Below are 57671 nucleotides of genomic sequence, written 5' to 3'. Positions count from 1 at the left end.
AAAAACAAAAGGGAAATACAAAACGCTGCTTTTTTAATCATGGTTCCGCTGAATTTCTTTCGTTTGAAGGTTTGATTTTTGAAGGTTTAATGTAGTAATAAATTAATTAATTTATGATAAATAGCCATTTTTATTTACGAAATTATAATTTTTTATCGATAAAGTGTAAAAAAGAATCGTCTATCAGATTTGAACTTTAATGTGATATTTTTTCCTTTTAACAAATTAAATTGCCTTCAATTGATAAATTTTCACTAAAATTGGGAGTTTTTTTAGCACCATATTATATGAAAAATACTCTTAAATGTTTGTTTTTGTTGGTTTTAACCTCATTTTCGACGGTTGCACAGCAAAAAATTACCCTTGAAGAAATCTGGGGAGCCGCATTCAGAACGCAGGGAATGACTGCTTTGGAAGCCATGAAAAATACCAATCAGTACACTGTACTCAATTATGATCGTTCTTCAAGGTCTTCTCAAATTGATTTGTATGATTTCGCAACCTTAAATAAGGTATCGACTTTAATCGACTCCAAAAATTTCAAGGAATTGGAAGGAATCGACGCATACACGTTCAGTAAGGACGAAAAGAAGGTTTTAATTGCGAACCATACGGATCAGATTTTCCGTCATTCTTTTGTAGCCAATTATTTTATCTACGACATAGCGTCAAAGGAACTGACAAAATTAGCCGATTACAAAGTGCAGGAGCCTACTTTTTCTCCTGACGGAACAAAAATCGGTTATGTGTATCAAAACAATCTGTATGTATATGACATCGCAGCTAAGAAACATACGCAAATTACAACCGACGGAAAGAAAAATTCTGTAATTAATGGTGTTACCGACTGGGTTTACGAAGAGGAATTCGCCTTTGTACGTGCTTTCGACTGGAATGCGGCAAGCGATAAGGTAGCATTCATCCGTTTTGATGAAACCAACGTTCCTGAATTTTCCATGGATATGTATAATAAGGGATTGTATCCTACGCAAAATGTTTTCAAATATCCGAAAGCGGGAGAGAAAAACGCTGTTGTTTCTTTACACGTTTATGATGTGAAATCAGGAGCGACAAAAAAAATCAATCTGGATAAATACAACGACTTCTATATTGCAAGAATCGAGTGGGCGAATGAAGCGAACACTTTGAGCGCACAGGTTTTGAACCGTCATCAGAATAATTTGGATTTGTTGTTTGTGGACGGGAATTCCGGTGCAACAAAGGTAGTTCTGAATGAAAAGGACAAAGCCTATGTGGATGTAACCGATAATCTGACTTTCCTGAAAGACAACAGTTTCATATGGACATCGGAAAAAGACGGTTTCAACCACATTTATCACTACGATAAAAACGGGAAGCTGAAAAAACAGATTACCAAAGGAAGTTGGGAAGTGACTTCGTATTACGGTTTTGATGAAAAAAGCGGAATGATTTTCTTCCAGTCTACAGAAAACGGTTCCATCAACCGTGATGTGTACAGTATTAAATTAAACGGAAGTTCCAAAACACGTTTAACAAAAGAAACGGGAACTAACGGCGCTACATTCAGCCCGAATTTCCAATATTTCATCAATTCATATTCCAGCGCAAAAAATGCTCCGAAGCATACATTATGCGAAACAAAAACCGGGAAAGTAATCAAAACCATTGTTTCAAATGAAGCTTTGGAAACAAAATTGGCGAAATACGATTTGCCTTCAAAAGAATTCTTCGAATTAACCACCGAAAAAGGGCATAAGTTAAATGCCTGGATGATCAAGCCTAAAGATTTTGATGCTACTAAAAAATATCCGGTATTCATGTACCAATATTCTGGCCCGGGTTCGCAACAGGTGAATAACGACTGGAATAATTCGGATGATTATTGGTTCAAGATGTTGGCACAACAAGGTTATATCGTGGCTTGTGTGGACGGTCGCGGAACTGGATTTAAAGGTGCCGATTTCAAAAAGTGTACCCAAAAAGAATTAGGGAAATTCGAGGTGGAGGATCAGATTGATGCGGCTAAGGTTTTTGGTTCGTATGCTTATGTTGACAAATCCAGAATCGGTATTTTCGGCTGGTCTTATGGTGGTTTCATGGCTTCAAACTGTATTTTCCAAGGGGCTGATGTGTTCAAGACGGCTATTGCAGTAGCTCCGGTAACCAACTGGAGAAACTACGATACTGTTTACACGGAAAGATTTATGCAGACACCACAAGAGAATGCGAGTGGTTATGATAATAATTCACCAATCAATCATGTAAGTAAATTAAAAGGAAATTTACTTTTGGTTCACGGAACAGGGGATGATAATGTTCATGTTCAGAATACAATGAAAATGGTTGAAGCTTTGGTGCAGGCGAACAAACAGTTTGACATGATGCTTTATCCTGACAAAAATCACGGAATTTACGGAGGAAATACTCGTTTGCAGTTGTACACTAAAATGACCAATTTCATTAAAGAGAAATTATAATAACTAACCATAACAAATACCAAAAAAAATACAATGAGCGAAACAGCAGTTAAACAAGGACATCCAAAAGGACTTTGGGTATTATTCGGAACCGAGATGTGGGAGCGTTTCAACTTCTACGGAATGCGCGCACTATTAACCTTATTCCTGGTAAATTCATTATTAATGAAAGAGGCAGATGCTTCCCTTATTTATGGTGGATTTTTAGGTCTTTGTTACTTGACACCACTTTTAGGAGGTTTTATTGCCGATCGTTTCTTCGGAAACAGAAACTGTATCATGCTGGGAGGTATGATGATGGCAGTAGGGCAATTGTTGCTTTTTGCCAGTGCCAGCGTGTTCTCAACAAATTTATCCTTAGCGACAACATTAATGTGGAGCGCATTGGGGATTATCATCTTCGGTAATGGATTCTTCAAGCCGAATATTTCCAGTATGGTGGGAAGTTTGTATCCGAAACAGGAAAAAACAAAATTAGATACTGCTTTCACGATTTTCTATATGGGAATCAATATCGGGGCTTTCTTGGGTCAGTTTATCTGTCCGTTTGTAGGGGATGTTAAGGATTCTGGCGGAATCAGAGACGTTCACGCGTTCAAATGGGGGTTTTTGGCTGCAGCTTTAGCGATGTTAATAGGAACTGCAGTATTCTATTTCCTTAAAAACAAATATGTGGTTACTCCGGAAGGGAAGCCAATCGGTGGTATGCCTTCAGGTCATGAAACAGCTGATTATGAAGAGGGAGAATCTCAGAAAGCGCACTTTACGACTATGTCTTTGGTAATGGCAGTTGTTGCATTCCTTGGTCTATTTGCTGCGTTCCATTTCTTAACGGAAGGGGACAACGTGGTTAAAACAATTATCTATCCGATTATTTATGCGAGTGGTTTAACATTGGCAGGTTTGATTTTATCCGATAAGACTTTAACAAAAGTTGAGACGCAAAGAATTTGGGTAATTTATATCGTATCGTTTTTCGTAATCTTCTTCTGGGCTGCGTTTGAACAGGCGGGATCATCTTTAACCTTCATTGCGGATAATCAGACAGACAGAAACTTCTTCGGTTGGAACATGCCGCCTTCCATGGTGCAAATCTTCAACGGTTTATTTGTGGTTATGTTTGCAGTGCCTTTCAGTGTTCTTTGGGATAAATTAAGAAATGCAGGTAAGGAACCAACATCTCCGTTCAAACAAGCAATGGGATTAATGTTGATTGCAATCAGTTATTTCATCATCGCTCATAATGTTAAGGATTTAGGAAACAGTGGTTTGTTGGCTATTTATTGGTTAATCTTATTATACTTAATTCAAACATTTGGTGAATTGTGTTTATCTCCGATCGGATTATCATTGGTTGGTAAATTGGCTCCAAAACGTTTTGCTTCGTTGGCTTACGGGGTATTCTTTATTTCGAATGCTGCCGGATATGCTTTATCGGGAACCTTAGGGTCTATTTTACCTGCAACAGGGGATAAGTTCAATAAGGCAAAAGAATTAGGAATCAATCTTCAGGATGTGTTGGACAAAAAAGTGGTGCCTACAGAAGCGCAACTTAAATTATTGTCTGATAACCAGATCAGTGCTGAGAATCCTGTATTTGCCGGATTCGAGATTCACAATTTATACGAATTCTTCATGGTATTCGTGGTATTGTGTGGTATCGCATCAATTATCTTATTCTTAATCACTCCGATTCTTAAGAAAATGATGCACGGTGTAAAATAATTATTTTAAAAAATATTTTTATATCTTTCAAGCCCGTAGGAACCACTACGGGCTTTTTTAATATTAGCACTATGAGGAATAAACATCCAAGAGGATTATTGTTTTTGTTTTTTACCGAAATGTGGGAACGTTTCGGATATTATTTAATCATCGGAATTTTTGTTTTATACATGATTGACCCTGCCGCTACAGGTGGTTTGGCTTTTTCCGATAAATATGCCGATGATATCTTCGGAACCTACATCGCCTTAACTTACTTGACTCCATTTTTGGGAGGGTATTTGGCCGACCGTGTGTTGGGGTACTTCAAAGCCATTTATCTCGGAGGATTCCTGATGGGATTGGGCTACATCGGATTAGGTTTTCATAATATTACTGCCTTTTATGTGTCGATGGCCCTGATTATAGTAGGTAACGGATTCTTTAAACCAAGTATTTCAACTTTAGTAGGGAATTTATATTCTACCGAAGAGTACAAAGCCAATAAAGACGCAGGGTACAATATTTTCTATATGGGAATCAATATCGGAGCCTTCATCTGTAACATCATTGCCGCTTTCATGCGCAACCAGTACGGTTGGAGTGCTGCTTTCATCACCGCCGGAGTCGGAATGTTTATCGGTCTGATTATTTTTACCTTGGGAAGAAAACATCTGGAAAGTGCCAATGTGATGAAACCGGTTCAGGAAGGCGATATCAGTTTGGGGAGAATTCTTGGCGCGGTGTTTTTACCGGCGATTATCTGCGGAGCCATAGGATGGATGATTCCGGATAATATTTTCAAGAGTGATTCTACAGATGCTTTTATTTTCGCCTGTATTCCGATTATCGTTTTTTATGTTCGCCTGTATCTTAAAGCAAACCATGAAGACAAACGTCCCTTGGGTGCTTTGTTGGCCATTTTCGCGGTCGGGATGTTGTTCTGGGCGGTCTTTAAACAAAACGGTACGGCCTTAACCCGTTGGGCTAATTATTATACCGACAGACAGGTAACCGGAACTACAGAAAAAGCACTGACCGGAATTTATCTCGTAGATCAGAAGGATTTCCAAACGAAAGAAGTTCAGAAATACGACAGTCAGTTCCAGGCTGAAAAAAACGAAGCGGGAGAACCTGTCAAAGTCCAAGGAAAAGATGTGTATTTCACCAATATCTCTGAGGAGCAACGCGCCGAATTAGAAAAAAATCCGGAACAAAAGGTTTCCTTAATCAATACCGAATTGTTTCAGTCTGTAAATCCGGGCTGGATTATTCTGCTCACACCTCTAGTGGTAGGATTCTTTATGTTTTTGCGCAAAAGAGGCAAGGAACCATCCACACCTTCAAAAATTGTATTGGGATTATTCATATCAGCTTTATCATGTCTGTTCATGGTGGCAGCGGTTTATATCGGAAGTAACGGCGCTGTTAAAGTATCTCCGCTTTGGTTAGTGGGAACGTACGGTGTGATTACGATTGGTGAACTGTGTCTGTCTCCGATGGGATTATCAATTGTTTCTAAATTGAGTCCGCCACGTTTAACTGCCTTAATGATGGGAGGATTCTTCCTGTCGATTTCCATCGGAAATAAATTATCGGGCGTATTGGCCAGTATGTGGTATGACTATGAAAACAAAGCCAATTTCTTTTTGGTGAATTGCTTACTGCTATTGTTTGCCACCTTGTTAGGATTGTCTATCCTGAAACGTTTGAATGCCGTAATGAAAGAAAAAGGAATTAGCTAACATGAGTACAACATCAGAAATTCAGAATTTTAAAGGGAAATACCCAAAACAACTTTGGTATTTATTTTTCAGCGAGATGTGGGAACGTTTCAGTTTCTACGGAATGCGCGGGATGTTGGTCATCTTTATGGTTAGCCAATTGATGATGGATGAAAAAACAGCGAATCTGCAATATGGAGCGACTCAAGCGTTCGTATATGCATTCACGTTTATAGGCGGATTGTTTGCCGACAAGATTTTAGGTTATAGAAAATCCTTGTTTTGGGGTGGATTACTGATGATAGCCGGAAGTATTATTCTGGCATTGGATCCGAAACAATTCTTTTTCTTCGGTATCAGTTTTACCATTATCGGAACCGGATTTTTCAAGCCGAATATTTCCACCATGGTAGGTAAATTATACAAAGACGATGACCACAGGAGAGATGCCGGGTTTTCACTGTTTTATGCAGGGGTGAACTTAGGTGCTTTAATCGGAGGGTATATCTGTATCGCTGTTGCGAACGGGAATATGTTCGCCTCCTACATACCGGAACATTTGCGTTGGAATGTAGCGTTCGGATTTGCTGCCATTGTGATGATAATAAGTTTGCTGACGTTTACACAAACCCAGAAAAGTTTGGGCGAAATTGGTCTTTCGCCGCTAAATCATTTGGAACCTTCAAAGAAAAGAATGCTCGAAATTGCTACCTATATCGGTTCTTTGGTAATCATTCCGATTATCATGACGATGGTAGCCAAAACGGAATATACCGACTATTTCATGTTCGTTATCGGACCGGCATCATTGCTGTATCTGTTTTATGAAATGCGCAATTTTACTTTGGCGGAAAATAAAAAACTTTTCGCAGCTTTAGTATTCATTATATTTTCCATTTTCTTTTGGGCGTTTTTCGAACAAAGTGGCGGATCATTGAGTTTATTTGCGGCAAACAATCTTGAAAACACGTTGGTTGGATTCAAAGTGGATCCCAATGGGGTCAACAATTCCGCGAATTCCTTATTCGTTATTGCGTTTGCAGCATTAATCGGAATGGTGTGGCTTTGGATGAACAAAAGAAAAATCGAACCCAATACGGTAGTGAAATTCGGATTGGCATTTATCTTTTTAGCCGGTGGTTTCTATGTGTTTTATTACACGAAGTTCTTTGCCGATGCCTCGGGGAGAACTTCCTTGGATTTGTTCACCTTTGGTTGGTTTGTGATTACCTTTGGTGAGTTGTGCCTGTCGCCAATCGGAATGAGCGCGATGACTAAATTATCTCCTCAGAAAACACAGGCGGTAATTATGGGAATGTGGTTCCTGGCGAGTGCCTACGGACAGTATTTCGCAGGATTATTAGGTGCCAATATAGCGGAAGCATCTGAAAATGCGTCCAATCTTGAAAAACTAACCGTCTATGCCGACGGCTACCAACAATTAGCCATTTATGCCTTGATAGCCGGAATAGTGTTAATCGCCATTTCGCCTTTCGTGAAAAAATTAATGCAGGGGGTTAAATAATAATCGGCATTATTTTTGTTATTTAGTAGCCGTTAAATAAGAAATACGATGAAAAAAATACTTTTGGGCTTACTTATTTGTTTGAACTCTTTTGTGCTGACGGCCCAAGAGAGTGAATTGACATGGCATACCAACATCGATAAAGCAATGGAAATTTCAAAAAAGGAAAACAAACCTTTAATGTTATTCTTTACCGGAAGCGATTGGTGTGGCTGGTGCATTCGTTTGCAAAAAGAAGTTTTCTATAAGAAGGAATTTGTAAAGTGGGCCAAAGACAATGTGGTACTTGTGGAAGTGGATTTTCCCAGAAAGAAACAGTTAGAGCCAACTTTGCAGCAACAGAACAATTCTTTGCAAGGCGCCTTTCAGGTGCAGGGATATCCAACGGTTTGGTTCGTGAATGCCGATACTAAAGAAGGGAAAACCAATTTTACACAATTAGGAAGAACCGGTTATGTGGCCGGTGGTCCGGAAGCATGGATTTCCGGCGCCAATCAAATTTTAGCTAACAATAAAAAAGGATAATCAGATGAGAAAAATGTTGTTTGCCGTACTTTTCGTTTTGGGAAGTTTGGCGGTACAGGCTCAGGAAGCCGAAGTGAAGTGGATGTCGCTGGATGAAGCACTTGCGTTACAGAAAAAAAGCCCTAAAAAGGCAAAACCAATTTTCATGGATGTGTACACTGATTGGTGCGGACCGTGTAAAATGTTGGATAAGAATACGTTTCATGATCCGAAATTTGTGGAATTCATCAATGCGAATTATTACCCCGTGAAATTTAACGGAGAAGGAAACTTCGAAGTGACTTACAAAGGAAAAAAATACGCCAACCCGGGTTATGATGCCAACCGCAAAGGAAGAAATTCGGCTCACGAATTCACTAGTTTCCTGCAGGTTCAGGGTTATCCTTCGATGTACGTTTTTGATAAATCAGGCGAAGTGAAAGCGCCGATCGTTGGTTACAGAACCGCCGATCAGGTTATCGAAGAACTAAAGAAAATTTAATTAGTTTTCAATTTTATAGAATCCCTTTTCGGCAGTGGCATGAAAGGGGATTTTTTTTGTTCCGCAAGTGGCTTTCCATCTGCTTATATAACTTTTATAATTTGTGGCATCGGCAATGATTACTTTCGGCTGAATGACTTCAATTAATCTGTTGAGATTGATTTTTGGCGATTGCGTTAACAGAAGAATGTCGGGTTTCTGTTTAAGGGTATAGATTCCGAGACTGTCAATCACCAATATTTTTTGTTCTTCAAATAAAACCACATTTTGAAGCGGGCGGATTTCAATGTCCAGGTTGAAGTTCCCGCGGTTGTAGGATTTGAGATTCTGATTTTTCTGTGGCAGCGTGTCGTTGGTATAAACCCGTATTAGGTTGTTCCGTTTCTCCGTCAATAACGTACTTTTTTTGTTGTTGAAAACGATGAATTCACTACCTTGTTTTGTTTGCCAGAGTGTGCTTAAAATCAAAATTTGTAAGGTAAAGGAGCTGCTTAAGAATAAAATCAGTTTCCGAAATTCTTTTTCGTAAAGCCAAAGTACCAAAGTGATGAGCATGAGATAAAAAAGCACCAATAGTGAAAATGAAAACGGAATGTCTTTAATTACAAACGTTTTAAAGGAAGCAATCCATGCAATGTACTCATTCATCAGTTCGATAGTAAATCCGAGCAACTTTCCAAAGACTATCGCAATATTCGGTACAATGAAATTTAACGCTAGCACGACAATCCCCAAAATCAAAACAAAACTCGAAAGCGGAATCACCACTAGATTGGCAAGGAAAAACAACAAAGGAACCTGATGAAAGTAATACAGACTCAACGGTAAAACCCCAATTTGTGCCACGAAAGAAATTGTGAGTACATCGACAAAATAATTGACCACTTTGTATCTTGAAAGTTTTAATGACTTGTAAAAAGGCTGTAGCCAAACTATCGAAAACACCGCGATGTAACTCAGTTGAAACCCCACATCAAAAAGTAAATTCGGGTTGAACAGCAGGATAACCAGCATGGAAACGGCCAGTATGTTGTAAATGTTTCCCGATTTATTCAGATACAAACCAAAACTGATAATACTGAACATTACTACTGACCGCACCACGGAGGCGGATAAGCCGGATAACAGCGCAAATACCCATAAAAAGCCTACTACAATCAGAAATTGTAACAATTTCCCATTTTTTATTCGGTTTAAAGGTTTTATGAAAAATAACAGCATTGCATATAAAATGGCAATATGCAAACCTGAAATGGCCAGAATATGGATAACGCCTGCCTCAGTGTAATTTGTGGTTGTTTGTAGATCCATATCCTGCCGTTGTCCGAGTAACAGAGCATAAATGATGTTGTTTATATCCTTCGAAAATTGATGGATTTTGAAACTGTGGAGTAATGTATTCCGATACACCTCCACATAATAATCAAGATTGTGTTCCGATCCGGTTTTACGGTAATTCTCCGGTTTCAGATACAACTGATGGTACACGTTTTGCTTTTCTAGATAAGAAGCATAATCAAACTGATAGGGATTAGATGATTTTACAACAGGTGTCAATTCGCCTTTAATCAGCAGTCTGTCTCCGGAATGAAATTGTTTTGACTGTTCTTTTTTGGAAACCGTCAACAGGATTTTTCCAAACGCGTTCTTTCCGTTCAGGGCATCGATTTTGAAATAGTATTTTTCGGCGTAAGCATTGGGTTTCAGCCTTTCGGAGATTGTCCCCGTAAGCATATCGGATTCGGACGTATAATGACTGTAATGGTTTTTATATCCGGGATGATGGTGAAGAGATTGTGTCAGCATCCCGATGGAAAACGAAAGCACTAAGGTTGAAAGGGCAAAGTGTTTTTTCTGGAAAAAATGCTTATTTGAAAGACGGTATAGTACTCCGAAAACAACTGCCACGGTCAGGTTTCCGAATGCTAGCCAAAGGATGTCAACCCGCCAATGAAAATTGACAAGTATGCCCAGAGCAAAAAACAGGGTTATTGTAATTGTAGGAAATCTTATTACTTTCATGATATCGAAGATAACAGAAAGAAATAAAATAAAAAAGAAAATTCTTACTTTTTTAAAAAAAGAATTTATTTGCCCTACATTATTTTACAGCCGTATAAATTAAACGTGCTGTTTTTTCGCTGGCACCTTCGCCTCCCAATTTCTCTTCGAGCAAATCGTAATTGTTTAAAACTGCAGAGCGGTATTCGGGATCCAAAAGTTTTTCCAATTCGGTTTTTATTCTTTTCGGATTGCAATCGTCCTGTATTAATTCGGTCACCACTTCCTTGTCCATGATCAGATTAACCAACGATATGTATTTCAACGTAATAACGCGTTTGGCAATTTGATATGAAATCCAATTTCCTTTGTATAAAACAACTTCCGGAACTTTAAAGAGTGCCGTTTCCAATGTAGCCGTACCCGAAGTAACTAAAGCGGCGTGTGCCACACTTAGCAAATCATAGGTTTTATTGGAAATGAAATGCACCTGGTCGTTAGTTAAAAACTGCTGGTAAAATGAAAATTCCTGACTGGGAGCTCCCGCAATTACAAATTGGTAGTTAGGGAAATAGGTCATTACGGCCAACATCTCCGAGAGCATTTTAGAAATTTCCTGTTTCCGGCTGCCTGGTAAGAGGGCAATTATAGGTCTTTCGTCCAATCCGTTTTCTTTTTTGAATTGAGCTGCATCGGTTTTTGGTCGGTTGTGAATGGCATCAATAAGCGGATGGCCCACAAATTCCACCGGAAAATGGTGTTTCTTTTCGTAAAAGTCTTTTTCAAACGGAAGAATCACGTACATCTTATCGACATCACGTTTGATGGCTTTGATGCGATTTTCTTTCCAAGCCCAGATTTGTGGTGAAATATAATAATGGTTTCTGATCCCAAGTTTCTTTGCCCACTCGGCGATGCGCATATTGAAACCCGGATAATCGATATAGATAATCACGTCAGGCTGAAACGAAAGGATATCGGCTTTGCAGATTTTGATATTGTTGAGGATGGTTTTCAGATTCATCAGCACTTCGGCAAAGCCCATGAAGGCCAAATCGCGATAGTGTTTTACCAAGGTTCCGCCGGTTTGCTGCATCAGATCACCACCCCAAAAACGGATTTCCGCCTCGGGATCCTGTTTAAAAATGTTCTTCATCAGATTGGATCCGTGCAAATCGCCGGAAGCTTCACCTGCTATGATATAATATTTCATCTTAAATGATTACTGTTAAAATTGCTAAGAGTATGGTTGCCAAAATTACGCCTCTTGCCATCAGTTCTTTTTCCAGTTTCAGTAAAATAAAGAAAGCGATTAGGTTAAATATGGCGCCAAGGGCAATTAACTTTCCCATGAGTCCTTGTGCGCGAACCGTTTTTAAATCTTCGACAGAACGGGCTTCGGTGAAAAAATATAAAAACAACATGCAGCCTAAAGTTGCCGCTATTAATCCGATTAGTACTCCGATAAACAAATCCTTCTTATTCATTTTTGTAATTTCTTATTCGTATTTATTTCAAATCCCAACTGTTTAGTTGCTGAATGGCGTGATGTGCTGTTAAATCAAACTGAACGGGCACTACAGAAATATAATTATGTTTCAGAGCCCACTCGTCGGTGTCTTCGCCCTTGTCTAAATTTACGAATTCCCCTGTGAGCCAGTAGTACTCTTTTCCCTGAGGATTGACACGTTTGTCAAAGCGTTCTTCCCATACTGCTTTGGCCTGTCGGCAGACTTTGATTCCTTTGATGGGTTTCTTGGGAAGATTGACGTTCAGCACCACGCCTTCGGGCAGGCCTTTTTCCAAAACTTCCTGGACTATTTTCTTAACATAAGGTTTCACCGGTTCGAAATCGGCGCTCCAACTGAAATCCAAAAGGGAAAATCCGATAGCGGGAATTCCTTCGATGCCTGCTTCCACGGCGGCAGACATGGTTCCGGAATAAATGACATTGATGGACGAATTGGATCCGTGGTTGATTCCGGATACACACAAATCGGGTTTGCGTTTCAGGATTTCATGTACCGCGATTTTAACGCAGTCTACCGGTGTTCCGGAACAACTGTATTCGTTTTTCAGCTCCTTATCGATGATGACTTTTTCAAGATGAAGGGTATTGTTGATGGTAATGGCGTGTCCCATGGCTGATTGCGGACTGTCGGGCGCCACCACGATGACTTCACCGATTTCTTTCATTACTTCAATCAGTGCGCGGATTCCCGGTGCCGTAATACCGTCATCATTGGTTACTAATATTAAGGGTTTTTGTGTCATTCCGGCATTATTTTTTTACTTTCGCTAAAGTAAGCAATTTCTAAACGTGTGTTGGTACAATTTTTGATTTTGAAGTTTAACGGTAAAAAGAAACCTTTAACAAAAAATTATTGGAACATTAAGAAAGAGGCTTTCTTTTTTATGTAATTTAGTGAAAAATAGTAATGAATACTTTTTGGCAGTTTATGAAGAGAAATTATAAGATTGTATTGTTGATAATGGCTTTATCTGCAATACTGTGGAGTTTTGTGCCTAATAAAAAAGAAGACCCCGAAAAAGACAAACTTTTGCTGGAGTTGCTTGCTTTTGTTTTGGAAAAGGGACATTACGACCCGATAGCGATGGACGATACGTTTTCAAAAAGTGTTTATAAAGAGTATATCAATGCTATAGACCCATCCAGACGTTTCTTCGTACAGTCGGATATGGACGAGTTCGTTAAATATGAAGCTCAGATTGACGATATGATCAAAAACAAAGATTTGAGATTTTTTGAATTGACATACACCCGTCTTATTGAAAGAATGGAGGAGTCGGAAAAAATCTATAAAGAAGTTTTAGAAAAACCGTTCGATTTCAACAAAGAGGATAATATCAATACGGATTATGAAAAAATGCCGTTTGCCAAAAACAAATCGGAATTAAAACTGCGTTGGGAAAAACAACTGAAGCTTTCGGTTTTGTCTTCAATCACCGATAAACTGAAGCTGGAGGAGGATAAAAAGAAAAAAGATCCGAATTACACCGAGAAGACATTCGCGGAATTGGAGAAGGATTCCCGTGAAACCACGTTGAAATCCCTTAATGAGTATTTTGAGTTTGTTGGCGAACTGGAAAGAAACGACTGGTTTTCAGTTTATCTGAATGCTATCGTGGAGCGTTTCGATCCGCACACTTTCTATTTCGCTCCTGAAGAAAAAGACAAGTTTGACATCAGTATGAGCGGAACGCTGGAAGGTATCGGAGCCCGTTTGGTTAAGAAAAACGACATTACCGAAGTGTCTGAACTGATTCCGGGCGGACCGGCTTGGAGAGGAAAAGAACTGGAGCAAGGGGATTTAATTCTGAAAGTGGCTCAGGGTAACGGTGAACCGGTTGATGTTGTGGGAATGCGTATTGACGACGTGGTAAAGAAAATTAAAGGTAAAAAAGGTACCGAAGTGCGCTTAACCGTGAAAAAAGTTGACGGTACGATAAAGGTTATTTCCATAATCCGTGAAGTGGTGGAACTGGAAGAAACCTATGCCAAATCAAGTGTGGTCAAAGACGGTAATAAAACCTATGGTGTGATCTACCTGCCAAAATTCTATATCGACTTTGAAAACAAAGACAAGAGAGATGCTTTCAAAGATGTGGCTCAGGAAATTGAAAGACTGAAAGCGCAAGGAGTTGAAGGTATCGTAATGGATTTAAGAGACAACGGAGGAGGTTCGCTTCAAACCGTTGTGGATATGGTCGGATTGTTTATCGAAGACGGACCGGTGGTTCAGGTGAAATCCTCAGGTAAAAAGAAAGATGTTTTGTACGATAAGGATTCCCGTGTGCAATGGGACGGCCCTTTGGTGGTTATGGTGAATAATTTTTCGGCTTCGGCTTCGGAAATCTTTGCAGCTGCAATACAGGATTACAAGCGAGGAATCGTTATCGGAAGTAAACACACTTACGGAAAGGGAACTGTTCAGAATGTAATCGACCTGAATCAGTTTGTGAGAAGCAGTTCTTTCGGTGATTTGGGCGCTTTGAAAACAACGACACAGAAGTTCTACAGAATAAACGGTGGTTCAACCCAAAGAGAAGGGGTTTTGAGCGATATCGTTATGCCGGACCGATATTCGTATATCGAAATGGGCGAACGTGATATTGAAAATGCAATGCCTTGGGATAAAATTGATGAAGCTTCTTATAAAGTTAGTAAATCGGCTAGTTTCAGCGATGTAATTGAAAAAAGTAAATCCAGAATGGCAAGCAGTGAGCAATTCAGACTTATTGACGAAAATGCTAAATGGATTAACGAACGTAAAGACATTAATACCTACAGTCTGAATTTTAAAAAATTCAGAGATGAGGAAAATGCTGTTGAAGCTACCGCTAAAAAATTCAAAGGAATTGTTGATTATAAGAGCAATTTGAAATTTACATCCTTACCATACGAGGAAGAGATTTTCAAAAAAGACAGTGTTTTGGCCAACAAAAGAGAAAGATGGCACGAAAGTCTGGCAAACGATGTTTATGTTGAGGAAGCTGTCCGTATTCTTTCGGACATGAAGTCAACCACCGTGGCTAAAGGAACCATTAATTTAAAAGATAAGAAACTTAAATTGGTAGAGGCAAAATAAGTATCTCTGACGTATAAAAAAAAGCCATTCACAAGCGTGAATGGCTTTTTTTTATCTCATTAATTTGTCTAATGCCTTTTGTTCTTTTTCCAGTTGGTGTTGATATTTTTGCTGTTTCTCGGCCAGTTTCAAAAGTTTTTTTCTGGCTTTCAGCTCTTCATCCTTGTCTAATTTGCCTTTTTCCATTTTTCGGTCAAATTTCTTCTGCTCGTCTTCCAGTTCTTCTTTGCAGTCTTTCAGTCTGTCCTTGGCTTTTTCAACATCTTTTTTTGCGTCATCGAGCTTTTCTTTTTCTTTTTCCGTTTTTCTAAGCTCTTTCTCCATTTGAGCCTTTTCTTTTTCGGCCAGTTCTTTTTCTTTTTCTACATCAATTGCTGGTTTTTCGCCAACAGGGATTTTATTTTCGACTGGTTTTACGGGCTCCTGTGAGAATCCCAGTTGGAATCCTAATATAGCCATTATTACAATTAAATTTGGTTTCATTTTCATAGTGACTTATTTTGAATTAATACCTTTACAAATTTATTAATTATTGTACCAAAAATTTACAATTTGCGATAAATCTTATATAAGTGATGTTATGAAATTTTTCAGTTTGTTTTTACTGTTGTCCTTATTTTCGTTCAGGCAAAATGAAACGGGATCGATAATGTGTAAATTTGGTTCATCGGATGAAGAAGCTATCCGTCCTGGGGAGATTGGGGCTTTTTTGTCAACTTCTTTGTTTGATTTTTATCCGACTTCTTCATTGGGTACTGTAATTCATCGTGAAGGCTATTCCTTTTCATATTCGGAACAATTTGAACAGGCCGAATGGGTGGCATACCAATTGTCGGCTTCCGATTTTTCAAATCGTAATTTCAAACGTCCTTTCTTTACACAGGATCCCAAAGTAAAAACGCAATCCGCCGATTGGAGAAATTATAAAAAATCGGGTTACGACAAGGGGCATTTATGTCCGGCAGGGGACAGGAAAAGTTCCTATAAAGCCTTTGAGGAAACATTTTTCACATCGAATATTTCTCCGCAACTTCACGATTTTAACGATGGTGTCTGGAATCGTCTGGAGCAAAAGACGCGTTATTGGTCCAAAAAATACAATGGACTTTATGTGGTAACCGGCGGTGTGTTAAAAGGGAAGTTGAAAACGATCGGTCAGGAAAAGGTTGCCGTTCCGGATTATTTCTATAAAATACTGATGAGCAAAGATGCTAAGAAGATGATTGGTTTTTTGGTTCCGCATAAAGTCTCAAACCAGCCTTTATATGAATTTGTGGTATCGGTTGATGACATCGAAAAAAGAACCGGAATCGATTTCTTTCTGAAACTGCCGGATGCTTCGGAAAACAGGATGGAGAAGTCGAAAGATTATAAAAAATGGAGTTTTTAAATGATTACCATTCGTTTACTTTATTCGCATCCATTTTGATGAAAATATAAAGCATAATGGTAAACGCCCATAAACTGGAACCTCCGTACGAAAAGAAAGGAAGCGGAACGCCAATGGTTGGAAACAGTTTGATAAGCATGGAAATATTCACAAAAAAGTGGGTGAACAAATAAGTCGCCACACAATACCCATAAATCCTACTGAATTTCGTTTTTTGCCGCTCTGCAAGATAAATAATGCGTAAAAAGAGGCAGACAAATAAAAAGATTACCACGGCAGCGCCTACAAAGCCCCATTCTTCACCAACGGTGGTGAAAATATAATCGGTGTGCTGTTCGGGAACGAAGCCACCTTTTGTTTGTGTACCCTCTAGATACCCTTTTCCGAACCAACTTCCGGAACCGATGGCAATCATCGATTGATTTAGGTTGTACCCTTCTTTCTGCATGTTTACATCTTCCCCGATTAAAACATTAATACGGTCTTTCTGGTGCGGTTCCAGGACGGTTTCATAAACATAATCCACAGAAAGAACCGTTGCCGTGATTACGACAAATAAGAGGGCATAAACGATGGGATTTCGGGTTATTCGCGCATTGAGAACGAAATGGATAATCATCACAACAAAAACGAACCCGATCAGGATTACAGGTTTTATGACCAAAGCAAGTATGAACAGCGCTATGCCTATAAAACCGGTCCACAGGTACCAACTCGGTAAGCCTTCACGGTACAGTACGAAGACTAATGACAGAAAAATCATGGCACTACCGGCATCGGGTTGTAATAGAATCAGAAATACCGGAAAACCAAAAACGGCCAAGGCAAATACCTGGTGCTTAAATATTTTTAAATTGATTTGGGTATCACTGACCAACTTTGCCAATACCAGTGCTGTAGCTGTTTTTACGAATTCGGAAGGCTGAAAACCAAAACCACCAAACTGATACCAGTTGGTTTGACCTTTAATGGTTTTACCGAAAGCAAAGAGTCCTAACAATGAAAAGATACCCAGAATGTAAAAAACGGTGGAATATTTTTCAAATATCTTGGCGTCCATCGAAAGAACAATTAAAATCAGCGGAATGGTAAGGAAAATGAAAAGCATTTGTCTTCCGTATATCTGGCTCAAATCAAAAATCGAAGTTTCTTCAATAGGTAACGATGCGGAATAGATATTCATCCAGCCCAGAATAACCAGGATGGTGTAAATTAAAACGGTGATCCAGTCGATGTTGTTTACAACGCTTTGATTTTTCATCTTGTTTCAGCCTTCTTTTTTTTGTCTGTAGTTGTTGTGGTCTTTATGTTGGCATTGTTTTTTTGCGATTTTTCTTTTTCATCCTCCTTTGGAGTATCCGAAGTTTCATTGCCTTTATTATTTTCCTTAACCTCTATTTTTTTATCTTTTGGTTCGAAATAAAAACCATTAATGACTTTATCATATTCGTCCTTAAGGCTTCCTTCGAGCATACGTCTTTCAAGATCCGGTCTGGTAATGGTGTCTTTTTTAATGTACTTTTCAATCATTAAACTCGAAATCGGACCTGCCCAGCGGGACCCCCAATACCCGTTTTCCACCAAAACTGCAATGGCAATTTTAGGGTTTATCCTCGGCGCAAAGGCAACGAAAACAGAGTGGTCTTTTAACTGAACGCGTTTTCCGTTAATCTTTGTGAAGTTTTCCGCGGTTCCGGTTTTACCGCAAATTTCAATTCCTTCCACGCGCAAGCCATCCGCTGTACCAAAGTTGTAAACATCAAATAAACCATTGATAACGGGTTTAAAATACTGTTTGTCAATGGTGGTGACGTGTTTGGTCCGGAATTTTTTGTCGATTTGCTGACCTTTGATTTTCTTAATGATGTGAGGGGTGTAATAATAGCCCTCGTTGGCAACCGTTGCCATCATGTTGGCTAATTGCATCGGTGTCATTAACACTTCTCCCTGTCCGATGGAGTTGGAAATGGTGGTGGTGCTTCTCCAGCCGCCATTAGGATACCAGCGATCATAATATTTGGAAGTAGGAATGTGTCCTTTTCTGCCCGGAGGTAAGTCATAGCCCATGAAATGCCCCAATCCGAAACTTTTCATGTGCCCGCTCCATGCATTCATACCATAGCGCGGTTTTTGGTATTTATCAATAGTCAGTTTGTAAACATTTCCGAAATAAGCATTGCATGATTTGTAAATACCGACATTCAAATCGCGCATACCTCCTCCACAGTGGCATTTCATGAATGAACCCCTGCCATAAGAAAAACCGTGACTACAGCCAAATTGTGTTTTCTCGTCGATAACTCCTTCCTGAAGTCCGACCAAAGCGGTTAAGATTTTAAAAGGGGAGCCGGGAGGGTATTCTGCCAACAAGCCCCTGTCAAATAAAGGCATGGCAATGGAATCGTTGTATAAGGCGGTGTAGTTTTTAGAACGTTCTCTTCCTACTAAAAGAGCAGGATCGTACGAAGGAGCCGTAACCAATGCTAAGATTTCTCCTGTACTTGGTTCGATGGCCACAATTCCGCCACGTTTGTTTTTCATCAAGGCTTCTCCATATTTTTGAAGTTCAATGTCAAGACTTAATGTGATGTCTTTTCCCTGTACGGCAATGGTGTCATAAATGCCTTCTTTGTATGGGCCGATATCTTTATTGAAACGGTCGCGTTGACGGTATTTTACCCCTTTTACGCCGCGTAAAACTTCCTCGTAAGTTTGTTCTACACCCTGCATACCGATTAAGTCGCCGCTCTTGTAGTAAGGGTGTTTTGCAATGATGGCGTCATTTACCTGGGTGATGTACCCGAAAACATTGGCGCCGACTTCCACCTGATAATCACGTAACGATCGTTTCTGAATATAAAAACCTTCGTATTTTCTTATTTTTTCCTGAAAAGCGGCATATTCGTTTTTGTTTAGTTGCGGAAGAAATACAGAAGGTAATCTCGGACTGTAAACGATTGCTTTCTGGATTTTTTTGATGAATTCTTCCTTGGTGATGTTCAATATCGTGCAAAACTCCAAAGTATCAAGGTCTTTCATCTCTTTGGGGATGACCATGATGTCGTAAGAAGGCTGATTGGCTACTAAAAGTTCTCCGTTACGGTCATAGATATAGCCACGTTCAGGATAATCGTAAACAATTTTAATAGCGTTATTATCTGACTTGATTTTGAACGAATCGTCGAGTATCTGTAAATAGAAAAGCCTTGCTATTAGCAGCACCGCTGTAACAACAATCAAACCGGGTAAAAATAACTTTCTCATCGTTTGCTTGGCTTAATTAAGTATATAATTATCACGCAAAGTAGTAGTGTGAATACTGTTGATAACAAAGTTCGCCATAAAATTTCCCAAAAGAAATTAAATCGGAAGATTTCTAACAGATATAAAACCAAATGGTGTAGCAATACCGCAATCAGAATAAACGAAAAGCGTTCGGGAGAAAGTTTGTCGGCTATTTTAACGGTCTGGTATTCATAACTGATACCAAAAGCAAATTTGAATATAGAGGGTCTGAAATAAGCCAAAACAAGACAGGCAGTAGCGTGCACACCTCCCGAATTGCAAAACATATCCATGGTCAGGCCGAGTAAAAAACTGGCAAGCAATAGACCGGCCCTGTTTCCGTTCACCGGATATAACATGATAAATAAAATGTAAGGAAACGGATTTACATACCCCAGGAAGTTGATGTTGTTAAACAGCACTATCTGCAGGGCAAGCAATACCACAAACCGGAAAATATTTAGGAGAAAGGTACTATTCATCGGGTTTTGTTTCTTCTTCTAATTTAATGATTTCCTTGCGTTTTACATTTTCTATCACATAAACGTGGCCTAAATTCGTCATGTCGTTGAACAATCGGATATTAATGGTATAGTAATTTGTAGTTTTATCGATGAATATTTTGTCAATTTTACCAATCGGAATGTTCTCAGGGAAGATTACCGAACGGCCCCCTGTTACAATAGTGTCGCCTTTTCGAACGGTTGCCAGTCGTGGGACATCAATTAACTGGGCATAACCTACATTTTTAGCATTCCATACTAAAGAACCAAAGTGATTCGATTTCTTTATCTTCGCATTGATCTGCGATTTCAGGTTTAGAATACTTTGTACAGTTGAAAAATTCTCACTTGTTTTTTCAACAATGCCGACAATGCCCAAACTGTTTACTACACCCATGTCGGGTTTAATACCTTTTTTATATCCACTGTTAATGGTGATGTAATTCTCCGGTACATTGAATGAGTTATTGATCACCTTCGACTGGATTACCTTAATATCCTCATAGCCTCTCGGAATCAATTCGGTAGAAGCGATAACCGTGTCGGGTTTGTTATACAGTAATTGTTTCAGATAAGCATTTTCCTTGGCAAGGTCGTTATTTTGCGTGCGCAAATGGAAATATTCCTTCACGTTATTAATACGCTGATAAACTCCTCCGGTCACATCGTTAGCGGAACTTACAAATTGGCTTCTGTGATAAGAATGCGACTGGATGGTAAGTGTTAACGAGGTTATCAAAAGCAGCAAAAACAGCAATCGGATGCTGTTTTTAAATATAAAATTAATTATTTGCTGCATGTATTATTTCGTTATTTGATAAGAATACTTCTGAATTTTTGTAGGTTTTTAAGTGCCATTCCGGTGCCTCGTACAACTGCTCTTAAAGGGTCTTCAGCAATGTAAACCGGTAGGTCTGTTTTTTGTGAAATTCGCTTGTCCAGTCCTCTTAGCATCGAACCTCCACCCGCAAGATAAATACCGGTGTTGTAGATGTCGGCTGCTAATTCCGGTGGCGTTTGGGACAGGGTTTCCATAACCGCATCTTCAATACGCTGAATGGATTTGTCAAGCGCTTTGGCAATCTCACGGTAGGAAACGTTTACCTGTTTTGGTTTACCCGTTAAAAGGTCACGTCCCTGTACTTCCATGTCATCCGGCGGCGTGTCCAAATCTTCGGTCGCGGCTCCGATAGCAATTTTGATTTTTTCAGCAGTAGTTTCTCCAACAAAAAGGTTGTGCTGGGTTCTCATATAGTAGATAATGTCGTTGGTGAAAACGTCACCGGCAATTTTAACCGATTTGTCACACACGATACCTCCTAAAGCGATAACTGCAATTTCTGTGGTTCCTCCACCTATATCGACAATCATGTTTCCTTTCGGCTGCATGATGTCAACCCCGATACCGATAGCCGCAGCCATCGGTTCGTGGATTAAGTATACTTCTTTTCCGTTTACACGTTCACATGATTCTTTTACCGCTCGCATCTCCACTTCGGTAATTCCGGATGGGATACAAACCACCATACGAAGTGCCGGTGTAAACATTCTTTTCTTTAAGGCCGGAATGCTTTTAATGAACATGCTGATCATTTTCTCCGACGCATCGAAGTCGGCAATAACCCCGTCTTTTAACGGACGTATGGTTTTGATATTCTCGTGGGTTTTACCCTGCATCATGTTCGCTTCTTTACCAACAGCAATAATCTTACCCGTGATGCGATCGCGGGCAACAATAGACGGACTGTCAATAACAACCTTGTCGTTGTGGATGATTAAGGTATTTGCTGTTCCAAGGTCAATTGCGATGTCCTCGGTCATGAAATCAAAAAATCCCATACTCAAAAGAGGGTTTAATTTATTTATAAATAATTAGCCTACAAAAATAATAAAATTAATGTTTAAAATGGCGAGTTCCCGTAAATACCATTGAAACTTTATTTTCGTTGCAATAGTTGATACTCAATTCGTCTTTTATTGAACCACCCGGTTGGATAACCGCTGTGATTCCTGCATTTTTTGCCAACTCCACACAATCAGGGAAAGGGAAGAATGCATCACTTGCCATTACGGCACCATTCAGGTCAAATCCGAATGAGTTTGCTTTTTCAACAGCGTGACGCAACGCATCTACTCTTGATGTTTGTCCGGTTCCCGAAGCCAGTAACTGACCGTTTTTAGCAAAAACGATAGTATTGGATTTGGTATGTTTACAGATTTTAGAAGCAAACAGCAAATCGTTAACTTCCTGCTCAGAAGGTGCTGTTACTGTAACGGTTTTTAAGAGCTCTTTATTGTCTGTAATATTGTCTTTATCCTGAATTAACAAACCGTTAAGACAAGTTCTTACTTGCTTTGTAGGTAATTCCACATCGTTCTGAATCAGGATGATTCTGTTTTTCTTTTCTTCTAAAACCGCAATCGCATCCGCATCATAACTTGGGGCAATCACCACTTCGCAGAACAATTGATTAATTTCATTGGCTGTAGCCAAATCGATGTTTCCGTTCGCAATCAAAACACCTCCGAAAGCCGAAGTCGGGTCACCCGCTAGAGCGTCCATATATGCTTCTTTCATTGTGTTTCTCGTAGCCAAACCACAAGCGTTGTTATGTTTTAAAATAGCAAACGTCGGTTTGTCATTTTTGAATTCGCTCATTAAATTTACTGAAGCGTCAACATCCAGTAAGTTGTTGTAAGATAGTTCTTTTCCGTGAACTTTGTTGAACATTTTGTCAAATTCTCCAAAGAAAAATCCTTTTTGGTGCGGGTTCTCTCCGTAACGTAAAACCTGTCCGTCAGCAATACTTGCTTTATAAACCGTTTCGTCGGTGTTGAAGTAGTTAAAAATCGCTCCGTCATAGTGAGAAGAAACATGGAAAGCCTTGGTAGCCAATAGTTTTCTTTCTGCTAAAGTCGTTGCGCCGTTTCCGTTGGTAATCATGTCAAGGAATAAAGCATATTCGTTCACCGATGCCACGATAACGGTATCTTTAAAGTTTTTAGCAGCCGCGCGGATTAATGAGATTCCGCCGATATCAATTTTTTCGATGATATCCGCTTCGCTTGCGCCGGACGCTACCGTTTTTTCAAACGGGTATAAATCTACAATCACTAAATCAATCTGTGGAATCTGAAATTCTTCCATCTGAGCGATATCGCCTTCGTGATCCTGACGGTTCAAAATTCCCCCAAAAATTTTTGGGTGCAATGTTTTTACGCGTCCGCCAAGGATTGATGGGTAGGAAGTTACGTCTTCCACCGCCACTACAGGAATACCGAAACTTTTAATGAATTCTTCCGTTCCGCCGGTAGAATAAATCGTTACGTTGTTTTCGTGTAATTTTTTCACGATTGGCTCTAAACCTTCTTTGTCAAAGACTGAAATTAACGCTGATTGGATAGTTTTTGCAGTGTTCATTGTGTTGTTGTTTTTAAAGGTGCAAAAGTAGGTATTGTAACGTTAACATTAAAACATTATAACATAGTTTTTTGTATTTTTTTGAAGCGAATGGCATGGTGCTTTTTTGGAAACCATATTCCTGCTGTCCGTTCTATTTTTATGGCTAACAGGTTTTTAGCACCTGTTAGCCATAAAAGATGCCACTCTCATCAGGGCTAGGGAGGATTTGTCTTGTATTTCTGTAACATTTTTATTGTTTTTCATACAAATCAGCATCGCTTTTAAACAGTTACAAAATCCGGAATTCATGAGCCTTCATAACAATACCATTCTTTATGTCAGACTTTTAAAGGAGAGTTTGAGCTTTGCACTTAATGCGCTGCGAAACAATAAACTGCGTACCCTGCTTTCTTTGTTGGGCGTGACCATCGGGATTTTTTCCATTATTGCGGTGTTGACTGCAGTGGATTCCATGGACCGGAAAATAAAAAGCGACCTGAGCGGACTGGATAAAAACACGATTTACCTTTTCAAATACTCATTTGGCCCCACTGATATTCCCGATTGGAAAGTGGGACAGTTTCCCAATGTTACCTACGACGAATATTTGTATTTAAGACGTTCGCTAACCAATCTGGACAAGAGTTGTTTTGCTTATTTCACCAAAAGGGAAAATATAAAATTCGAAAAACAGACTGCCAGCGATATCGAAATTGTACCTTCAACCAATGAAATTGAAATTATAGACGACGTAAAGGTAGGGGAAGGGCGTTTTTTCTCGGAGGCCGAATCGAATGGGGGTATGGGTGTAATCGTTTTGGGAAGCGAAGTGGCCACAACACTTTTTGGTGACATGAACCCAATCGGTAAATCCGTTCGTTTGTACGGTCAACGGTATGATGTGGTCGGGATTCTAAAAAAACAAGGAGAATCCATTTTCGGAAGTAATGATACCAGAGCGTATATTCCGAGCAACAACTTCAGAAGAATTTTTGGCGATAATAACGACGCCTTAACCCCGGTGATCGAACTGAAACCCGAAAAAGGAACCGATATCGATGAATTTAAAGGGGAGCTAACGTATAAGCTGCGCAATTTCAGAGGTTTGAAAACCAGTGAGCCGGATAATTTCTTTATTAATGTTCTTTCCGGATTTACTGAAATGATCGATAATATCGTAGGCCAGATGAACATGGTCGGCTGGATTATCAGCGGATTTTCATTGTTGGTAGGTGGCTTCGGAATCGCGAATATCATGTTTGTTTCGGTCAAAGAACGTACTAATCTTATCGGGATTCAAAAAGCATTAGGAGCAAAAAACCGATTCATACTGTTTCAGTTTTTGTTTGAGGCCATTATTCTTTCGGTAATCGGTGGTGTTGTCGGAATGTTACTGGTTTGGGGAATTGCTCTGGGCTTGTCTAAAGCCTTGGATTTCGAATTCGTACTCGGTTTCTGGAACATTCTTATCGGAACTTCCCTGGCGGCTTTTATCGGACTGATTTCCGGAATCGTGCCTGCTATTTCAGCTTCCAAATTAGATCCGGTGGAAGCGATCCGTAGTGGGATGTAAGATACAAAAACTTCAGGTTTTCAAAAGGCTGGAGGTTTTCGGAATGTCAGGAAACTTGTTCTGTTGCGAATTACTCTATTTGTTCTCTACAAACATGCTCCTCAGGGCTTCAATTTTTTGTTCGGCTCTGTTGTTGTTTATAAAGCCTCTTCTTGGTTTGTCCAGATCCAGGATAACAAATACCGTGAGGGAAATCATAGTGGCAAAACCGGTGATAAGCACTTTGTTTATTTTTTTCTCGTTGTCATAGCCGATTATAAAGCTTGAGGACAGAACCAATATTAATAGCAGCCAAAGTATGGATTCCGGAACGGTGGCATTTTTTGTCGTGTCTCGGGTTGTGACAACGTCAATCATATTGTTCATGGCGGGAATCATCTGTGCTGAACGTACCAAATTTTTAGGATCTTGAGCAGCTTCCGCAACGCGTTTCCATATTCTTGCGGAAATCTGTTCGGACTGCTGTAGTGCATCGTTTAATTTTTCATCGTCTATTCCGGCGTTATAATAGGTAATTCGGGATTCGACATATTTCTTGAAATCGGATCGCAGAGGTATTCGTATGCTGTCGGGATAAAGGTCGGCTCTTAAAACAGCAGTGCCGATATGATTGGCTTCTTCAACGATAACCTGTCTTCTTTGATCGTATCTCGTGGACGCCATGTTGAAGGTGAAAGCGAGTAACAAGGCTAATAATCCCAAAAGCGATCCTTCTACAGGGCCAAGGTTTTCATTTTTGGTCTGCCTGTTTTCCACAATTCTTTTCTGTTTGATTTTGTAGCCGATCCAATGAAACAATAAGCTTAGGAAAAAAAGCAGAATAATGATTATGTGAGTGGGGGTTTTGTAAAGAAGCGTGAATTCCATGGCTGAATACTTTTATGTAAATGTAAGAAATATTCAGATTTTTATAAAGAAAAAGCGCTGTAATTCAGTGGTTTGCGAATTTAAAAAACGTCCAGCCTTCAAAAGCTGGACGTTTTCGGATATTAAAATAAAAAATCCCGAGCAGTACTCGGGATTTTTGTTTTATCGGATCGGTTGATTCTGTATCAAATCGATGTATAAATTCAACTTGTCTTTCAGTTCTTTTCGTGGCGTAATGAAATCAAGGAAACCATGTTCCAATACGAACTCAGAAGTTTGGAAACCTTCTGGTAAATCCTTTCCGGTCGTGTCTTTTACCACGCGTGGTCCTGCAAATCCAATTAAAGCTCCCGGTTCTGCGATATTGATATCACCTAACATGGCATAAGATGCTGTAGTTCCTCCTGTTGTAGGATCTGTACACAATGAAATGTAAGGGATTTTTGCATCGGCTAACTGCGCTAATTTGGCAGATGTTTTGGCTAATTGCATTAAAGAGTAAGCGGCTTCCATCATACGTGCTCCTCCTGATTTAGAAATCATAAGGAACGGGATTTTATTTTTGATGGAATAATCGATACCACGGGCGATTTTCTCTCCCACAACAGCTCCCATGGAACCACCAATAAAGGCGAAATCCATGCAGCAAACCACAAGGTCTTTTCCTTTGGATTTACCAACGGCTGTGCGAACCGCATCTTTTAATTTGGTTTTGTCCATAGCGTCCTTTAAACGGTCGCTGTATTTTTTGGTGTCTATGAAACCTAAAGTATCTTTTGATGTAATATTGGCGTCTAATTCCGTAAACTCGTTGTCGTCAAATAAGATTTCGAAATATTCTTTACTTCCGATACGAACGTGAAATCCGTCTTCCGGGCTTACCCAAAGATTTTTTGCCAACTCATCTGCATCAACAATTTTTCCTGTTGGTGATTTGTACCAAAGTCCTTTTGGAACATCTTTTTTGTCTTCGGTTGCGGTTTGTATCCCTTTTTCTGTTCTTTTAAACCAAGCCATAATTTTAAATTTAGAATTATGAATTTAGAATTGTGAATTTAGAATTGTGAATTAAGGAGCAAGAATTTAGAGAACTTCTAATTTCAAACTTCAAACTTCTGATTTCTAAATTCTGATTTCTAACTTCTAATTAAAGTGTATTAACGTTATTTAAATCGGCGAAAGCCTGCTCTAATCGTTTGTTGAATGTTAATTCTCCTTCACGCATCCATTTTCTCGGATCGTAATGTTTTTTATTCGGAACATCGTCTCCTTCCGGATTTCCGATTTGTGTTTTCAAGTAGTCGATTTTGTCTGTGATATAATCACGAACACCTTCTGTGAATGCAAACTGTAAATCGGTATCAATATTCATTTTGATTACTCCGTATGAAATCGCTTCTCTGATTTCCTCTAATGTGGAACCCGAACCTCCGTGGAAAACGAAATCAACCGGATTGTTTCCTGTGTTGAATTTTTGTTGTACGTACTCCTGAGAATTTTTTAAGATTTTCGGAGTCAGTTTTACGTTACCCGGTTTGTAAACACCGTGTACATTTCCAAAGGCTGCAGCAATAGTGAAACGATGACTGATTTTCATCAGTTCTTCATAAGCATAAGCTACTTCTTCCGGTTGTGTGTATAGTTTTGAACTGTCTACATCAGAATTGTCCACTCCGTCTTCTTCACCGCCGGTAATTCCCAATTCGATTTCTAAGGTCATACCTATTTTGCTCATGCGTTTCAGGTATTCTTTGCAAAGTTCGATATTTTCTGTAATCGGTTCTTCAGACAAATCAATCATGTGAGAACTGTACAATGGTTTTCCTGTTTCGGCAAAGTGCTTTTCGCTGGCTTCCAATAAACCGTCAATCCAAGGTAATAATTTTTTAGCGCAATGGTCTGTGTGAAGAATTACGGTTGCACCATACGCTTCGGCTAAAGTGTGAATGTGTTTTGCTCCGGCAATACCGCCTAAAATAGCTGCTCTTTCATTTTCGTTTGATAGGCCTTTTCCAGCATTGTAAAGACATCCACCATTTGAAAACTGTATAATTACAGGTGCATTTAATTTTGCAGCAGTTTCCATAACACCGTTTACAGTACTTGATCCTGTAACGTTTATAGCGGGTAAGGCAAAGCCTTTTTCTTTTGCGTAGTTAAAGATTTCCTGAACCTGATCTCCGGTAGCAACTCCGGGTTTGATATTGTGAGCCATTGTGTTGTAATTTTATTTTAGGTGACAAAAATAATAATTTCTATACTTAGAACGGATAATTAATTCCAATATTTATAACTGACTTGTCAAAGCGCACGTCTTTAAGCCAACGTTCGCTCTGAGGTTTGGCCGGGTTATAGGTCTTAAACCCTAAATCCAATCGACCAACAAAAAAACCGAAATCATAGCGAATCCCCAGTCCGGTGCCTAAGGCTATGTCCTTTAGGGATTTCCATCCGTTGAAAGTGTAGCGTTCGTCTTCAACATTATCCCAAATGTTCCAGATGTTTCCTGCATCGGCAAATAAGGCGGCATTCCATTTTCCGAAGAGATTAAAACGGTATTCGGCACTGAAGGCAATTTTCATGTTCGCCTCATTAAAATCGTTGACACCACCGCTGGTACCCGGACCCAAACCGTACGATTCCCAAGCTCTGTTGTCGTTGGAACCCCCTCCGTAATAACTTCGCGAAAACGGGATATTGTCGGCATTTCCGTAAGGGATGGCAATTCCGAAGAAACCTCTCATAGCGTACACTTTTCTTCTTCCCAAATCCCAATATTTGATAAAATCGAATTCGGTTTTCACATATTGGGAATATTCCACATTTAAGAAAGTCTTTTTGCCGTTTTCGCTAAGGGATGGATTGCCAAGGTTGGACATCAGATCCAAAAATGCTCCGGCAGATTCTATTTTTGTTTTGAAAATGCTGAAGGAATTGTCCAGAATATCGGTTTTGCTTGACTTCGTATAGGTGAAATTGGTGGCGAATATCAGGTTGTTTTCCGTAAGACGGTTTTGTCTTTCATCAATGCTTCGGATGTCTTTGTATACTTCGTCCTCCGGAGTAAGCGTAGTTTGTCCTGTCAGTACGTCATTGATGAAATTGTCAGCACCTCCATCTTCAATGGTAAGGTTACCGTTCTCGTCTACGTTGCCCGGATTGGTGTTGTAAACCTGTGCATAATCGTTCAAAGTGTCATAGGACGATTCATAAACATTAAAGTAGTTTTGCGGATTCAGGTTTCTTACGTACTGGATGTTGAACAAGTCGAATCGGGCGGAATTGTTTTTTTTCGGAATCCAGTTGTAATTGAATATTCCGGAAAAATTTTCTTTATCCAAACCGATATTCCGTTGTCGTGAAAAACCTACGCTTGCAATGGTGGAGGGGAACATTGTTTTCGGAATTATTCCTTCGGTTTTTATCGGAAATAAAATTCTTGGTATCGTCAGTTTCATATCAGCTCCATATTCGGAAATATTAAAAAATACCCCTTTTGGATTGGCCATGTCTTTTGAAGAACCAATGTTTCCTCTTGTTGAAATATCCAAAATTTCTGCTCCTCTGAAAACGTTTCGCCAGGTAAATGTCATGTTTCCTGCGATTCCGAAATCCTGAATGTTCGAGTGCATGAAATCCACAGCCGGAATCCAACTGTATCTTTTTCGAGGGCTCAGGACGATGTTGGTTATCAGGGAAGTTCCGGTTGAATCCCTTTCGTCTTCCACATATTCAATGGAAGGGTAGTTGAAAATGCGCAGGTTGTTTAATGCGCGGGATGTTAACGTTCGTTTGGTATCGCTGAAGGTGCTTCCTTTTGTGATGAAAATTGCATCTGTGATGGCTTTAGGACGATACGCCAGTTTGTCCGAACTGTAAAGGTTCATGTTTTTATGGGTAATGCTGTCGGCGATTTTTAATTTGTTTTTGCCCGCATTGCTGTCTGTGAATATGTTGACTTCACTTATTTTGTATAATTTGAAAGGTGTTTTTATCAGAGAGTCGCCCGTTTTGATGGTCTGGTTTTCAATCAGTACTTCGACATTGGCTTTGTGGTCTGTTTTGATGGTGTCGACATTATAAGAAATATTCGTTTCCTGAAATTTGTAAGCTCCATTATCCCTGAAATACGTTGAAATACGTTTTCGTTCGTCTATGAAGTCTTTGGAATCGTATTGTTTCCCGGTTTTTATTAATGACCTTTTACTGATTTTATGGTACAATGAATCGAGTTGCGGTGTTTCCACATCGGCCGTGATGGTGTCAACAATATATGGTTTCCCGGTTTCGATGGAATATTGGATATGTCCGCGTTTGTTTTTTAAGGTATCGATTTTATAACCGACTTTGGTTTTGAAATACCCTTTATTGAAGTAATAAGCTAAAAAGCGGTTTTTGGTTTTTTCTGCCTTTTTTTCGTCGACGATAACGGGAGGCTCACCGTTTTTCTTCAGAAAATTGCTTATTCCTGTAACCACAAACGATTTTCCGAGGCGTTCAACCTGTCTCTCGGAAAGAAAGGCGGCTAAATTTTTATGACGGTTGGGTTTTCTTTCCAGCCATACATGATAGGAAGAATCCGGATTTTTTTTGGCCAGATTGTACATATGAAGCCGGAGTGGAAATCCTAACAATAAAGCACTGTTGGGTTTTTGATACTGTTGGTTGACAACGATTTCTTCTTTTGTTTTCTTGTCATTAACCAAAATGTTGCTTTTAGTTAACAGGAGCTTGCCTTCCGGAACTCTTTTTACAAGGGAACAGGAGTATATAATTGCACTCAATAAAAATAATAGTGCTATTTTTGGTGAATTCTTTTTCAAATCGATAACAAAAGGTCGGTCAAAAATACGTTTTTTTATGCTTAGTAAAAACCAAATAAAACTAATTACAAGTTTACAGCAAAAAAAGTACCGAAAACAACATCAGTTGTTTTTTGCCGAAGGGGTAAAGGTAATACAGGAATTGCTGAATTCCAATTTTGAGCTGGAGCATATTTTTACGACGGCGGATGATTTTCAGAATGTTCTCAAAAATAAAATTTCTTTTATATCGGAAGCCGAACTGAAAAAAGTATCGGCCTTAACCACTCCGAATACCTGTCTGGCATTGTTTAAAATTCCTGCCGAACGTTCAGTTGTGGAAAAAGGGCTTATCGTGGCGCTTGACGATATTCGGGATCCCGGGAATTTGGGAACCATAGTGCGTTTGTGTGATTGGTTTGGTGTGACACAGCTCGTGTGTTCGATGGAAACCGTGGATGTCTATAATCCGAAAGTGGTTCAGGCCACTATGGGGTCGATAACGCGTGTGGCAGTTGCCTATGATGATATTGCAAAATTTTTGGGAGAAACGAAACTTCCTGTTTTCGGGACCTATATGGATGGGGCTTCTATTTACAAAACACAGTTGCCGAAAGAAGGGATTCTTGTTATGGGTAATGAAGCGAACGGAATTTCTGCGGAGATTGAAAAGTTAACGCCAAACAGGCTTTCTATACCCCGTTTTGGAGATCTGCAGCAAACGGAAAGTTTAAACGTAGCCACAGCTACAGCTATTATTCTGAGTGAATTCAAACGGCTCGGGTAAACCGGAAATATGAAATTGTGTTCTTAGTGGAATGCAAAATTGATAAAAACACCTCTGGTTTTCATTGAATCTACATTTCCTGTCCAAGGGCTGTCTGGCGTATTGTCACGGATAAGTTCATCGTTAAGGCCGAAGATTCCTCTTATGGAAGGCGAAAATTTGAAATATTCAAAATAGAGGTCAATACCGAATCCCACTTCATAGTTGGTGGTCATTTTTTGCATACGGAAGCGTTCGTTGTAATTGTCGTCTTTGGCTTTGTAATTACTTCCTAAATTCATTGATTCTGAAATACCTCCCACGATATAAGGTCGGATGTTGCCGATTCTTTTCGAGGAGAACTTCAAAAGTAAAGGGAAATTGATATAAGTTGATTTGACTTCGCGTAGTCTGTCAAACGGATCTTCAATGTTCGGATAGACTAAATTACGCTGTGCGTAATACAATCCGGGTTCGAAACGCAAATCCAGATATTCCATGATACGGAGGTTTCCGATAAGTCCCACATTAAATCCGGTTGTGGATTGTACTTCAATGTCTTTATCGGGTTCGATGTAATCAAATTTGAAATCGTATGAATTGAATCCTAAATAATACCCCCAGTGAACCCGTTGTTTGTCGAAATTCTCAAGATTGATAATCGGATTTTTACCAAACATGCCAATTCCTGGCTGGGAAAAACCGTTTATACAGGTGATTAAACTTAGTAAAACAAAAAACTTTTTCATATTATTTTTTTGAAGCCGAATAAATGGTTGCCACTCCAAAGGTTTGCGGCATGTCTTTAACATCTATAAACCCAACTTTTCGCAAAATATTGTTTAAGGCTTCTCCGTAAGGAAAATGTGAGGCTGATTCCGACAGATATGAATAAGCTACTTTGTCTTTTGAGAACAGTTTGCCGATAAGCGGAAGGATGTTTTTGGTGTAGAAATGATAGCCCTGTTTGAACGGGAATTTGGTGGGTACGGAGGTTTCAAGAATTACAAAACGTCCATTTGGTTTCAGGACACGAAGGATTTCAGAGAGACCCAATTCCAGATTCTCAAAATTACGAACACCGAACGCTACCGTTATGGCATCAAAATGATTGTCTTCAAAAGGAATTTTTTCGGAGTCCCCCAAAACCATTTCGATTTTATCGCTTAATTGTTTCTGGGCTACCTTTTGTTTTCCGACCTCCAGCATTCCTTCGGAAATATCCAATCCGATGATTTTTTCGGCATTGGTGTTGGTCATCAGGATGGCCAGATCGCCTGTTCCTGTGGCGATATCAAGAATGGTTGCAGGATTTTTTTCAGCGATGAGTTTTAAAACATTTTTTCTCCACTTTACATCAATCCCAAAAGAAATTACCCTGTTAAGGTTGTCATAATTACCGGATATGGTATCAAACATTTTGGTAACCTGTTCTTTTTTACCCAGATTGGAAGCTTTGTAAGGAGTGATGTTGTCGTTCATCGATTAAATTAATTTGTACAAAGATAATACAATCTTTATCATATACATCTAATGAAATAATTGTAATTTTAAATCGTTAAGACAAACGTTCTCATTCATTATGAAGCAAACAAGCTAAGAGCATCACCAATTTCGGTGATGGCAAAATACACTATTTCAGTGATTGTTTTGTATTGCAATTCGTTGCAACTTTACAGTCATCATACAAACAATCTGATATGTTGTCTAAGCTTTTGTCATCGGAAATTAAATGGGTATTACTGGCACTTGTAATCTCATTTGTTCTTGTGGAAAGCATCAACAGCAGTATTTTTTTAGGTACAGCTGGTACAGGGGTGCCGCAAACGTTCTTTGGGTTAAATTTGTTTTTGGAAATTTTAGTTTTTTTTGTCTTTAGTACTTTTGTGGTATTTGGTATTAAAGGCTTCTTTGAGAAGTATTCTCAGAAATTCGCCAATGTTATATTATTCATAACAGGTTTATTATTGACGGCGGTGATTTTTATTTTATGTTATCAGGTGTTTTCGCTTGGATAATCCGAAACGTTAGGTTAGATACATTTTAGTTTGTTAGTTTGAACATCCCGATAATTTTTTATCGGGATGTCTTTTTTATAGGCGGACGTAAGTCAGGAATGAAAAATCAAAAGCGTGTTTTTCGTCCTTGGTATGAAATTCTTCAAATGTTAATTTCCATTCTTCTAAATTGATTTCCGGAAAAAAAGTGTCGGCTTCCGGAGCAGTAAAAACCCGGGTGAGTTCGATTTTATCGGCAATTTTCATGGATTGCGTGTAGATTTCACCGCCACCAATGATGAAAATTTCTTCTTCTTCCTTCGGGCAAACAGCAATTGCTTTTTCCAATGAATTTACGACAAGACAGCCTTCAGGGACATCGTAGTTTTCCTGTCGGGTAATAATCACGTGGGTTCTGTTGGGCAATGGTTTAGGGAAACTTTCGAAAGTTTTTCTTCCCATGATAATGTGATGTCCCGTGGTGATTTGCTTAAACCTTTTGAAGTCATCCGGAAGATGCCAGAGTAAGTTGTTGTCTTTTCCTAGAGCATTGTTTTCTGCAGCTGCGGCTATTAAGGTAATCATTATTGTGAAATGTTGTTTTTTTGGTTGAATTCTTTTTCGATTTGTTCTAATTTTCGTTCCTGTTTCATGACTAATTTGTCGATTTGGGCGCGTTCCCATTTTTTGTTCATGAAACTGTCGGTGATGAAAACACGGATAAAATGAAGTATGAAAAGAAAGCCCCAAATGGTAATGCCCCATTGATACCAGTCGGTTTCAGGTTTAATGTTGAGTAATTTATTGGCAACAATCATAAAAATACTGCCAACAAAGAACAAAACGAAATGAAAATACAAACGTTTTTTTTGTTTCAAACGCTGCCTCGCATATTCATACAATTCGTGCTGATTGATTTCCATAAGTTGATTTTTACGGAATTAAAGATAGAAAAAAATGTAAGAAAACAAGAATAAAGCAATTTGTTTTTGATTCTGAATCATTTGGTAAAGCCTATGCTGGAGTCGGACGGACCGATGATTTTTTTTAATTCGGAATATTTTTTATCATATTCTTTTTTTGATATTGCCTTGATGGACTTCAGCCATTTAAAATTGTTTAGTTGACTCTCATAATCCAGATTTTCATCTATTGTGGCATAATTTTCCCTTAAATAGGTGCTGCGTGTTTTGATAATTTCCTCAATGAAAGCAGTAACGGTCTCTTCATTCGGGATTATTTTATGGATCAGGATGCTGTTGCCATCACTCAGTTTGATTTGTCAGAAGTCGGCACGTGAAAACCAATAAAGAATGAAGAACAGCAGTGCCAGGCTAAAACAAATCACTGTGGCTACTGTCTGTATTTTAGTTTCCTTAAACGTTGAGACTAAAGTAACCACTGCTGATAAGCAAAGAACGAAAGCGATTAAAAGGAAGTAGGTGTTGGTTGTTTTGTAGGAATTTTTTTCTCCATCTACGTTTTCAAAGGGGATGTCAATTTCGTTAGTATTTCCGAATTTGGTTACGCTGCAGAAAAGTTTTGTATCGGTGATTTTTATTTCCCGTAGCACAAAGTTTTTTTTCTGGCTGAGTATCTTCATAGACGGTTTTGTTTTAACAGGGTGGCTTTCCTGATGGTAGTCTAAAGATACGTTTTTATTTTTGAAAAGGAAATCGCTTATGGTGATTAGATACCGGTATTAATGGTTATTGGAAGTGTAAATTTAGATCTGACAGGTCTTCCTCTTTGAAGAGCCGGATTCCAATTCGGATATTTTAGCAAAGCACTTTCCAATGATTTGTTAATTTTGGAATCTCCCCTTAAAATTTTTACTTCAGAAATTTTACCGTCTTTGTTTATTATAAATGAAGCCAGCAGTTTCATTTGATCTTGATGGGGTTTTTTTGATGGCACGTCTATTTTACCGGAAACAAATCTGTAAAAGTGCTCCATCCCTTTTTTTGGACCAGCCTGAGTGTTAAGTTCTGTGTAATTGTACGGATTGGAGTTTTCGTCGAAAGATGTTCCTGAAATCAGTTTCCCTTTTTTATATGTTTCGGAATATGTTTTCCTGTTATTTGTTTCAGGGGATGTGGATTTGGCTTCCCATAAACCTTGTTTGACACCGTTATTTACCTCTCCGGATGCTGATTCCGATTTGTCAGTTACGGTGTAAATTCCGTTTCCGTTGAAAACCCTTTGTATGTTGTTTTCGTCCCAATAGTTCTTAATTTTTAATTCGGATGTTTTCATTCCCTGGGGATTTTCAAAGATCAGATACTCACCTTCTGTTTTTTTGTTCCCGTTTTCATGCCAGGAAGTGAAATCTCCGTAAGGAAGTCCCTTGTCATACATCGTTCGGGACTCCGTGTTTCCGCTTTCATAATAGGTAGAAAAAATACCTTCTTTGGTTAGTGCCCATTTGTTGGAGCATACGCCTTCGGATTTTAATTTACCCGATTTGTAATACTCATAAACATTGTATTGATTTCTTTCCGACTTAAAGTCTTTAATTATGATGGATGTAATGTGATTTGTGTATTGCGTTTCGTCCCCTATGGAATCCAAATAAATGATTTTATCGTTCTGGGCATAAAAAACCGTTGAAAAAAGACATAGGGAAACCGACAATAAAAATTGTTTCATTGTAATGAAGTATTTGTGTGTGTTTGTTGATTAAACGGCGACCTGTCCTTTGATGTGTGGATGCGGGTCATAATCCGTTAAGGTAAAATCGTCAAACTGGAAATCGAAGATGTTTTTTACGTTCGGATTCAGTATCATTTTCGGAAGCGGTTTCGGTTCACGCGTAAGCTGTAATTCCAATTGTTCCATATGATTATTGTAGATGTGTGCGTCTCCAAAAGTGTGGATGAATTCACCCGGCTGCAAATCGCAAACCTGAGCCACCATCATGGTAAACAAGGCGTAGGAAGCAATGTTGAAAGGAACTCCTAAGAAAATATCCGCACTTCTTTGGTACAGCTGGCACGATAATTTTCCGTCGGCCACATAAAATTGGAAAAAAGCATGACAAGGCGGTAGGGCTGCTTTTCCGTCGGCAACATTTTCGGAAAACGTTTTTTTGTCGTCCGGTAAAACCGAAGGGTTCCAGGCTGAAACCAGCATACGTCGGCTGTTCGGATTTCTTTTCAGGGTTTCGATAAGTTCCTGTATCTGATCGATTTCTTCGCTGTTCCAGTTGCGCCACTGATGACCGTAAACCGGACCCAAATCGCCGTTTTCATCCGCCCACTCGTCCCAGATTTTTACGCCGTTTTCTTTCAGATAAGCAATATTAGTGTCGCCCTTCAAAAACCAAAGCAATTCGTAAATGATAGATTTTAAATGCAGCTTTTTGGTGGTAACCATTGGGAAACCTTCGTTCAGATCAAAACGCATCTGATATCCGAAAACACTTTTTGTTCCCGTTCCCGTTCTGTCTCCTTTTTGATTTCCGTTTTCTAAAACGTGCTTTACTAAATCTAAATACTGCTTCATTATTGTTTGATCGTTGATGCGATTATTTGGTTGTTTGGATTGTTATAACGGCTTACTGCTGTCTGAACATTGCCAACTGGCTACGACTCTCTTTTTGAAATTTCGTCGCGGATCTTGGCGGCTTTTTCATAATCTTCATTCTGAACGGCTCCTTCCAGAAGTTCATAGAGCTCGGCCAGAGAATATTGGGTGTACGATTCACCGGTCACGTTTTCCTCGCCAACTAATCCGAAACTTTCCGGATTGGTCAAAGGATCGTCACTTTCCTCCGGAGTCTTGCCTTCTTCGGGCGGGTTTATTTTCAGATAAATTCCGGCTTTGTCCAGGATGTTTTTATAGGTAAAAATCGGCGCATTAAAGCGGAGTGCCAATGCAATGGCATCTGAAGTTCTGGCATCGATTATTTCTTCAATCCGGTCTCTTTCACAGATAATACTGGAGAAGAAAACGCCGTCAACCAACTTGTGAATGATTACCTGTTTTACCACGATGTCAAATCGGTCGGCAAAATTTTTGAATAAGTCGTGTGTTAAGGGTCTCGGCGGACGGATTTCTTTTTCAAGGGCAATAGCAATGGACTGCGCCTCGAAAGCACCGATGACGATAGGCAGTTTTCGTTCGCCGTCGACTTCGTTTAATATCAGTGCGTAGGCGCCATTTTGAGTCTGGCTGTATGAAATTCCCTTTATAGTTAGTTTTACTAAGCTCATATTTTTAGCCACTAAGGCACGAAGGCGCAAAGTTTTTTGTTAGTTGATTGCTATGAATAGTACTAATTTACGTCAATTATATTGAAAAATTATAAAATTAGAATACAATTGCGTTGATCTCCTGATTGAATCGGTATATCTACGTTGGAAGTAAGAAATAAGCGTCAAAGCAAGAAAGGCTATTGCAAAGAAACGAAAAACTTTCGCTCCAAAAAATAAAAAAACCACCTTAAAAAAATAAGATGGTTTTTTTTAGAAGGTAAGCTGAATTTTAATGCTGTGCTGCCTTAAAAGCTTTTAATTTTTCGATTAATTGAGGAACTACCTGGAAAGCATCTCCTACCACTCCGTAATCAGCCACTTTAAAGAAAGGAGCTTCCGGATCAGTGTTGATGGCAACTTTTACTTTAGAAGAGTTGATTCCTGCAATGTGTTGGATTGCCCCTGAAATTCCGATAGCAATGTATAAGTTTGCTGCCACTGGTTTTCCGGTCTGACCAACGTGCTCGCTGTGGGATCTCCAACCTAAATCGGATACCGGTTTTGAACAAGCGGTTGCTGCTCCAAGAACTGCTGCCAATTCTTCAATCATTCCCCAGTTCTCAGGGCCTTTCATTCCACGACCAGCAGAAACTACGATTTCAGCATCGGCAATGGTAACTTTTCCGGTTACTTTTTCCACGGATTCGATTTTTACAGAGAAATCAGCGTCGTTTAATGATGGTGCGAAATCTTCTTCAGTCAATGAGGAAGTGTTTTCTTTGATTCCGTATGAGTTTTTAGAAATTCCCAATACTTTTACATCGGTAGTGATTTCCGTAATGTTAAAAGCCTTGTTGGAGAATGCGTTTCTTTTTACTGTAAAAGGCGACGTACTTTCCGGTAAAGCCACTACGTTAGAAGCATACCCTGCATTCAGTCCAACGGCTACAAGTGGCGCTAAGTATAAAGAGTCTGTTGTGGAAGATAAAACTACTACTTTCGTTCCTTCTTTCTGAGCGGCTTGTTTGATAACGTCGGCGTAAGCCTTAGCGTTGAAAGCTGCTAATTTGTCGTTAGTTACTTTTAATACTTTATCCACTCCGTATTTTGATAATTCGGAAACGTCACCCGCGTTTACAGTTACCGCAGTAACGGTTGTTCCCATCATTTCTGCAACTTTCTTAGCATAAGAAGCCAACTCGAAAGCTACTTTTTTAAATTTTCCTTCTGCTGATTCAGCGTATATTAAAATTGACATGATCTTTAATTTTATTCGGTTATTTGATAATTCGGTTATTTTAAGCGGGGCGAAACTGCCAGCTGCTACTGCTAACTGAATACTAAATTACTTTCGCTTCGTTATGTAATAAGTTGATTAATTCGTCCAAGTTGTCCGGGCTCACTAATTTCACTGCCGATTTAGCTGCCGGTTTTTCGAATTTTACTGCTTTCGTAGTGTTTTCAGCACCTACCGGCTCAAGAATAGTCAAGGCTTTTGTTCTCGCTGTCATGATGCCTCTCATGTTCGGGATGCGTAAGTCTTTTTCTTCCACTAAACCTTTCTGACCACCGATAACCAATGGTAAGTTCGCAGAAATCGTTTCTTTACCTCCGTCAATTTCCCTTACCGCTTTCGCAGAAGTTCCGTTGATTTCTAAACCGATACAAGAGTTTACGAAATCATTCCCGGTTAATGCGGCAAGCATTCCCGGAACCATTCCACCGTTATAATCCAATGATTCTTTACCCGCTATAACTAAATCATAACCACCGTTTTTTACCACTTCTGCCAATTGTTTAGCTACGAAGAAGCCGTCTGTTGGATTAGCGTTTACACGGATAGCTTCATCCGCGCCGATAGCCAAGGCTTTTCTTAAAGTAGCTTCTGCATCAGCACCTCCAACGTTCACTACGGTTACGTTAGCGCCTTGTTGTTCTTTGAACCAGATTGCTCTGGTTAAACCAAACTCGTCATTAGGGTTGATTACGTATTGAACTCCGTTTGTGTCGAATTCTGTATCACCGTTAATGAAGTTAATCTTTGAAGTAGTATCAGGTACATGGCTGATGCAAACTAATATTTTCATTTTTATAAAGGTATAAAGTTGATTATTTCGAGCGACGAATTTAAGCAAATATTTCAAATAAAATAGTATGCAAGCATAATAAATGCGAAATTGTCAGTAAAACGAAAAAATATTCTGATAAAATGTAAAAACCGAGATTCGAAGAGCTTTTTGATTGCGTATTTTTTATTTGGATTTGATGTGTGATCTATTGGTGTCCGTTTGTGTTATACTTGATACTAATGATGTTATGGGGTTTGCGAGCTTTATTTTGGTAAAAAAGGGCAGTAAGCGTGAGTATGGATAAAAAAAATGACCGGCTGAATTAGTCGGGCCGGCCATTTAAAGATTATAAGATTATACTATTTATCGTAAAATAATTTTTTTGGTCAATGTGCCTTCGGAAGAGTTGATTGCTGCGAAATAGATACCCTGATTTATTCCGGACAAATCCACTTCGTAACGGTCTTGTATGGTTTCCGGAGTAACTGATTTGATGGTTCTTCCGTTAATGTCCAGAATTGTTATCTGATTTATTGAAACCAATTCGGGTGAACTGATATACACTTTTCCGTTGGAAGGATTAGGGTAGATTGACAAGGATTGCAGCAAATGGGCGTCGGTGCCAAGCAGACAATTCGTGGAGTAGGTTGCAGTTTCGTGAAACAAAACACCCCAGTTTGCAGCTGAATAAGTCGGATTGTCAACATTTATGCATTCCAGATCAGGATTGTTGAGAGCTCCGTTGTTGAGCAAAATGAAATTAGCATTGTTTCCGTTTCGTAAATCCAGTGATGTAAGCAGGTTGTTGCTGCAATTAATTTGGGTAAGCAGCGGACAGGTTGCAATGGATAGCGTAGTCAGTAAATTAGAGCTGATTTTTAATTGCTCCAGGTTTACGTTCTGTGATAAATCAATACTTGTTAATTGATTAAGAGTTAAGCCTAAATATTTTAATGCGGTATTTGAAGACACATTAATGCTGCTTAAACTGTTGCTGTAGAGGTCAAGGATTTCCAAGCCTGTATTCAGAGAAACGTTTATTGTGGACAGTGAGTTGCCTCCGCAATGCAGTTCTTTTAGACTCGTGTTTAAAGTTACATTAAGTGCGGTGAGGTTATTGTCGTCAAGGCCCAGATACAGTAATAAGGGGTTTTGTGTGACGTCAATTGCTGTCAGCTGATTGCCATAGGCCTCGAGGTAGCTGAGGTTGGTGTTGGGTGTTATGTTAAGGCTGGTTAACGCATTTCCGTTACATTCCAGTTCCTCTAAGGTGAGAATGGGTGTTACGTTGAGACTCGTTAAATTATTTTCGGAACAATTTAAGTATGTCAGCGACGTGAAAGCTTCAATGCCTGTTAGGTTGGAGATGTTGGACAGGGAAATATCCAGGTCGGTAACAGAACTTACATTGGCTGTAAGTACGGAACCGTCAACGGCATTGTCCAAACCTAAAGTGACTAACTTTTGCTCAAAATTAGCATCTGGAATGAGAGCTGTCTGAGCAATAAGGAACTGTGGGGCAATAAACAGGAGAAGTAAAAAATTTTTCATAAAAAATAAGTTTGATTATACATTTCATGTCGTGGTATTTTTTACTATCACAAAGTTATAAAATTACTATCTAAAAAGTGCTTTAAAAAACAAGGAATTTTTTTAATAATTAAATTATAAAATTTTAATAATCAGTACATTGTATTTTATTTTATCGATAAAATGCTGTGAAATTCGGTTTGTTTTCATGCGGGGTGTTTTTTGGCGTTTAAAGAGGTTTTTTATCGTTTTTTTTCTATGGGTTCTGAGGCTAAAGTAAAGAGTATTTTTTTAGTGATTAAAGTATGATAAACAAGAAGAAAGTTCAGGTAATGAATGAAGAGAGATTAAATGTGCTGTCAGAATCAGAAATTTTACGATTTTTTTTAAAGTTTAGTTAGGTTTTTCAGAGGAATGATGTCTGTTATTGTTTTTTAATTCGAGATATTTTTTGCAATTTTAGATCCATAACAATTTTTTTAAATTTGCATGTAAGTTGTTTGTAATCAGTTTTATTTGTGTTTTTTATTTTAATTGGGGCGCGGAGAAACAAAAGGGTTATCTTTGTTAAAAATTTAACAATTGATAGTGTGAGAAAATATCTACTTAAAAGCTTAGTCCTGTTTATCGCTGCAATGGCAGTAATGGTGTCTTGTTCAAAAGACGATGCAAAGGAAAACGAACAGATCGATCAAAATGGAGGTGAGGTTTTTCGCTATCAGGCGGTAACAATTAATCTAAACGGAGTCGATTTGTCTCAAAATGAGTATGAAGCTACATTTGCAGGCGAACAGGTAATATTGAAAAAAAGCGGAGTTAATACTTTGATTTTTGCGGTTTCACCTAATGCGCCGTTAGGAAAAACGGATTTAGTTATCAGTTCCTTAAACAGTGCTACGATTCACTATGATGTGAAGGATACAGCGCTCACTGATACTCCTGAAAATACTTTGTCTCCTTTTTTAGGAAGTCTAGATAATTATACTAATGAGGTTGGTGTTTCAACATTTCCGGAATATCAAACATCTTTAGGGCTTATTTCTGCTTTTAATTCTTTTTATACCGATGCGGATGCAGAGCAAAAAGAAGTGATGGCTAAATTATACAAAGCAAATAAAGCCTCTTTTGATTATATTATGATGTCAGGAATTAATGGTATAACGGGTAGATTTACCCCGACAGACTTCGCGACAGTTTCTTTGGATTTGTTTAGGGCGTGTGTTGAAGGAGTAGTGATAGGGGCAGCTGTAATAGGTGTTTCAAATTGGTTTATTAGCAATCCTCCGCTATTTACAGCTATTAAGATTGTAGGGGCAGTTTTAGCTGGTGTAGCTTTAGGTTTGTGTGCTGAACGTCTGCGTGATTTTCTTGTTGCGAAATCTAATGCTGTAAAATTAAGTTTCTCTTCGCTTTTTGGTACTAACGACAGAAGTTCTTTTGTTAGTTTTCAAAATGATGTAAGTTTGGTTGCTCCTATCAATACTTACAGAAGAAGTGTAGATATGAGCGATGCTGAAAGCGATAATACTTTAATGACATTGTTTTTTGGTTCATATGCTATTTATAATGATACGTTAAATACAATTAATAATGCAATTGATTACATCAATAATTATAATCCATTCGATGACATTCCAAATCTTGTTACCAGACAAATTCCTGTAACGAGTCAGGCGGAACAAGAAGTAATGACCCAGGAAATTTTTCAAAAACTTGAACTGAGTGTTAATCATCCGAATCTTGAGATAGTTTCCAAATCCTTGCAAAGTAACGGACAGCTAAATATGAAGATTAAAATTATCGGAACTCCATCTTCATTGCCGGTAGAATCCTTTTTAAATTACAGCTATAGCGATGAGTTTAGTTCGTTTTCTGGGACGTTGCCGATTAAAGTTGGTAATGAAGAGCTCATACAAGAAGTAGTTATCGGAACTCAAACATGGATGTTAAAAAACTTGAATGTAAGTACTTATCGTAATGGTGATATCATACCTCAGGTGCAAGATCCGACTCAGTGGCGTAATTTAACTACTGGGGCGTGGTGTTATTATGAAAATAATTCTGCAAATGGTCCGGTATACGGTAAATTATATAATAGATACGCTGTAAATGACTCAAGAGGTTTAGCTCCTGTGGGATGGCATATCCCTAGTGATGATGATTGGCTAACTTTAGTAAATAATTTGGGAGGAATTAATGTAGCTGGTGATAAGATGAAAGAAGTAGGAAGCACTCATTGGACAAGTTTGAATGCAAATGCGACAAATAGTAGTGGTTTTACTGGACTAGGATGTGGTTTTACAAATGGTTATGGATTTCTTTCTATAAATGAGATAACTTTAATGTGGAGTTCATCTCCTTCCCCGGTGGAAGGGTACACAGATAGATATTGGGTATTGGATGATGAGAATTCAAAATGTAAGCCAAGTAATAGTAATAGTGTGACAACTCCATCTAACAGCGGATATTCTGTTAGATGTATGAAGGATTAAATGGTTTTTCACTTGTTTAAGTCATGGTAATCAAAAATAATTAAAACACAAAAAAGCAACTCTAAAAGGTTGCTTTTATTTATTTACAAATGATTGTAATGATTTTGAAATGCTAGAAATTAAGCGTTTCGAATAGGTCATTAGACAACTTTAAATATAATTTACAGTATAACTAATATAAAATTTTTATTTTTGCTGTTCAATTTTACAGAGATACATATATATTATGAGAACGATACAATTTAGAGAAGCGGTTTGTGAGGCGATGAGCGAAGAAATGCGTCGCGACGAATCGGTATATTTAATGGGAGAAGAAGTCGCAGAATATAACGGAGCGTACAAAGCTTCGAAAGGAATGCTGGATGAATTCGGACCAAAAAGAGTTATCGATACACCGATTGCCGAATTAGGTTTCGCCGGAATCGCAGTAGGTTCAGCGATGAACGGCTGTCGCCCGATTGTCGAATTCATGACGTTTAACTTCTCGTTAGTAGGAATCGATCAGATCATCAATAACGCTGCAAAAATGCGTCAGATGTCGGCCGGACAATTCCCAATGCCAATGGTGTTCCGAGGACCGACAGCTTCGGCAGGTCAGTTGGGAGCAACACACTCACAGGCTTTTGAAAATTGGTTTGCGAACACGCCGGGATTAAAAGTGGTGGTGCCTTCTACGGTATATGATGCTAAAGGATTATTGAAAGCAGCTATCCGTGACAACGATCCGGTTATCTTCATGGAATCAGAACAGATGTACGGTGATAAAGGTGAAGTGCCTGAAGGTGATTACACGATTCCGTTAGGAGTTGCCGATATCAAACGTGAAGGTACGGATGTAACGATTGTGTCTTTCGGAAAAATCATCAAGGAAGCTTTGGCTGCTGCCGAAGAATTGGCAAAAGAAGGTATTTCTTGTGAGATTGTCGATTTGAGAACGGTTCGTCCGATGGATTACGATACAATTATTAATTCGGTTAAGAAAACAAACCGATTAGTGGTTTTAGAGGAAGCATGGCCATTCGCGTCTGTAGCTTCTGAAATTACCTACATGGTGCAAGAAAGAGCCTTCGATTATTTGGATGCTCCGGTACAGCGTATCACAACAGCCGATACTCCGGCGCCGTATTCGCCAACCTTGTTAAAAGAGTGGTTGCCTAACGCAAATGACGTGATTAAGGCAGTTAAAAAAGTAATGTATAAATAAATTTTCAGAATTCTTAGACACAATCAGATTGTCAGACTTTTTGGAGTTATATGTCTCTAAATTGTGCGAAAATCTAAAAATCTAAAGATCTAATTGCTATATTTGAAACTTCATCAGTAATTCGCTGGTGAAGTTTTTTTTTAAAATGGTATATGAAGAAGTTTTTTCCGGTTTTATTTTTTTTTATTTTTTGGATCAACCTGGAGGCGCAAACTAAGGTCGGCGGTGTGGTTTATGATGAAAATAACCAGCCGATGGGTTATGCCAATGTCTATTTCAAAGGCTCAACCGAAGGAATCGTTTCGGATGAGAACGGACGGTTTTATCTTCAATCCGATAAAACATACAAGATTCTTGTAGCTTCTTTTGTGGGCTATAAATCCGTGGAAATTACGCTTACAAAATCGGTCGATCTGGATATGAAAATCACCATCAAACCGGACAATCAATTGCAGGAAGTTAAAATTTATACCGGAAAAACATCAAAAAAGAACAATCCTGCCATCGATATTCTTAGGAAGATCTGGGAACGCAAAAGGAAAAACGGACTGAACATGTTCGACCAGTATCAGTATGAAAAATACGAAAAAGTCGAATTCGATCTGAATTCCATCGACAGCGCTTTCAAAGCCAATAAGATTTTTAAGGGAATGGAATTTATCTGGGACAGAATCGATACTTCCAAGGTTACCGGAAAAGCTTTTCTTCCGATATTCATAAATGAAACATTGAGTGAAGTCTATGCCGATAATACAAATGGGAAAAAGAAAGAAATTATCAAAGCCAATAAAAACTCAGGTTTGGGAACCGGCGACGGGGTGAGTACTTTCATTAAGGATTTGTACGCCGAATACGATATCTATAATAATTACCTCAAATTTTTCGATAAGGATTTCGTGAGTCCACTATCCCGCACCGGAATCAATGTATATAATTACGTGCTGTCCGACAGTGCTTTCATCGACAATAAATGGTGCTACAACATTATTTATTATCCGAGAAGAAAGAACGAGCTTACGTTTAAAGGTGATTTTTGGGTGAATGACACCACATTTGCCATCAAGAAAATCAACATGGAGGCCAGTAAAAGTGCTAACATCAACTGGGTGAAAGAGATTTATATCGAGCAGGAATTTGAAGTGCTCAACGACTCGGTTTTTCTGTTGAAGCGGGATCACATGATGTCAGATTTCAGTTTCTCCAAAAAGGAAAAATCAAAGGGAGTTTACGGGAAACGAACGACTTTGGTTAAAAATCATAAATTCAACCTCCCGAAAGAAGATAAATTCTACAAAGAGGAAGTGGATGCTTTTGATAATGAAGTGTATAATAAATCCGACGAATTCTGGGAGGAAAACCGCTTTGAAAACCTTAATAAAAATGAGAAGGGAGTCTACGGACTTTTAGATACCTTAAACACGATTCCGAAATTCAAAAGGATCTATAGTCTCGCAACCGTCCTGGCCAGTGGTTATATTGAGGTGCCTAAATACAAGTTTGACTACGGTCCCATATTTTCCACTTTCGGATATAATGATGTGGAGGGTTTACGATTAAGAGCTGGCGGAAGAACCTATTTCGGCCCCAACGATATGTGGCGTTTACAGGGATTTGTGGCTTATGGTTTAAAGGATGACCAGTTTAAATATGGTATTTCAGGGAAATGGCTTGTAAATAAAAAAAACAGATTGATACTATCGGTAGGACACCGAAGAGATGTGGAGCAGATAGGGGTAAGTTTAACCACAACCAATGATGTGTTAGGGCGTAGTTTCGCATCAAGTTCACTGTTTTCCACAGGTACTAACAATAAGCTGACCTCCATTAATTTATCAATGCTGTCTGCGCAGATGGAAGTGGTTAAGAATTTAACCATTGAGACTGGGCTTACTTACAGAACATTAAAATCCGCTTCGGATCAGTTCAGTTTGGATTATTATGACACGGAAGGGAATATTCAGAGTGAAGTAAAACAGAGCGAAGTTGAACTCAGAGTTGACTACACTCCCGGCCGCAAAACTATCGGACATGGCGTGGAAAGGCTGGAAGTGGATTACAATTACGCAAGGGTTTTTGGGAATTACAGTCATGGTTTTGAAGGGATTCTGGATAGCGATTTCAATTACAGAAAACTTCAGTTTTATTACAGACAGCCTGTTCTTATTGGAGGATTTGGTCGATTGTTTACTACGATGGAGCTCGGAAAAATATTTGGGGAAGTTCCTTTGGGACTGATGGGTGTAGTTCCCGGTAACCAATCATGGTTCCAGATAGAGAATACGTTCAGTAACTTGCAATACTATGAATTTCTGGTAGATCGGTATGCTTCGGTTCACTTGGAGCATCATTTTAACGGAAGACTTTTTTCCAGGGTACCTCTTTTGCGAAAATTAAACTGGAGAGAGATAGTCGGTATCAAAGGGATAATGGGTACGGTGTCGGATGAGAATGTTGCCATTAACGCTTCCGGATTGGAATACCGTGCTCCGGATAATGGCTATTGGGAATACCATGCCGGGATTGGGAATATTTTTAAGTGTTTCCGACTGGATTTCTGCTGGAGAGGAAATTACCTCGATGTTCCCGATGCAAACACATTTGCCGTTAAGGGCTCATTTGGATTTTATTTCTAATGAAAAATGCCATCGCTCATCTTCTTAAATGTGAAGAAAAATTTCAAAGTATCGTTGATTTATATGGTGAGCCGACTTTTGTCCAACGCCCACCGGGTTTCGAAACGCTTTGTTTGCTTATATTAGAACAACAGGTTTCGATTGATTCCGCGAAAACGACTTTTAATAAAATAAAAACAGCGCTTCCCGATTTTTCACCCGAAACGGTATTGGTTTTTTCCGATGAGGATTTCCGTGCTTGCGGCGTAAGCCGTCAGAAAACAACCTATCTGAAAGCACTTTCTCAAGCTGTTTCAGATAAAATCTTAGATATAGAAAGTCTGTCGCTGAAAGAACCGGACATAATCAGGGAAGAACTGATAAAAATTAAAGGAATCGGTCATTGGACTATCGATGTGTATCTGATGTTCTGCCTTCAGTCGCCCGATATCATTCCGCTTGGAGATATTGCCGTTGTCAATACCATAAAAGAATTGTTCGATATTCATGAAAAAGAGGCAATGGCCATCTATGCCGAAAACTGGAAACCCTATCGTTCGGCAGCCACTTTTTTCCTATGGCATTATTATCTGAAAAAGCGGGGCCGGAAGCAACCGTATTAAAACTTCGTTACGATATTGCTAAATCTGTCCCATAAATGTTTTAATTTCTTGTAAAAGAGTTCATTTTGTTCTACTTTTGCACCCTCAAAATACGTAAAAGTTAATAAAATGACAGCTGATAAAGTTAAAACTTTCGATGTGTTAATCGAAATCCCAAGAGGGAGCAGAAATAAATACGAATACGATTTCGAATTGAAAAGAATGCGTTTCGACAGAATGTTATTCTCGTCCATGATGTATCCTGCAGATTACGGTTTTATTCCTGAAACATTAGCGTTAGATGGTGATCCGTTGGACGTTTTGGTTTTGGTTAATGAGCCGACTTTCCCTGGTTGTGTAATGGAAGTGAAGCCAATCGGTGTTTTCCACATGGCCGATGATAAAGGACCAGATGAGAAAATTATCTGCGTACCGGTTTCCGATCCTATCTGGAACAAATTGGATGATTTGTCTGATATGAACCCGCACTTGGTAAAAGAAATCGAGCACTTCTTCCAGGTATATAAAGATTTGGAACACAAAAAAGTTGATGTTGAAGGTTGGGGAGATGTTAACGATGCAAAACGTATTCTTAAGGAATGTGTGGATCGTTTCAACGCTATCGAAAACAAGCCGGCTGGATTATTCAGTATTAAATAATAAAATTTCCTAAAATTTTATAGAAAAAGCAATATTCTGCAAAGAGTATTGCTTTTTTATTTGTTTTTGTTTCTATATATTTACGAATATTAACCAGATACCAAAAACAAATTTATGGAATCAATGATGATTTACGTGCCGGTTATTATGGCATTGTTGGGGCTCGCCTTCATGTGGGTCAAAAGGAGTTGGGTTTTAAAGCAGGATGCGGGCGATGGGAAAATGAAAGAGATTTCAGATCACATCTACGAAGGGGCATTGGCCTTCCTTAAAGCTGAATACAAATTATTGGCACTTTTCGTTGTTGGAGCGAGTATCGCTTTGGCAAGTATTTCTTTCATAGTGCCTACTACACATATATTAATCGTGGTGGCGTTTGTTTTCGGAGCCTTTTTTTCCGCTTTGGCCGGAAATATGGGAATGAAAATCGCAACCAAAACAAATGTCAGAACCACACAGGCAGCGCGTACCAGTTTACCGCAGGCATTGAAAGTTTCCTTTGGAGGCGGAACCGTAATGGGACTTGGCGTAGCCGGGTTAGCCGTTTTGGGATTAACATCATTTTTTATTTTCTTCTTTAATTTCTTTATGGATGGGGTGTGGACTTCCACCGAAGATATGACCATTGTTCTTGAAACGTTAGCGGGTTTCTCTCTTGGAGCCGAATCAATCGCCTTGTTCGCCCGTGTGGGTGGCGGAATTTATACCAAAGCCGCCGATGTGGGTGCCGACCTGGTCGGAAAAGTGGAAGCCGGTATCCCGGAAGACGATCCGCGTAATCCTGCTACTATCGCGGATAATGTTGGTGATAACGTTGGAGACGTTGCCGGAATGGGTGCCGACTTGTTCGGTTCGTACGTAGCAACGGTTTTAGCGGCCATGGTACTCGGAAATTATGTAATAAAAGATATGGGGGGCAACCTTCAGGATGCGTTCGGAGGAATCGGACCAATTTTATTACCCATGGCTATCGCCGGTTTCGGAATCCTGTTCTCGATTATCGGAACCACTTTGGTGAAAATATCAAGCAATGATGCCAAAGAAAAGCAAGTCCAAGGTGCCCTAAACGTTGGAAACTGGGTTGCTATCGGATTGACATTAATCGCCTGTTTCTTCTTAGTACAATATATGTTACCGGCCACCATGAAAATGGAATTCTACGGAGAAGGCTTAAAAGAGATTTCGTCCATGAGAGTTTTCTATGCTACGATTGTCGGATTAACAGTCGGAGGTGTCATCTCTTCGGTAACGGAATATTACACAGGCTTAGGAACGAAACCGGTTCTGGCTATCGTACAAAAATCTTCTACAGGAGCAGGAACAAACGTAATAGCAGGTTTGGCAACCGGAATGATTTCCACGTTCCCGACAGTATTATTGTTTGCAGCAGCAATTTGGATTTCTTATGCTCTGGCAGGATTCTACGGAGTGGCTTTGGCTGCTTCTGCAATGATGGCGACTACGGCCATGCAATTGGCGATTGATGCCTTCGGACCGATTTCAGATAACGCGGGAGGAATAGCCGAAATGAGCGAATTACCGAAAGAAGTGCGCACCAGAACTGATATTTTGGATTCCGTTGGAAATACAACGGCAGCAACCGGAAAAGGGTTTGCAATTGCTTCGGCGGCATTAACGTCGTTGGCTTTATTTGCAGCGTATGTAACCTTTACCGGAATTGACGGAATCAATATTTTCAAAGCACCGGTTTTAGCGATGTTGTTCGTGGGCGGAATGATTCCTGTAGTATTCTCTGCTTTGGCTATGAATTCGGTTGGAAAAGCCGCGATGGACATGGTCTACGAAGTACGTCGTCAGTTCAAGGAAATTCCGGGTATCATGGAAGGTACCGGAAAACCGGAATACGGAAAATGTGTGGAGATTTCTACGAAGGCGGCTTTACGCGAAATGATGTTGCCGGGAATTTTAACCATCGGTTTCCCAATCGCAATCGTATTGTTAGGTAAATTGGTTTATTCTGATAATAACCAATTGGTAGCGGAAATGTTAGGCGGTTATATGGCTGGAGTTACCGTTTCGGGTGTGCTTTGGGCTATTTTCCAAAACAATGCCGGGGGTGCTTGGGACAATGCTAAAAAATCGTTCGAAGCCGGCGTAATGATTAACGGTGAAATGACATACAAAGGTTCTGATGCGCACAAAGCCGCTGTCACCGGAGATACTGTCGGAGATCCTTTCAAAGATACTTCGGGTCCATCCATGAATATTCTAATCAAATTAACGTGTCTGATCGGATTGGTGATGGCACCAATTTTAGGTAATGGACATTCATCGAATTCAGGAAAAGAAGCCTGTTGTGCCAAATCAGAAATGCATGCCGGACACAAAATGAAATGCGACATGGACAAAATGGCTAAAATGTCCAAGGAAGAATGCGAAAAAATGTGTGATGAAATGGGATGTTCTCCTTCAGATACAGCATTGTGTCTGTCTCATTACGACGAAAACGGAAAATTCAAAGGTGGTGATTGCAAAATGGAATGCTGTTCCGGAAAAGGGGGTATGAAAAAAGAAGTGATGAAACGCGTTTCCATAGAGAAGGAAACCAACAATGGTAAAACAAAAGCGACCATTAAAACGACGACTGTGGAAAACGGAAAAGAAACGGAAAAAGTTGAAACTTTTGAAGGTACAGAAGCGGAAGTCAATGCTAAAATTGAAGCGTTTAAAAAGAAATAAGTATTTAAAATTGTAAAAAAAGTCTCCTGTAATCATTAAAAGCGATAGGAGACTTTTTTATTTTACTAAATTTACCAAAACAACAACACGATTTACAATGCCTAAAATAGTTGCGCTTTTTCTGCTTATACTTACCAATGTTGGTTTTGCCCAAAACGCATTGCCGTTAATTCCACAGCCCAAAGAGCTGATTCAGAAAGAAGGCAACTTTACTTTAAACCGAGGAACGCTTATTCTCATTGGGAATTCCGAAAGTGACAACGAAATTAAACTGTTCAATCAGTTTTTGAAAACCAGTTACGGTTTTGAACTGATGACGACCGACAATTCCAAAAGTCCGCTAAATACGATTCAGATTCAGGTCGAAAATCCCAAAAAAGATCAATCGGGAGAATATGAACTGAAAGTAATCAATTCACAAATACTGATTTCAGCCAAAGGGAACATCGGACTTTTTTATGCGTTTCAGACGCTGCAACAATTGCTTCCGATTGAAAAAGAGAACGAAGTAAAAATTCCGTGTCTTGAAATTAAAGACGAACCGAAATACGCTTGGCGTGGCATGCATTTAGACGTGGGCCGACATTTCTTTCCGAAGGAGTTTATCAAGAAATACATTGATTATCTGGCGATGTACAAAATGAATACCTTCCATTGGCATTTAACCGAAGATCAGGGGTGGCGCATCGAAATTAAAAAGTACCCGAAACTAACCGAAGTTGGTGCCTGGAGAAAAGGTTCGATGGTAGGGCATTATAACGATCAGAAATTCGACGATAAAAAGTATGGTGGCTTTTATACACAGGAAGAAATTAAAGAGATTGTGGCCTACGCCAAATCACGCCACATCACCGTAGTTCCCGAAATAGAAATGCCCGGTCATTCCCAAGCGGCTTTGGCGGCCTATCCGGAATTATCCTGTACTGGCGGACCATTTGAAGTAGCTACCCAGTGGGGTGTTTTGGATGATGTGTATTGTTCAAAGGAAGCAACATTCGAATTTTTGCAGAATGTTTTAATCGAAGTACTCGATTTGTTTCCCTCAGAATACATTCATATCGGTGGTGATGAAAGTCCGAAAACCCGCTGGAAAAACTGTGCGCATTGTCAGGCACTCATAAAAAAAGAAGGACTTAAAGACGAGCACGAACTTCAAAGTTATTTCATCAGACGCATCGAAAAATTCCTGAATGCCAAAGGTCGTCAGATTATCGGTTGGGATGAAATCCTCGAAGGTGGATTGGCCCCTAACGCGGCCGTTATGAGCTGGCGCGGTACCGAAGGCGGTATTGCTGCGGCCAAACAAAAACATAAGGTCGTGATGACGCCGGGTTCGCATTGTTATTTCGACCATTATCAGGGCGAACCAAAGAACGAACCGGTAGCTATTGGTGGTTATACGACCGTCGAAAAAGTATATTCCTTCGAACCGACACCAAAGGACCTGACTTCGGAAGAGGCGAAGTATATTATGGGTGCACAAGGCAATGTGTGGACCGAATACATGAATACACCCGAACACGTGGAATACATGATTATGCCGCGAATGGCCGCTTTAGCTGAAGTGGTTTGGGGAACTTCTGACGTAACAAAATACCAAAGTTTCCAAAACCGACTGATCCGGCATTTTTCAGTATACGACAAAAAAGGAATCAATTACAGTCGGGCAATATTCGAAGTGACTTCCAAAGTGAGTCCGTCTGAAAAAGGAGATGAAGTCGTTTTTACTCTTAAATCGGCAAACACCGGGATTCATTTTACAACCGACGGAACAAATCCGACCGCCAATTCAAAAAAATATAAGGAACCTATTTCGGTAACGAAAAACCAAACTGTGAAAGCAGCTTATTTCGAAAACGGAAAACAAAAAAGCGCCGTAATCGAGAAACCGTTTTTCATCACCAAATCTACCGGAAAGAAAATAAGTCTAGTTAATCAACCGCATGAAAATTACGGAATTGGAGGTCCGTTTACATTGGTCGACGGAATGCGCGGCAACATGGAAAAATACGGACGCGACTGGATTGGTTTCTGGGGAAAAGATTTGGAAGCGACCATCGATTTAGGGAAAAAACAGAGTGTTTCCAAAGTAACAATGGATGTGTTAACCAATGACGGAAGCTGGATCCATTATCCGAAATTCATCGAAGTGCTGGTTTCCAACGACGGAAAATCGTTTCAATCGGTAAAGAAAGTTCCTGCTGAAGAAATCCGTACAATGAAAGGCATTGTAATAATCGAATTCGACAAACAAAAAACCAAATACATCAAAGTCATCGCTCCCAATGCAGGTAAAATTCCTGACGGGAAACCGGGTGCAGGTTCCGATTGCTGGCTATTCGTGGACGAAATCATGGTGGAGTAATTTCAAGAATAAAAATGTATGTTAATTTGTGTAATTAGTGGCTAAACAAAATAATATGGCAAACCGCAGGAATTTTTTAAAGACAACCGCCATCGCTTCGGTTGCAGTGGCGTTGAACGCTTTTAGAGGAAAATCGGAAGATGAAGAAATGATTGTTTCTTCGGTAAAACCAACGAAACCCATCGTGCTTTCTACCTGGAATTTCGGAATCCCTGCCAATGAAGCGGCTTGGGAAGTGTTGAAAAACAGGGGACGTGCTCTTGATGCGGTAGAAGCCGGCGTGAAAATTCCCGAGGGTGATCCGAACGAGCGCAGTGTAGGTTACGGCGGAAGGCCCGATCGCGACGGAAGAGTGACGCTGGATGCCTGCATTATGGACGAGTTTTCCAACATCGGTTCGGTGGCCTGTCTGGAGCATATCAAACATCCGATTATGGTAGCGCGCGCTGTGATGGAAAAAGCGCCGCATGTAATGTTGGTAGGTGAAGGAGCATTGCAATTTGCCTTGGCGCAAGGTCATAAAAAAGAAAACCTGTTGGTGGAAGCTTCCGAAAAAGAATGGAAGGAATGGCTGAAAACCAGTAATTATCATCCAAAAGCGAATATCGAAAATCACGATACCATTGGAATGATTGCCCTGGATGCACACGGAAATTTGTCGGGAGCCTGTACAACCAGCGGATTAGCCTACAAAATGCACGGTCGCGTGGGTGATTCGCCAATCATCGGAGCGGGGTTGTATGTCGATAACGAAATCGGTGCGGCAACAGCAACCGGTCACGGAGAAGAAGTAATACGAATTGCGGGTTGTCATTTGGTGGTGGAACTGATGCGTCACGGAAGATCACCGCAAAAAGCCTGTGAAGAAGCCGTGGCACGAATTGTGAAACTGACCAAAATTCGAAATAAAAATTTAAAAGATATCCAGGTGGGGTTCATTGCATTGAACAAAAAAGGCGAACACGGAGCATATTGCGTGCAGGGCGGATTCAATTACGCTAAATACGACGATACCGGAAACAAATTAATTGATGCTAATTACTTTTTGCGATAATGGAAAAATTAGAAATAGCCTGCTTTAACCTGGAATCGGCTTTAATTGCCCAAGAAGGTGGTGCCGACAGAGTGGAACTTTGCGCCAACATTAAAGAAGGAGGAACCACTCCCGATTTAGAGGTTGTCAGACAAACCCTCGACCGATTAAAAATTCCTATATATGTGATGATTCGTCCACGAGGCGGAAATTTCGTGTATTCGGAAGCGGAATTTCAACAGATGGAAAAGGAAATACAGCAATTCAAAACTTTAGGTGTAAACGGATTTGTTTTCGGAATTTTAAACGAAGATAAAACGGTAAATCTTCAGCAGAATTCGGAATTGGTGGAACTGGCGAGACCTTTTCCATGTACGTTCCACAGGGCTTTTGATGAAGTGTCTGAAGTTTTTCACTCTTTGGAAGCCGTGATACAATGCGGTTTTTCCACGCTGCTGACTTCGGGAACCATGCCAAATGTGATCGAAGGAATTTCGGTTTTAATGAAATTGGTTGAAAAGGCTGATAACCGGATTACGATCATGCCGGGCGGCGGATTGCGTTCGAACAATATAAAGATGTTACAACAGCAAACCAATGCCGGTTTTTATCATTCTTCAGCAATAACGGATAAAAGTGAAATCGCAAATATTGATGAGGTTAAAGCCTTGAAGTCAAACTTACAGTAATGAAAAATCTTTTGAGGTTTCTTTTTGTTTTCTGTTTGCCGATTATGGTTTTGGCTCAAAATTTCCATTCCGATTTGGGAAAGGAAAACTGGAATTTCAGAAAGAAAGGCGACGCGAAATGGCTTCCTGCTTCTGTTCCGGGAACCGTTCACTCGGATTTGTTTACTAATAGAGTTATTCCGAACCCTTTTTTCGGAGCGAATGAAAAGCAATTGCAGTGGATTGAAAACGAAGATTGGGAATATGAAACCAATTTTTTTATTTCTGCCCAAGATTTTAAAAACGAAAACATTGATCTTCAGTTTGACGGTTTGGACACTTATGCCGAAGTTTTTCTGAACGAAAAATCGGTTTTAAAAGCCGATAACATGTTCCGAACCTGGAAAATCGATGTTAAGAAACAGCTGAAAGCCGGACAAAATAAATTGGTTGTTGTTTTTCAATCTGCAGTAAAAAAAGGAAAAGAGGAAGCAAAAAAACTTAAGTATACGTTGCCGGGCGATGAGAAAATATTTACCCGAAAAGCCCAATATCAGTACGGTTGGGACTGGGGGCCACGATTCGTAACGGCTGGAATCTGGAAAAAAACGCAATTGCATTTCTGGAATTCGGCGAAAATCGAAAATATAAAATTCGAACAACAATTACTTTCGGATAAAGAGGCGAAATTGCTTTTCACCGCTGAGGTGAGTTGTCATAGATCCGGGAAGTATCTGCTGAAAGTCAACGGTAAATCGGAAACCTATTCACTTAAAAAAGGCAGGAATCAACTGAAAATCGATTACGAAATCAAAAATCCGAAACGTTGGTGGAGTAACGGTTTAGGCGAAGCATATCTGTATCCGTTCGTTATTTCGCTTTCGGATAAAAACGGAAATTCGGATCAAAAAGAATTGAATGTCGGGTTGCGAACCATCGAATTGATTCAGGATAAGGACAACATCGGAAAAAGTTTTTATTTTAAACTCAATGGTGTTCCGGTTTTTATGAAAGGCGCCAATTACATTCCGCCTGACAGTTTTCTGCCTAGAGTTAAAGATTCGGTGTATAAAAGCATCGTTAAAAATGCCGTGGATGCGAATATGAATATGTTGCGCGTTTGGGGTGGTGGTGTGTATGCCGATGATGCTTTTTACGACGAATGCGATAAAAAGGGTATTCTGGTCTGGCAGGATTTCATGTTTGCCTGTGCGATGTATCCGGGCGATAAAAACTTTCTGAATAACGTAAAACAGGAAGTCGTCGATAACGTAAACCGTTTGCAAAATCATCCGAGTTTGGCACTTTGGTGCGGAAACAATGAGAATGATGAAGGCTGGCACAATTGGGGCTGGCAAAAACAATACAAGTATTCCGCTGCGGATTCGACTAAGATATGGAATGACTATAAAAAGCTGTTTCACGAACTGATTCCGAAAACGCTGGACAGTTTGCTGGCAAAGGAAAAGAACTTGTACTGGCCGTCATCACCGTCCATTGGTTGGGGTAGGAAAGAAAGTCTGCTGCAGGGCGATTCCCATTACTGGGGCGTTTGGTGGGGGATGGAACCTTTTGAGATCTACAAAAAGAAAGTTGGTCGTTTTATGAGCGAATATGGTTTTCAGGGGATGCCAAATCTGGAAACGTTTAAAGCATTCGCAAATGAAAACGATTTGAGCCTGACTTCCGAATCGGTAAAAAACCATCAGAAACATCCAACAGGTTATCAAACCATTCAAACCTATATGGAACGCGATTATAAAGTTCCGAAACAATTTGAAGACTATGTTTATGTTTCTCAATTGCTGCAGGCTGACGGGATGAAAACCGCGATTGAAGCCCATCGTCGGGCGAAACCGTATTGTATGGGAACGTTGTATTGGCAACTGAACGATTGCTGGCCGGTGACCTCGTGGAGTTCGGTG

General features: G+C 39.5%; 48 protein-coding genes (2 of these 48 cut by a window edge). 21 read left to right on the top strand and 27 right to left on the bottom strand.

Annotated elements, in window-relative coordinates; genetic code table 11:
• A protein-coding gene (locus FLJC2902T_RS15665) for a PAS domain S-box protein (RefSeq protein ID WP_023577820.1) crosses the window boundary here: on the bottom strand, positions 1-41 show its start. The gene continues 6469 nt to the left of window position 1, outside the view; 41 of the gene's 6510 nt are visible here — the first part of the coding sequence; it begins with the start codon at positions 39-41; its stop codon lies off the left edge, out of view.
• Positions 42-287: 246 nt separating this feature from the next.
• Between FLJC2902T_RS15665 and FLJC2902T_RS00515 the strand changes: the two genes are divergently transcribed.
• The 6 genes from FLJC2902T_RS00515 to FLJC2902T_RS00490 all read left to right on the top strand — a co-directional run bounded on the left by FLJC2902T_RS00515 (position 288) and on the right by FLJC2902T_RS00490 (position 8418).
• The gene (locus FLJC2902T_RS00515; protein WP_051364216.1) at positions 288-2459 is read left to right on the top strand and encodes a S9 family peptidase; all 2172 of its coding nucleotides are present in this window, start codon (positions 288-290) and stop codon (positions 2457-2459) included.
• 33 nt (positions 2460-2492) lie between these two features.
• The gene (locus FLJC2902T_RS00510; protein WP_023577818.1) at positions 2493-4184 is read left to right on the top strand and encodes a peptide MFS transporter; all 1692 of its coding nucleotides are present in this window, start codon (positions 2493-2495) and stop codon (positions 4182-4184) included.
• A 71-nt stretch (positions 4185-4255) separates the two neighbouring features.
• Positions 4256-5908, top strand: a complete 1653-nt coding sequence (locus tag FLJC2902T_RS00505; protein ID WP_023577817.1) for a peptide MFS transporter — start codon at positions 4256-4258, stop codon at positions 5906-5908.
• 1 nt (position 5909) lies between these two features.
• Positions 5910-7412, top strand: coding sequence for a peptide MFS transporter (locus FLJC2902T_RS00500; RefSeq protein ID WP_023577816.1), 1503 nt, complete (start codon positions 5910-5912; stop codon positions 7410-7412).
• A 48-nt stretch (positions 7413-7460) separates the two neighbouring features.
• Complete coding sequence (locus FLJC2902T_RS00495; RefSeq protein WP_023577815.1) at positions 7461-7937, top strand: thioredoxin family protein; 477 nt, start codon at positions 7461-7463, stop codon at positions 7935-7937.
• Between the two features lie 4 nt (positions 7938-7941).
• A complete protein-coding gene (locus FLJC2902T_RS00490; protein WP_023577814.1) occupies positions 7942-8418 on the top strand; it encodes a thioredoxin family protein in 477 nt (158 codons plus the stop codon).
• Here the strand turns inward: FLJC2902T_RS00490 and FLJC2902T_RS00485 are convergent, their stop codons facing one another.
• The 4 genes from FLJC2902T_RS00485 to surE form a co-directional block, all read right to left on the bottom strand.
• Positions 8419-10440 carry a ComEC/Rec2 family competence protein gene (locus FLJC2902T_RS00485; RefSeq protein ID WP_035676551.1) on the bottom strand — a complete coding sequence of 674 codons (2022 nt, stop codon included), beginning with the start codon at positions 10438-10440 and terminating at the stop codon, positions 8419-8421.
• Between the two features lie 79 nt (positions 10441-10519).
• Complete coding sequence (gene lpxB / locus FLJC2902T_RS00480; RefSeq protein ID WP_023577811.1) at positions 10520-11632, bottom strand: lipid-A-disaccharide synthase; 1113 nt, start codon at positions 11630-11632, stop codon at positions 10520-10522.
• Between the two features lies 1 nt (position 11633).
• The gene (locus FLJC2902T_RS00475; RefSeq protein WP_023577810.1) at positions 11634-11906 is read right to left on the bottom strand and encodes a hypothetical protein; all 273 of its coding nucleotides are present in this window, start codon (positions 11904-11906) and stop codon (positions 11634-11636) included.
• 22 nt (positions 11907-11928) lie between these two features.
• Complete coding sequence (gene surE / locus FLJC2902T_RS00470; RefSeq protein WP_023577809.1) at positions 11929-12693, bottom strand: 5'/3'-nucleotidase SurE; 765 nt, start codon at positions 12691-12693, stop codon at positions 11929-11931.
• 164 nt (positions 12694-12857) lie between these two features.
• Here surE and FLJC2902T_RS00465 point away from each other — a divergent pair, with 164 nt between their 5' ends.
• Positions 12858-15029, top strand: a complete 2172-nt coding sequence (locus tag FLJC2902T_RS00465) for a carboxy terminal-processing peptidase (protein WP_023577808.1) — start codon at positions 12858-12860, stop codon at positions 15027-15029.
• A gap of 51 nt (positions 15030-15080) precedes the next feature.
• Here FLJC2902T_RS00465 and FLJC2902T_RS15660 read toward each other — a convergent pair whose 3' ends face one another.
• A complete protein-coding gene (locus FLJC2902T_RS15660; protein WP_023577807.1) occupies positions 15081-15518 on the bottom strand; it encodes a hypothetical protein in 438 nt (145 codons plus the stop codon).
• Positions 15519-15678: 160 nt separating this feature from the next.
• Between FLJC2902T_RS15660 and FLJC2902T_RS00455 the strand changes: the two genes are divergently transcribed.
• Positions 15679-16419, top strand: a complete 741-nt coding sequence (locus tag FLJC2902T_RS00455; RefSeq protein WP_023577806.1) for a DNA/RNA non-specific endonuclease — start codon at positions 15679-15681, stop codon at positions 16417-16419.
• 4 nt (positions 16420-16423) lie between these two features.
• Here FLJC2902T_RS00455 and rodA read toward each other — a convergent pair whose 3' ends face one another.
• Genes rodA through purH form a run of 6 tightly spaced genes read right to left on the bottom strand, consistent with a single transcriptional unit; the run spans position 16424 to position 23628 of the window.
• A complete protein-coding gene (rodA, locus tag FLJC2902T_RS00450) occupies positions 16424-17680 on the bottom strand; it encodes a rod shape-determining protein RodA (RefSeq protein WP_035676549.1) in 1257 nt (418 codons plus the stop codon).
• Positions 17677-19683, bottom strand: coding sequence for a penicillin-binding protein 2 (gene mrdA / locus FLJC2902T_RS00445; protein ID WP_023577804.1), 2007 nt, complete (start codon positions 19681-19683; stop codon positions 17677-17679). The genes rodA and mrdA overlap by 4 nt, the downstream gene beginning before the upstream one ends.
• On the bottom strand, positions 19680-20186 hold the full coding sequence (locus FLJC2902T_RS00440; RefSeq protein ID WP_035676546.1) for a hypothetical protein: 507 nt from the start codon (positions 20184-20186) through the stop codon (positions 19680-19682). The genes mrdA and FLJC2902T_RS00440 overlap by 4 nt, the downstream gene beginning before the upstream one ends.
• Positions 20179-21006: a rod shape-determining protein MreC gene (mreC, locus tag FLJC2902T_RS00435; protein WP_023577803.1), complete on the bottom strand. Its 828-nt coding sequence runs from the start codon at positions 21004-21006 to the stop codon at positions 20179-20181. The genes FLJC2902T_RS00440 and mreC overlap by 8 nt, the downstream gene beginning before the upstream one ends.
• A gap of 11 nt (positions 21007-21017) precedes the next feature.
• Positions 21018-22046 (bottom strand): rod shape-determining protein, encoded by a 1029-nt coding sequence (locus FLJC2902T_RS00430; protein ID WP_023577802.1) that lies wholly within the window; start codon positions 22044-22046, stop codon positions 21018-21020.
• Between the two features lie 55 nt (positions 22047-22101).
• A complete protein-coding gene (purH, locus tag FLJC2902T_RS00425) occupies positions 22102-23628 on the bottom strand; it encodes a bifunctional phosphoribosylaminoimidazolecarboxamide formyltransferase/IMP cyclohydrolase (protein WP_023577801.1) in 1527 nt (508 codons plus the stop codon).
• Positions 23629-23917: 289 nt separating this feature from the next.
• Between purH and FLJC2902T_RS00420 the strand changes: the two genes are divergently transcribed.
• On the top strand, positions 23918-25183 hold the full coding sequence (locus FLJC2902T_RS00420; protein ID WP_035676801.1) for an ABC transporter permease: 1266 nt from the start codon (positions 23918-23920) through the stop codon (positions 25181-25183).
• Positions 25184-25258: 75 nt separating this feature from the next.
• Here FLJC2902T_RS00420 and FLJC2902T_RS00415 read toward each other — a convergent pair whose 3' ends face one another.
• The 4 genes from FLJC2902T_RS00415 to tamL form a co-directional block, all read right to left on the bottom strand.
• Entirely contained in the window at positions 25259-26050 is a 792-nt protein-coding gene (locus tag FLJC2902T_RS00415) for a bestrophin-like domain (RefSeq protein ID WP_023577798.1), read from the bottom strand.
• A gap of 162 nt (positions 26051-26212) precedes the next feature.
• Complete coding sequence (gene accD / locus FLJC2902T_RS00405; protein WP_023577797.1) at positions 26213-27067, bottom strand: acetyl-CoA carboxylase, carboxyltransferase subunit beta; 855 nt, start codon at positions 27065-27067, stop codon at positions 26213-26215.
• 130 nt (positions 27068-27197) lie between these two features.
• Positions 27198-28265 (bottom strand): class II fructose-bisphosphate aldolase, encoded by a 1068-nt coding sequence (gene fbaA, locus FLJC2902T_RS00400; protein WP_023577796.1) that lies wholly within the window; start codon positions 28263-28265, stop codon positions 27198-27200.
• A 46-nt stretch (positions 28266-28311) separates the two neighbouring features.
• Complete coding sequence (gene tamL, locus FLJC2902T_RS00395; RefSeq protein ID WP_035676543.1) at positions 28312-30834, bottom strand: translocation and assembly module lipoprotein TamL; 2523 nt, start codon at positions 30832-30834, stop codon at positions 28312-28314.
• Positions 30835-30910: 76 nt separating this feature from the next.
• On the opposite strand from tamL, the gene FLJC2902T_RS00390 reads away from it, so the two are divergent.
• Positions 30911-31639: a TrmH family RNA methyltransferase gene (locus FLJC2902T_RS00390; protein WP_035676540.1), complete on the top strand. Its 729-nt coding sequence runs from the start codon at positions 30911-30913 to the stop codon at positions 31637-31639.
• 23 nt (positions 31640-31662) lie between these two features.
• Here FLJC2902T_RS00390 and porT read toward each other — a convergent pair whose 3' ends face one another.
• Both porT and ubiE read right to left on the bottom strand, forming a co-directional pair.
• Positions 31663-32367, bottom strand: coding sequence for a type IX secretion/gliding motility protein PorT/SprT (porT, locus tag FLJC2902T_RS00385; RefSeq protein ID WP_023577793.1), 705 nt, complete (start codon positions 32365-32367; stop codon positions 31663-31665).
• Between the two features lies 1 nt (position 32368).
• Entirely contained in the window at positions 32369-33100 is a 732-nt protein-coding gene (gene ubiE, locus FLJC2902T_RS00380) for a bifunctional demethylmenaquinone methyltransferase/2-methoxy-6-polyprenyl-1,4-benzoquinol methylase UbiE (RefSeq protein WP_023577792.1), read from the bottom strand.
• Between the two features lie 218 nt (positions 33101-33318).
• On the opposite strand from ubiE, the gene FLJC2902T_RS00375 reads away from it, so the two are divergent.
• Positions 33319-33636 (top strand): hypothetical protein, encoded by a 318-nt coding sequence (locus FLJC2902T_RS00375; protein ID WP_035676537.1) that lies wholly within the window; start codon positions 33319-33321, stop codon positions 33634-33636.
• A gap of 75 nt (positions 33637-33711) precedes the next feature.
• Here FLJC2902T_RS00375 and FLJC2902T_RS00370 read toward each other — a convergent pair whose 3' ends face one another.
• The 9 genes from FLJC2902T_RS00370 to FLJC2902T_RS15655 form a co-directional block, all read right to left on the bottom strand.
• Positions 33712-34200: a dihydrofolate reductase gene (locus tag FLJC2902T_RS00370; protein ID WP_023577789.1), complete on the bottom strand. Its 489-nt coding sequence runs from the start codon at positions 34198-34200 to the stop codon at positions 33712-33714.
• Positions 34200-34538, bottom strand: a complete 339-nt coding sequence (locus FLJC2902T_RS00365; protein ID WP_035676535.1) for a 2TM domain-containing protein — start codon at positions 34536-34538, stop codon at positions 34200-34202. Before FLJC2902T_RS00365 ends, FLJC2902T_RS00370 begins: the two co-directional genes overlap by 1 nt.
• A gap of 359 nt (positions 34539-34897) precedes the next feature.
• Positions 34898-35218: a hypothetical protein gene (locus FLJC2902T_RS00360; protein ID WP_023577787.1), complete on the bottom strand. Its 321-nt coding sequence runs from the start codon at positions 35216-35218 to the stop codon at positions 34898-34900.
• An 86-nt stretch (positions 35219-35304) separates the two neighbouring features.
• Entirely contained in the window at positions 35305-36264 is a 960-nt protein-coding gene (locus tag FLJC2902T_RS00355) for a hypothetical protein (RefSeq protein ID WP_023577786.1), read from the bottom strand.
• 30 nt (positions 36265-36294) lie between these two features.
• Entirely contained in the window at positions 36295-37119 is an 825-nt protein-coding gene (locus FLJC2902T_RS00350; RefSeq protein ID WP_023577785.1) for a thymidylate synthase, read from the bottom strand.
• Positions 37120-37199: 80 nt separating this feature from the next.
• Positions 37200-37829, bottom strand: coding sequence for a bifunctional nuclease family protein (locus FLJC2902T_RS00345; RefSeq protein ID WP_035676533.1), 630 nt, complete (start codon positions 37827-37829; stop codon positions 37200-37202).
• 271 nt (positions 37830-38100) lie between these two features.
• Positions 38101-39069, bottom strand: coding sequence for an electron transfer flavoprotein subunit alpha/FixB family protein (locus tag FLJC2902T_RS00340; RefSeq protein WP_023577783.1), 969 nt, complete (start codon positions 39067-39069; stop codon positions 38101-38103).
• An 82-nt stretch (positions 39070-39151) separates the two neighbouring features.
• The gene (locus tag FLJC2902T_RS00335) at positions 39152-39898 is read right to left on the bottom strand and encodes an electron transfer flavoprotein subunit beta/FixA family protein (protein ID WP_023577782.1); all 747 of its coding nucleotides are present in this window, start codon (positions 39896-39898) and stop codon (positions 39152-39154) included.
• Between the two features lie 345 nt (positions 39899-40243).
• Positions 40244-41431, bottom strand: coding sequence for a T9SS type A sorting domain-containing protein (locus FLJC2902T_RS15655; protein WP_023577781.1), 1188 nt, complete (start codon positions 41429-41431; stop codon positions 40244-40246).
• A 569-nt stretch (positions 41432-42000) separates the two neighbouring features.
• Here FLJC2902T_RS15655 and FLJC2902T_RS16465 point away from each other — a divergent pair.
• From FLJC2902T_RS16465 to FLJC2902T_RS00280, 10 genes are all read left to right on the top strand, one after another.
• Positions 42001-43902 (top strand): fibrobacter succinogenes major paralogous domain-containing protein, encoded by a 1902-nt coding sequence (locus FLJC2902T_RS16465; protein ID WP_023577780.1) that lies wholly within the window; start codon positions 42001-42003, stop codon positions 43900-43902.
• A gap of 226 nt (positions 43903-44128) precedes the next feature.
• Entirely contained in the window at positions 44129-45106 is a 978-nt protein-coding gene (locus FLJC2902T_RS00320; RefSeq protein WP_023577779.1) for a pyruvate dehydrogenase complex E1 component subunit beta, read from the top strand.
• Positions 45107-45258: 152 nt separating this feature from the next.
• Positions 45259-47739, top strand: a complete 2481-nt coding sequence (locus tag FLJC2902T_RS00315; RefSeq protein ID WP_035676530.1) for a DUF5686 and carboxypeptidase-like regulatory domain-containing protein — start codon at positions 45259-45261, stop codon at positions 47737-47739.
• On the top strand, positions 47739-48341 hold the full coding sequence (locus FLJC2902T_RS00310) for a DNA-3-methyladenine glycosylase family protein (protein ID WP_023577778.1): 603 nt from the start codon (positions 47739-47741) through the stop codon (positions 48339-48341). The genes FLJC2902T_RS00315 and FLJC2902T_RS00310 overlap by 1 nt, the downstream gene beginning before the upstream one ends.
• Positions 48342-48449: 108 nt before the next feature.
• Entirely contained in the window at positions 48450-48980 is a 531-nt protein-coding gene (locus FLJC2902T_RS00305) for an inorganic diphosphatase (protein ID WP_023577777.1), read from the top strand.
• Positions 48981-49094: 114 nt separating this feature from the next.
• Positions 49095-51680 (top strand): sodium-translocating pyrophosphatase, encoded by a 2586-nt coding sequence (locus FLJC2902T_RS00300; RefSeq protein ID WP_023577776.1) that lies wholly within the window; start codon positions 49095-49097, stop codon positions 51678-51680.
• A gap of 97 nt (positions 51681-51777) precedes the next feature.
• Entirely contained in the window at positions 51778-54045 is a 2268-nt protein-coding gene (locus FLJC2902T_RS00295; protein ID WP_035676527.1) for a glycoside hydrolase family 20 protein, read from the top strand.
• Between the two features lie 55 nt (positions 54046-54100).
• Entirely contained in the window at positions 54101-55099 is a 999-nt protein-coding gene (locus tag FLJC2902T_RS00290; RefSeq protein WP_023577773.1) for an isoaspartyl peptidase/L-asparaginase family protein, read from the top strand.
• Complete coding sequence (locus tag FLJC2902T_RS00285; protein WP_035676524.1) at positions 55099-55767, top strand: copper homeostasis protein CutC; 669 nt, start codon at positions 55099-55101, stop codon at positions 55765-55767. Before FLJC2902T_RS00290 ends, FLJC2902T_RS00285 begins: the two co-directional genes overlap by 1 nt.
• Positions 55767-57671: the 5' portion of a beta-mannosidase gene (locus FLJC2902T_RS00280; RefSeq protein WP_035676521.1), read on the top strand. The gene runs 570 nt beyond the window's last position; the window shows 1905 of its 2475 coding nt (coding positions 1-1905); the start codon lies at positions 55767-55769; its stop codon lies beyond the right edge, outside the window. Before FLJC2902T_RS00285 ends, FLJC2902T_RS00280 begins: the two co-directional genes overlap by 1 nt.

Origin of the sequence: Flavobacterium limnosediminis JC2902 (assembly GCF_000498535.1) — a bacterium.
Taxonomy (GTDB): domain Bacteria; phylum Bacteroidota; class Bacteroidia; order Flavobacteriales; family Flavobacteriaceae; genus Flavobacterium; species Flavobacterium limnosediminis.
This window is presented reverse-complemented; position numbering and strand designations above follow the sequence as displayed.

Excerpts from the sequence above, each read along its gene's own strand:
- FLJC2902T_RS00285 (WP_035676524.1), top strand. The coding sequence starts at position 55,099 with ATGGAAAAATTAGAAATAGCCTGCTTTAACCTGGAATCGGCTTTAATT.
- FLJC2902T_RS00290 (WP_023577773.1), top strand. The coding sequence starts at position 54,101 with ATGGCAAACCGCAGGAATTTTTTAAAGACAACCGCCATCGCTTCGGTT.
- accD (WP_023577797.1), bottom strand. The coding sequence starts at position 27,067 with ATGGCTTGGTTTAAAAGAACAGAAAAAGGGATACAAACCGCAACCGAA.
- FLJC2902T_RS00390 (WP_035676540.1), top strand. The coding sequence starts at position 30,911 with ATGCTTAGTAAAAACCAAATAAAACTAATTACAAGTTTACAGCAAAAA.
- FLJC2902T_RS00360 (WP_023577787.1), bottom strand. The coding sequence starts at position 35,218 with ATGAAGATACTCAGCCAGAAAAAAAACTTTGTGCTACGGGAAATAAAA.
- FLJC2902T_RS00355 (WP_023577786.1), bottom strand. The coding sequence starts at position 36,264 with ATGAAACAATTTTTATTGTCGGTTTCCCTATGTCTTTTTTCAACGGTT.
- FLJC2902T_RS00515 (WP_051364216.1), top strand. The coding sequence starts at position 288 with ATGAAAAATACTCTTAAATGTTTGTTTTTGTTGGTTTTAACCTCATTT.
- mreC (WP_023577803.1), bottom strand. The coding sequence starts at position 21,006 with ATGCAGCAAATAATTAATTTTATATTTAAAAACAGCATCCGATTGCTG.
- rodA (WP_035676549.1), bottom strand. The coding sequence starts at position 17,680 with ATGAAAAATCAAAGCGTTGTAAACAACATCGACTGGATCACCGTTTTA.
- FLJC2902T_RS00485 (WP_035676551.1), bottom strand. The coding sequence starts at position 10,440 with ATGAAAGTAATAAGATTTCCTACAATTACAATAACCCTGTTTTTTGCT.
- FLJC2902T_RS00500 (WP_023577816.1), top strand. The coding sequence starts at position 5,910 with ATGAGTACAACATCAGAAATTCAGAATTTTAAAGGGAAATACCCAAAA.
- fbaA (WP_023577796.1), bottom strand. The coding sequence starts at position 28,265 with ATGGCTCACAATATCAAACCCGGAGTTGCTACCGGAGATCAGGTTCAG.
- ubiE (WP_023577792.1), bottom strand. The coding sequence starts at position 33,100 with ATGAACGACAACATCACTCCTTACAAAGCTTCCAATCTGGGTAAAAAA.
- FLJC2902T_RS00440 (WP_035676546.1), bottom strand. The coding sequence starts at position 20,186 with ATGAATAGTACCTTTCTCCTAAATATTTTCCGGTTTGTGGTATTGCTT.
- FLJC2902T_RS00465 (WP_023577808.1), top strand. The coding sequence starts at position 12,858 with ATGAATACTTTTTGGCAGTTTATGAAGAGAAATTATAAGATTGTATTG.
- FLJC2902T_RS00490 (WP_023577814.1), top strand. The coding sequence starts at position 7,942 with ATGAGAAAAATGTTGTTTGCCGTACTTTTCGTTTTGGGAAGTTTGGCG.
- FLJC2902T_RS00305 (WP_023577777.1), top strand. The coding sequence starts at position 48,450 with ATGACAGCTGATAAAGTTAAAACTTTCGATGTGTTAATCGAAATCCCA.
- FLJC2902T_RS00370 (WP_023577789.1), bottom strand. The coding sequence starts at position 34,200 with ATGATTACCTTAATAGCCGCAGCTGCAGAAAACAATGCTCTAGGAAAA.
- FLJC2902T_RS00375 (WP_035676537.1), top strand. The coding sequence starts at position 33,319 with ATGTTGTCTAAGCTTTTGTCATCGGAAATTAAATGGGTATTACTGGCA.
- purH (WP_023577801.1), bottom strand. The coding sequence starts at position 23,628 with ATGAACACTGCAAAAACTATCCAATCAGCGTTAATTTCAGTCTTTGAC.
- FLJC2902T_RS00420 (WP_035676801.1), top strand. The coding sequence starts at position 23,918 with ATGAGCCTTCATAACAATACCATTCTTTATGTCAGACTTTTAAAGGAG.
- FLJC2902T_RS15660 (WP_023577807.1), bottom strand. The coding sequence starts at position 15,518 with ATGAAAATGAAACCAAATTTAATTGTAATAATGGCTATATTAGGATTC.
- FLJC2902T_RS00495 (WP_023577815.1), top strand. The coding sequence starts at position 7,461 with ATGAAAAAAATACTTTTGGGCTTACTTATTTGTTTGAACTCTTTTGTG.
- FLJC2902T_RS00510 (WP_023577818.1), top strand. The coding sequence starts at position 2,493 with ATGAGCGAAACAGCAGTTAAACAAGGACATCCAAAAGGACTTTGGGTA.
- surE (WP_023577809.1), bottom strand. The coding sequence starts at position 12,693 with ATGACACAAAAACCCTTAATATTAGTAACCAATGATGACGGTATTACG.
- FLJC2902T_RS00505 (WP_023577817.1), top strand. The coding sequence starts at position 4,256 with ATGAGGAATAAACATCCAAGAGGATTATTGTTTTTGTTTTTTACCGAA.
- FLJC2902T_RS00340 (WP_023577783.1), bottom strand. The coding sequence starts at position 39,069 with ATGTCAATTTTAATATACGCTGAATCAGCAGAAGGAAAATTTAAAAAA.
- lpxB (WP_023577811.1), bottom strand. The coding sequence starts at position 11,632 with ATGAAATATTATATCATAGCAGGTGAAGCTTCCGGCGATTTGCACGGA.
- FLJC2902T_RS15655 (WP_023577781.1), bottom strand. The coding sequence starts at position 41,431 with ATGAAAAATTTTTTACTTCTCCTGTTTATTGCCCCACAGTTCCTTATT.
- FLJC2902T_RS00310 (WP_023577778.1), top strand. The coding sequence starts at position 47,739 with ATGAAAAATGCCATCGCTCATCTTCTTAAATGTGAAGAAAAATTTCAA.
- FLJC2902T_RS00345 (WP_035676533.1), bottom strand. The coding sequence starts at position 37,829 with ATGAGCTTAGTAAAACTAACTATAAAGGGAATTTCATACAGCCAGACT.
- FLJC2902T_RS00315 (WP_035676530.1), top strand. The coding sequence starts at position 45,259 with ATGAAGAAGTTTTTTCCGGTTTTATTTTTTTTTATTTTTTGGATCAAC.
- FLJC2902T_RS00415 (WP_023577798.1), bottom strand. The coding sequence starts at position 26,050 with ATGGAATTCACGCTTCTTTACAAAACCCCCACTCACATAATCATTATT.
- FLJC2902T_RS00455 (WP_023577806.1), top strand. The coding sequence starts at position 15,679 with ATGTGTAAATTTGGTTCATCGGATGAAGAAGCTATCCGTCCTGGGGAG.
- FLJC2902T_RS00335 (WP_023577782.1), bottom strand. The coding sequence starts at position 39,898 with ATGAAAATATTAGTTTGCATCAGCCATGTACCTGATACTACTTCAAAG.
- FLJC2902T_RS00295 (WP_035676527.1), top strand. The coding sequence starts at position 51,778 with ATGCCTAAAATAGTTGCGCTTTTTCTGCTTATACTTACCAATGTTGGT.
- porT (WP_023577793.1), bottom strand. The coding sequence starts at position 32,367 with ATGAAAAAGTTTTTTGTTTTACTAAGTTTAATCACCTGTATAAACGGT.
- FLJC2902T_RS00475 (WP_023577810.1), bottom strand. The coding sequence starts at position 11,906 with ATGAATAAGAAGGATTTGTTTATCGGAGTACTAATCGGATTAATAGCG.
- FLJC2902T_RS00300 (WP_023577776.1), top strand. The coding sequence starts at position 49,095 with ATGGAATCAATGATGATTTACGTGCCGGTTATTATGGCATTGTTGGGG.
- mrdA (WP_023577804.1), bottom strand. The coding sequence starts at position 19,683 with ATGAGAAAGTTATTTTTACCCGGTTTGATTGTTGTTACAGCGGTGCTG.
- FLJC2902T_RS00430 (WP_023577802.1), bottom strand. The coding sequence starts at position 22,046 with ATGGGATTTTTTGATTTCATGACCGAGGACATCGCAATTGACCTTGGA.
- FLJC2902T_RS00350 (WP_023577785.1), bottom strand. The coding sequence starts at position 37,119 with ATGAAGCAGTATTTAGATTTAGTAAAGCACGTTTTAGAAAACGGAAAT.
- FLJC2902T_RS00365 (WP_035676535.1), bottom strand. The coding sequence starts at position 34,538 with ATGGAAATCAATCAGCACGAATTGTATGAATATGCGAGGCAGCGTTTG.
- FLJC2902T_RS00320 (WP_023577779.1), top strand. The coding sequence starts at position 44,129 with ATGAGAACGATACAATTTAGAGAAGCGGTTTGTGAGGCGATGAGCGAA.